Origin of the sequence: Burkholderia sp. AcTa6-5, from assembly GCF_017815075.1 — a bacterium.
In the GTDB taxonomy this organism is placed as follows: domain Bacteria; phylum Pseudomonadota; class Gammaproteobacteria; order Burkholderiales; family Burkholderiaceae; genus Burkholderia; species Burkholderia sola.
This window is the reverse complement of the sequence record NZ_JAGIQE010000013.1, coordinates 57,672-113,882: the sequence shown is the minus strand read 5'-3', so window position 1 is coordinate 113,882 and position 56,211 is coordinate 57,672. Positions and strand designations below refer to the sequence as shown.

55 protein-coding genes and 2 pseudogenes (2 of these 57 running past the window's edge) are annotated in these 56,211 nt (G+C 68.1%); 20 read left to right on the top strand and 37 right to left on the bottom strand.

What is annotated here, in order from left to right; translation table 11 throughout:
• From J8I33_RS18865 to J8I33_RS18845, 5 genes are all read left to right on the top strand, one after another.
• Positions 1-19 carry the 3' portion of an FAD-dependent oxidoreductase gene (locus J8I33_RS18865; RefSeq protein ID WP_209938614.1) on the top strand. It extends 1,106 nt beyond the left edge of the window, so only the last 19 of its 1,125 coding nucleotides appear in the window; the start codon falls outside the window, past its left edge; it ends in the stop codon at positions 17-19.
• Positions 12-311, top strand: coding sequence for a (2Fe-2S)-binding protein (locus tag J8I33_RS18860; protein WP_209938612.1), 300 nt, complete (start codon positions 12-14; stop codon positions 309-311). The genes J8I33_RS18865 and J8I33_RS18860 overlap by 8 nt, the downstream gene beginning before the upstream one ends.
• Entirely contained in the window at positions 308-1,744 is a 1,437-nt protein-coding gene (locus J8I33_RS18855) for a (2Fe-2S)-binding protein (protein WP_209938610.1), read from the top strand. Before J8I33_RS18860 ends, J8I33_RS18855 begins: the two co-directional genes overlap by 4 nt.
• A 40-nt stretch (positions 1,745-1,784) precedes the next feature.
• Entirely contained in the window at positions 1,785-2,567 is a 783-nt protein-coding gene (locus tag J8I33_RS18850; protein WP_209938608.1) for an ABC transporter substrate-binding protein, read from the top strand.
• Between the two features lie 105 nt (positions 2,568-2,672).
• Positions 2,673-3,578 (top strand): LysR substrate-binding domain-containing protein, encoded by a 906-nt coding sequence (locus J8I33_RS18845; RefSeq protein WP_209938606.1) that lies wholly within the window; start codon positions 2,673-2,675, stop codon positions 3,576-3,578.
• A gap of 138 nt (positions 3,579-3,716) precedes the next feature.
• Here the strand turns inward: J8I33_RS18845 and J8I33_RS18840 are convergent.
• Both J8I33_RS18840 and J8I33_RS18835 read right to left on the bottom strand, forming a co-directional pair.
• A pseudogene (locus J8I33_RS18840) lies at positions 3,717-3,842 on the bottom strand (SRPBCC family protein); the annotation flags it as partial.
• 11 nt (positions 3,843-3,853) lie between these two features.
• On the bottom strand, positions 3,854-4,879 hold the full coding sequence (locus J8I33_RS18835) for an aldo/keto reductase (RefSeq protein ID WP_209938598.1): 1,026 nt from the start codon (positions 4,877-4,879) through the stop codon (positions 3,854-3,856).
• Between the two features lie 331 nt (positions 4,880-5,210).
• Here J8I33_RS18835 and J8I33_RS18830 point away from each other — a divergent pair, with 331 nt between their 5' ends.
• Positions 5,211-5,555, top strand: coding sequence for a DUF4148 domain-containing protein (locus J8I33_RS18830; RefSeq protein WP_176015977.1), 345 nt, complete (start codon positions 5,211-5,213; stop codon positions 5,553-5,555).
• Between the two features lie 539 nt (positions 5,556-6,094).
• On the opposite strand, the gene ampC is transcribed toward J8I33_RS18830, so the two are convergent.
• Complete coding sequence (gene ampC, locus J8I33_RS18825) at positions 6,095-7,270, bottom strand: class C beta-lactamase (RefSeq protein ID WP_209938596.1); 1,176 nt, start codon at positions 7,268-7,270, stop codon at positions 6,095-6,097.
• Between the two features lie 154 nt (positions 7,271-7,424).
• The gene (locus J8I33_RS18820) at positions 7,425-7,793 is read right to left on the bottom strand and encodes a hypothetical protein (protein WP_209938590.1); all 369 of its coding nucleotides are present in this window, start codon (positions 7,791-7,793) and stop codon (positions 7,425-7,427) included.
• A 96-nt stretch (positions 7,794-7,889) separates the two neighbouring features.
• Here J8I33_RS18820 and J8I33_RS18815 point away from each other — a divergent pair, with 96 nt between their 5' ends.
• Genes J8I33_RS18815 through J8I33_RS18805 form a run of 3 tightly spaced genes read left to right on the top strand, consistent with a single transcriptional unit; the run spans position 7,890 to position 11,967 of the window.
• Positions 7,890-9,188 carry a hypothetical protein gene (locus J8I33_RS18815; protein ID WP_050013625.1) on the top strand — a complete coding sequence of 433 codons (1,299 nt, stop codon included), beginning with the start codon at positions 7,890-7,892 and terminating at the stop codon, positions 9,186-9,188.
• The gene (locus J8I33_RS18810) at positions 9,182-9,964 is read left to right on the top strand and encodes a DUF1266 domain-containing protein (protein ID WP_209924191.1); all 783 of its coding nucleotides are present in this window, start codon (positions 9,182-9,184) and stop codon (positions 9,962-9,964) included. The genes J8I33_RS18815 and J8I33_RS18810 overlap by 7 nt, the downstream gene beginning before the upstream one ends.
• Positions 9,965-9,978: 14 nt before the next feature.
• Entirely contained in the window at positions 9,979-11,967 is a 1,989-nt protein-coding gene (locus J8I33_RS18805; protein ID WP_245172202.1) for a DUF4034 domain-containing protein, read from the top strand.
• Positions 11,968-12,022: 55 nt separating this feature from the next.
• Here J8I33_RS18805 and J8I33_RS18800 read toward each other — a convergent pair whose 3' ends face one another.
• The gene (locus J8I33_RS18800; protein ID WP_209938580.1) at positions 12,023-12,835 is read right to left on the bottom strand and encodes an alpha/beta hydrolase; all 813 of its coding nucleotides are present in this window, start codon (positions 12,833-12,835) and stop codon (positions 12,023-12,025) included.
• A 70-nt stretch (positions 12,836-12,905) separates the two neighbouring features.
• Positions 12,906-13,340, bottom strand: a complete 435-nt coding sequence (locus tag J8I33_RS18795; protein ID WP_348636020.1) for a hypothetical protein — start codon at positions 13,338-13,340, stop codon at positions 12,906-12,908.
• Between the two features lie 464 nt (positions 13,341-13,804).
• Here J8I33_RS18795 and J8I33_RS34760 point away from each other — a divergent pair, with 464 nt between their 5' ends.
• Positions 13,805-13,939, top strand: a complete 135-nt coding sequence (locus J8I33_RS34760; protein ID WP_006405345.1) for a hypothetical protein — start codon at positions 13,805-13,807, stop codon at positions 13,937-13,939.
• A 240-nt stretch (positions 13,940-14,179) separates the two neighbouring features.
• On the opposite strand, the gene J8I33_RS18790 is transcribed toward J8I33_RS34760, so the two are convergent.
• The 8 genes from J8I33_RS18790 to J8I33_RS18755 all read right to left on the bottom strand — a co-directional run bounded on the left by J8I33_RS18790 (position 14,180) and on the right by J8I33_RS18755 (position 22,963).
• Positions 14,180-15,367 carry a beta-propeller fold lactonase family protein gene (locus J8I33_RS18790; protein WP_209938578.1) on the bottom strand — a complete coding sequence of 396 codons (1,188 nt, stop codon included), beginning with the start codon at positions 15,365-15,367 and terminating at the stop codon, positions 14,180-14,182.
• Between the two features lie 127 nt (positions 15,368-15,494).
• Positions 15,495-17,003 (bottom strand): M81 family metallopeptidase, encoded by a 1,509-nt coding sequence (locus tag J8I33_RS18785; RefSeq protein WP_209938577.1) that lies wholly within the window; start codon positions 17,001-17,003, stop codon positions 15,495-15,497.
• Positions 17,000-18,289, bottom strand: a complete 1,290-nt coding sequence (locus J8I33_RS18780; protein ID WP_050013657.1) for a Zn-dependent hydrolase — start codon at positions 18,287-18,289, stop codon at positions 17,000-17,002. Before J8I33_RS18780 ends, J8I33_RS18785 begins: the two co-directional genes overlap by 4 nt.
• Before the next feature lie 32 nt (positions 18,290-18,321).
• Positions 18,322-19,023, bottom strand: a complete 702-nt coding sequence (locus J8I33_RS18775; RefSeq protein WP_050013633.1) for an ABC transporter ATP-binding protein — start codon at positions 19,021-19,023, stop codon at positions 18,322-18,324.
• Entirely contained in the window at positions 19,020-19,787 is a 768-nt protein-coding gene (locus J8I33_RS18770) for an ABC transporter ATP-binding protein (protein ID WP_050013634.1), read from the bottom strand. The genes J8I33_RS18775 and J8I33_RS18770 overlap by 4 nt, the downstream gene beginning before the upstream one ends.
• Entirely contained in the window at positions 19,784-20,827 is a 1,044-nt protein-coding gene (locus J8I33_RS18765) for a branched-chain amino acid ABC transporter permease (RefSeq protein WP_050013635.1), read from the bottom strand. Before J8I33_RS18765 ends, J8I33_RS18770 begins: the two co-directional genes overlap by 4 nt.
• Positions 20,824-21,684, bottom strand: a complete 861-nt coding sequence (locus J8I33_RS18760; protein WP_050013636.1) for a branched-chain amino acid ABC transporter permease — start codon at positions 21,682-21,684, stop codon at positions 20,824-20,826. Before J8I33_RS18760 ends, J8I33_RS18765 begins: the two co-directional genes overlap by 4 nt.
• Before the next feature lie 70 nt (positions 21,685-21,754).
• On the bottom strand, positions 21,755-22,963 hold the full coding sequence (locus J8I33_RS18755; RefSeq protein ID WP_050013637.1) for an ABC transporter substrate-binding protein: 1,209 nt from the start codon (positions 22,961-22,963) through the stop codon (positions 21,755-21,757).
• A gap of 228 nt (positions 22,964-23,191) precedes the next feature.
• Here J8I33_RS18755 and J8I33_RS18750 point away from each other — a divergent pair, with 228 nt between their 5' ends.
• From J8I33_RS18750 to J8I33_RS18740, 3 genes and pseudogenes are all read left to right on the top strand, one after another.
• The gene (locus tag J8I33_RS18750) at positions 23,192-24,049 is read left to right on the top strand and encodes an FCD domain-containing protein (protein WP_089490193.1); all 858 of its coding nucleotides are present in this window, start codon (positions 23,192-23,194) and stop codon (positions 24,047-24,049) included.
• A gap of 11 nt (positions 24,050-24,060) precedes the next feature.
• Positions 24,061-24,312 (top strand): annotated as a pseudogene (locus J8I33_RS18745) (helix-turn-helix transcriptional regulator); the annotation flags it as partial.
• 122 nt (positions 24,313-24,434) lie between these two features.
• Positions 24,435-26,870, top strand: a complete 2,436-nt coding sequence (locus J8I33_RS18740) for a PEP-utilizing enzyme (RefSeq protein WP_209938574.1) — start codon at positions 24,435-24,437, stop codon at positions 26,868-26,870.
• A 71-nt stretch (positions 26,871-26,941) separates the two neighbouring features.
• Here J8I33_RS18740 and J8I33_RS18735 read toward each other — a convergent pair whose 3' ends face one another.
• A complete protein-coding gene (locus tag J8I33_RS18735) occupies positions 26,942-27,319 on the bottom strand; it encodes a sugar ABC transporter ATPase (protein WP_209938572.1) in 378 nt (125 codons plus the stop codon).
• Between the two features lie 283 nt (positions 27,320-27,602).
• Here J8I33_RS18735 and J8I33_RS18730 point away from each other — a divergent pair, with 283 nt between their 5' ends.
• The gene (locus J8I33_RS18730; RefSeq protein WP_209938570.1) at positions 27,603-28,583 is read left to right on the top strand and encodes a helix-turn-helix domain-containing GNAT family N-acetyltransferase; all 981 of its coding nucleotides are present in this window, start codon (positions 27,603-27,605) and stop codon (positions 28,581-28,583) included.
• A gap of 203 nt (positions 28,584-28,786) precedes the next feature.
• Here J8I33_RS18730 and J8I33_RS18725 read toward each other — a convergent pair whose 3' ends face one another.
• From J8I33_RS18725 to rbsK, 13 genes are all read right to left on the bottom strand, one after another.
• Complete coding sequence (locus tag J8I33_RS18725; RefSeq protein WP_050016590.1) at positions 28,787-29,116, bottom strand: H-NS histone family protein; 330 nt, start codon at positions 29,114-29,116, stop codon at positions 28,787-28,789.
• A 325-nt stretch (positions 29,117-29,441) separates the two neighbouring features.
• On the bottom strand, positions 29,442-30,791 hold the full coding sequence (locus J8I33_RS18720; protein WP_050016588.1) for a reverse transcriptase family protein: 1,350 nt from the start codon (positions 30,789-30,791) through the stop codon (positions 29,442-29,444).
• 327 nt (positions 30,792-31,118) lie between these two features.
• A complete protein-coding gene (gene hutC / locus J8I33_RS18715; RefSeq protein ID WP_124555139.1) occupies positions 31,119-31,874 on the bottom strand; it encodes a histidine utilization repressor in 756 nt (251 codons plus the stop codon).
• Between the two features lie 50 nt (positions 31,875-31,924).
• Entirely contained in the window at positions 31,925-33,418 is a 1,494-nt protein-coding gene (gene hutH / locus J8I33_RS18710) for a histidine ammonia-lyase (protein ID WP_050016584.1), read from the bottom strand.
• Positions 33,419-33,425: 7 nt separating this feature from the next.
• The gene (locus J8I33_RS18705; protein WP_209938565.1) at positions 33,426-34,217 is read right to left on the bottom strand and encodes an ATP-binding cassette domain-containing protein; all 792 of its coding nucleotides are present in this window, start codon (positions 34,215-34,217) and stop codon (positions 33,426-33,428) included.
• A gap of 27 nt (positions 34,218-34,244) precedes the next feature.
• The gene (locus J8I33_RS18700; protein ID WP_209938563.1) at positions 34,245-34,991 is read right to left on the bottom strand and encodes an ABC transporter permease subunit; all 747 of its coding nucleotides are present in this window, start codon (positions 34,989-34,991) and stop codon (positions 34,245-34,247) included.
• A 12-nt stretch (positions 34,992-35,003) separates the two neighbouring features.
• On the bottom strand, positions 35,004-35,726 hold the full coding sequence (locus J8I33_RS18695) for an ABC transporter permease subunit (RefSeq protein WP_050016578.1): 723 nt from the start codon (positions 35,724-35,726) through the stop codon (positions 35,004-35,006).
• 92 nt (positions 35,727-35,818) lie between these two features.
• Entirely contained in the window at positions 35,819-36,679 is an 861-nt protein-coding gene (locus tag J8I33_RS18690; protein ID WP_050016577.1) for a transporter substrate-binding domain-containing protein, read from the bottom strand.
• A 331-nt stretch (positions 36,680-37,010) separates the two neighbouring features.
• The gene (locus J8I33_RS18685) at positions 37,011-37,976 is read right to left on the bottom strand and encodes an SDR family oxidoreductase (protein WP_089490195.1); all 966 of its coding nucleotides are present in this window, start codon (positions 37,974-37,976) and stop codon (positions 37,011-37,013) included.
• A 198-nt stretch (positions 37,977-38,174) separates the two neighbouring features.
• Positions 38,175-38,588 carry a DoxX family protein gene (locus tag J8I33_RS18680; RefSeq protein ID WP_069619746.1) on the bottom strand — a complete coding sequence of 138 codons (414 nt, stop codon included), beginning with the start codon at positions 38,586-38,588 and terminating at the stop codon, positions 38,175-38,177.
• Positions 38,589-39,217: 629 nt separating this feature from the next.
• On the bottom strand, positions 39,218-40,165 hold the full coding sequence (locus J8I33_RS18675) for a dihydrodipicolinate synthase family protein (protein WP_209938561.1): 948 nt from the start codon (positions 40,163-40,165) through the stop codon (positions 39,218-39,220).
• A 43-nt stretch (positions 40,166-40,208) separates the two neighbouring features.
• On the bottom strand, positions 40,209-41,528 hold the full coding sequence (locus J8I33_RS18670) for an MFS transporter (protein WP_050015698.1): 1,320 nt from the start codon (positions 41,526-41,528) through the stop codon (positions 40,209-40,211).
• A gap of 60 nt (positions 41,529-41,588) precedes the next feature.
• Positions 41,589-42,515 (bottom strand): ribokinase, encoded by a 927-nt coding sequence (gene rbsK, locus J8I33_RS18665; protein WP_209938559.1) that lies wholly within the window; start codon positions 42,513-42,515, stop codon positions 41,589-41,591.
• 259 nt (positions 42,516-42,774) lie between these two features.
• Between rbsK and J8I33_RS18660 the strand changes: the two genes are divergently transcribed.
• Positions 42,775-43,851, top strand: coding sequence for a LacI family DNA-binding transcriptional regulator (locus J8I33_RS18660; RefSeq protein ID WP_209938555.1), 1,077 nt, complete (start codon positions 42,775-42,777; stop codon positions 43,849-43,851).
• Positions 43,852-43,866: 15 nt separating this feature from the next.
• Here J8I33_RS18660 and J8I33_RS18655 read toward each other — a convergent pair whose 3' ends face one another.
• Positions 43,867-44,937, bottom strand: a complete 1,071-nt coding sequence (locus tag J8I33_RS18655) for a lysozyme inhibitor LprI family protein (RefSeq protein ID WP_209938548.1) — start codon at positions 44,935-44,937, stop codon at positions 43,867-43,869.
• A 116-nt stretch (positions 44,938-45,053) separates the two neighbouring features.
• Between J8I33_RS18655 and J8I33_RS18650 the strand changes: the two genes are divergently transcribed.
• Positions 45,054-45,338 (top strand): hypothetical protein, encoded by a 285-nt coding sequence (locus tag J8I33_RS18650; protein ID WP_209924182.1) that lies wholly within the window; start codon positions 45,054-45,056, stop codon positions 45,336-45,338.
• Positions 45,339-45,340: 2 nt separating this feature from the next.
• Here J8I33_RS18650 and J8I33_RS18645 read toward each other — a convergent pair whose 3' ends face one another.
• Together J8I33_RS18645 and J8I33_RS18640 are read right to left on the bottom strand one after the other, a co-directional pair.
• Positions 45,341-46,462, bottom strand: a complete 1,122-nt coding sequence (locus J8I33_RS18645; RefSeq protein ID WP_209938545.1) for a Fic family protein — start codon at positions 46,460-46,462, stop codon at positions 45,341-45,343.
• A 92-nt stretch (positions 46,463-46,554) separates the two neighbouring features.
• The gene (locus J8I33_RS18640) at positions 46,555-47,472 is read right to left on the bottom strand and encodes a LysR family transcriptional regulator (RefSeq protein WP_089490136.1); all 918 of its coding nucleotides are present in this window, start codon (positions 47,470-47,472) and stop codon (positions 46,555-46,557) included.
• A gap of 129 nt (positions 47,473-47,601) precedes the next feature.
• Here J8I33_RS18640 and J8I33_RS18635 point away from each other — a divergent pair, with 129 nt between their 5' ends.
• On the top strand, positions 47,602-48,327 hold the full coding sequence (locus J8I33_RS18635) for a pirin family protein (protein ID WP_050015583.1): 726 nt from the start codon (positions 47,602-47,604) through the stop codon (positions 48,325-48,327).
• Between the two features lie 61 nt (positions 48,328-48,388).
• Positions 48,389-48,991 (top strand): NAD(P)H:quinone oxidoreductase, encoded by a 603-nt coding sequence (wrbA, locus tag J8I33_RS18630; RefSeq protein ID WP_012337108.1) that lies wholly within the window; start codon positions 48,389-48,391, stop codon positions 48,989-48,991.
• 106 nt (positions 48,992-49,097) lie between these two features.
• On the opposite strand, the gene J8I33_RS18625 is transcribed toward wrbA, so the two are convergent.
• From J8I33_RS18625 to J8I33_RS18600, 6 genes are all read right to left on the bottom strand, one after another.
• Complete coding sequence (locus J8I33_RS18625; protein ID WP_050015587.1) at positions 49,098-49,406, bottom strand: hypothetical protein; 309 nt, start codon at positions 49,404-49,406, stop codon at positions 49,098-49,100.
• A gap of 230 nt (positions 49,407-49,636) precedes the next feature.
• Complete coding sequence (locus J8I33_RS18620; RefSeq protein ID WP_209938543.1) at positions 49,637-50,371, bottom strand: LrgB family protein; 735 nt, start codon at positions 50,369-50,371, stop codon at positions 49,637-49,639.
• Positions 50,368-50,739, bottom strand: a complete 372-nt coding sequence (locus tag J8I33_RS18615; RefSeq protein ID WP_089490138.1) for a CidA/LrgA family protein — start codon at positions 50,737-50,739, stop codon at positions 50,368-50,370. The genes J8I33_RS18620 and J8I33_RS18615 overlap by 4 nt, the downstream gene beginning before the upstream one ends.
• 228 nt (positions 50,740-50,967) lie before the next feature.
• A complete protein-coding gene (locus J8I33_RS18610; RefSeq protein WP_124555149.1) occupies positions 50,968-52,002 on the bottom strand; it encodes an alpha/beta hydrolase in 1,035 nt (344 codons plus the stop codon).
• 54 nt (positions 52,003-52,056) lie between these two features.
• A complete protein-coding gene (locus J8I33_RS18605) occupies positions 52,057-52,485 on the bottom strand; it encodes an organic hydroperoxide resistance protein (protein ID WP_050015594.1) in 429 nt (142 codons plus the stop codon).
• A 226-nt stretch (positions 52,486-52,711) separates the two neighbouring features.
• A complete protein-coding gene (locus J8I33_RS18600; protein WP_209924180.1) occupies positions 52,712-53,278 on the bottom strand; it encodes a TetR/AcrR family transcriptional regulator in 567 nt (188 codons plus the stop codon).
• 288 nt (positions 53,279-53,566) lie between these two features.
• On the opposite strand from J8I33_RS18600, the gene J8I33_RS18595 reads away from it, so the two are divergent.
• Complete coding sequence (locus J8I33_RS18595; protein ID WP_209924179.1) at positions 53,567-55,420, top strand: ABC transporter ATP-binding protein; 1,854 nt, start codon at positions 53,567-53,569, stop codon at positions 55,418-55,420.
• A gap of 175 nt (positions 55,421-55,595) precedes the next feature.
• On the top strand, positions 55,596-56,211 hold the 5' portion of the coding sequence (locus tag J8I33_RS18590) for a porin (RefSeq protein WP_209924178.1). 557 nt of this gene lie beyond the right edge of the window; 616 of the gene's 1,173 nt are visible here — the first part of the coding sequence; it begins with the start codon at positions 55,596-55,598; its stop codon lies beyond the right edge, outside the window.

The following is a 56,211-nucleotide window of genomic DNA, read 5'->3' as shown; positions in this document are numbered from 1 at the left end:
GGAAGCCCGGCATGTTTGAATCCCTCGTTCCCGCCGCCGCGACGCTCGAACGCGTGCGCATCCATATCGACGGCACGCCGCACGACGTGCCCGCGCACGACAGCGTCGCGGCCGCGATGCTCGCCGCCGGTTCGGCCGCGTGCCGCACGAGCGCGATAAGCGGCGCGCCGCGCGGCCCGTTCTGCATGATGGGCGTGTGCTTCGACTGCCTCGTCGACGTCGACGGCGTGCCGAACGTGCAAGGCTGCATGACGCCCGTCGCCGACGGCATGCAGGTGCGCACGATGCACGGCAAGGCGAGGCTCGCATGACGCGCCGCCAGTGCGACCTGCTGATCGTCGGCGCCGGGCCGGCCGGCATGGCGGCGGCAACTGCCGCGCGTGCGACCGGCTTGTCGGTGGTCGTCGCGGACGAAGGGCGCGCGCCCGGCGGCCAGATCTACCGCAACGTGGCCGACGCGCCGGCGCCGCTCGCGCAGTGGCTCGGCGCCGACTACACGGCGGGCCGCCCGCTCGTCGACGGCCTGCTCGCGAGCGGCGCGCATTACCTGCCGCGCAGCGTCGTGTGGCAAATCGCGTTCGCGCCGGAACCCGTCGCGATGCTCACGCAAAGCAGCCCGTCGCGCGGCACGCTCGAAATCGGCGCACGTGCGGTGTTGATCGCGACCGGCGCGCAGGAGCGGCCGTGGCCGGTGCCGGGCTGGACGTTGCCCGGCGTGATGGGCGTCGGCGCCGCGCAGACGCTGCTGAAAGCGTCGGGCCTCGCACCATCGGCCGACGCCGTGCTCGCGGGGAGCGGCCCGCTGCTGTGGTTGTTCGCCGCGCAATTGCTGAATGCCGGCCGGCGCGTGCGCGCGCTGATCGACACGACGCCGCGCGACGCGTGGCGCCGCGCGGTCCCGCATGCGCTGCCGGCGCTGCGCGGCGCCGACTATCTGCTCAAGGGCTGGCGCATGCTGCGCGCGGTGCGCGATGCCGGGATTCCCGTGTATCGCGGCGCGACCGATATCCGCATCGATGGCAACGACCGCGCCGAACGCATCCGCTTTCGCGACGCGCAGGGCGTCGTGCAAACGCTCGACACGTCGCTCGTGCTGCTGCATCAGGGCGTCGTTCCGTCGACGCAGCTCGCGCGTTCGCTCGGCTGCGCACACGAATGGGACGAATCGTCGGCGTGCTGGCGGCCACAGTGCGACGCGCGCGGCCGCAGCAGCGTGCCGCACGTGTGGATCGCGGGCGACGGCGCGGGCATCGGCGGCGCGCGGGCGGCGGCGCTCGCCGGCGAAGTGTCCGCGCTCGACATCGCCGCGCGACTCGGTGCGCTCGACGCGCAACGCCAGGCCGCACGCGAACGCCCGGTGCTGCACGCGTTGCGCCGCCATCTCGCGGTGCGCCCGCTGCTCGACGCGCTGTACACGCCGCCCGCCGCGCTGCGCCGCCCCGACGACGACACGATCGTGTGCCGCTGCGAGGAAGTCACGGCCGGCGAAATCCGCCAGCTCGCGGCGCGCGGCTGCCAGGGGCCGAACCAGATGAAGGCGTTGACGCGCTGCGGGATGGGCCCGTGCCAGGGACGCTGGTGCGGCACGACGGTCGGCGAACTGATCGCCGACGTGCAGCGGCGCAGCGTCGGCGACGTCGGTCACTACCGGATTCGCGCGCCGATCAAGCCGGTCACCGTCGGCGAGATGGCCGACGCACTCGACCTGTCGAACGATTTTCAGCGCGGCGAATTTCCGAGCTGACGCGCCCGCCCACTCTTCCCCACACGAACGGAGCCTGACCATGAAGACGCGCCTCACGATTCTCCTTTCCGCCGCCGCGATGGCCTTCGCGTCGCTGGCGTCGGCGAAGGAATGGACGACCATCCGCATCGGCGTCGATCCGACCTACCCGCCGTTCGAGTCGACCGCGACCGACGGCAGCGTGAAGGGTTTCGACATCGATCTCGGCAACGCGCTGTGCGCGAAGCTGAAGGCGAAATGCGTGTGGGTGTCGAGCAGTTTCGACGGGCTGATTCCGGGGCTGCAGGCGCGCAAGTTCGACGTGATCCTGTCGTCGATGGCCGCGACCGAGCAGCGGCGCCAGCAGATCGACTTCACCGATCGCCTGTACCGCAACCAGACGCGATTGATCGCGCGCACCGGGTCGGGGCTGCTGCCGGACGCGGCGAAGCTCGCCGGCAAGCGCGTCGCGGTCGAACAGGGCACGATCCAGGAAACCTACGCGCGCGAGAAGTGGGCGGCCGCGAAGGTCGAGGTCGTGCCGTACCCGAGCTACGACCAGGCGTATGCGGATCTCGTCACCGGGCGCGTCGACGGCGTGCTGATGGATGCCGTGCAAGGCCAGCTCGGGTTCCTGTCGACACCGCGCGGCAAGGGCTTCTCGTTCGCGGGCGGCGTGGTGTACGACGCGAAGATCATGGGCAACGGCGACGCTGCCGGCGTGCGCAAGGCCGACACCGACCTGCGCGACGCACTCAATCGCGCCATCGCGCAGATTCGCAGCGACGGCACGTACAACCAGATCCAGTCGAAATACTTCGACTTCGACATGTACGGGAACTGACGGCGAATACGGGGGCGGTTCGGTTGGCGTCGAGCCGTCTCCAAGTTGCACGAACAAGTCCTTTCTGGACATAATTCATCAATCTTGAGTCCAATAAGGTCTGACATGCTCGACATCCGCCAGCTTCAGTACTTCATCGCGGTCGCGGAAGAGGAACACGTCGGCCGCGCCGCCGAACGCCTGCATATTTCGCAATCGCCGCTCAGCCGCCAGATCGCGCAGCTCGAGGAGAAGCTCGGCCTCACGCTGTTCGAACGCAGCCAGCAGCGCATTCGCCTGACGCGCGACGGGCGCACGTTCCTCAGCGAAGCGCACGCATTCCTGCGCCACGCGAACCGGCTCGAATCGCTCGCGCGCCGGCTCGGTCGCGGCGACGAAGGCGGCCTGTGCATCGGCTACCTCGAAACGGCCACGCACTCGGGCGTGCTGCCGCGCGCGCTGAAAACGCTGCGCGCCGGGCGCCCGTCCGTTCACATCGCTTTGTACAACTATCAATCGGCCGCTCAGCTCGAAGGCTTGCGCGAGCGCAGCCTCGACATCGCGCTCGTCACCGAGCCGCCCGCGCCGGACGATCCCGAACTCGAATCGACGAAGGTGCTGGACGATCCGATGCTGCTCGCGATGCCCGACGGGCATCCGCTCGCGAAGAAAAAGACGCTCGTCGCCGACGATCTCGCCGCGCAGGCATGGATCGGCGTCACGCAGCAGGACAGTGCGCCGCGTCACGGCGCATTCGTCGCGGCCTGCGCGAAGGCCGGCTTCTCGCCGGACATTTCGGTGGAAGCGACCGAGCCGCTCGCGGCGCTCGGCCTCGTGGCCGCGGGGCTCGGCGTGACGATGATCCAGCAGAGCCTGCGTCACCAGGTGCCGGAAGGCGTCGTGCTGCGCGAGCTCCCGTGGTTCAGCTATCGCACGCCGCTGTGGGCCGCGTGGCACAAGGTCAACCTGCGGCCGCTGGTCGGCATCTTTCGCGAGATCCTGACCGGCGAGGAGGTCGTCGCGACAGTCTGAAATTGAATCCATGAAAGCGCGGGGCGTTGTTGCAGCGCGACGCCTTGCGCGCCAGTGAAGACGGTGCCGATTGCTTCGCTACCCTGATCTTTGATGCGCGGTGCGCGACCCGTGATCGACGCGTGCCACAGATGCGACGCCTTCGCTCAGCGCGCTGGCCGGAATGTACGGCAGCCAGCCGGGCAGCGACCCGAAGCCGCCGATCAGTTGCCAGACCGTGTCGGCCGACGCCGCGATCTCGATACCTGCATGGGCCTGCGCCATGTCGTCACCCTTCACGATCCACGCTCGGTCGGCAGCGGCGCATTGGCCGCGATCAGACCTTGTTCGCGCATCTCGCGCCAGAAGTCCGCCGGAATCGCCACGTTCAGCGCCGCCTGGTCTTCCGCGATTCGCTCCGGGCGGCTCGCGCCCGGAATCACCGCGACGGTGGCCGGATGCGACATCGAGAACTGTAGCGCGGCGGCCTTGATCGGCACGTCGTAACGCGCGGCGATCGCCTTGATCCGGTCGACCTTCGCGAGGATGTCCGGCGACGCTTTCTGGTATTCGAAATGCGTGCCGCCCGCGAGCACGCCCGAGCTATACGGGCCGCCGACGACGATCCCGACGTTCCGCGCGGCCGCCGCCGGCATCACGCGTTGCAGCGCGCGCTCGTGATCGAGCAGCGTGTAGCGGCCGGCCAGCAGCATGCCGTCCGGTTGCGGTTCGGCAAGGTCGAGCACCAGCTCGATCGGTTCGACGCGGTTCACGCCGAGACCCCATGCGTTGATCACGCCTTCCTCGCGCAGCTTGCCCAGCACGCGGAACGCGCCCGTGCGCGCCACTTCGAATTGCGCGAGCCATTCGTCGCCGTAGAAGTCCTGCGCGATGTCGTGCACCCACACGATGTCGAGGCGGTCGGTGCGCAGGCGCTTCAGGCTGTCCTCGATCGAGCGCAGCGTCGCGTCGGCCGAGTAGTCGTTGACGATGCGGTTCGGCCGGCCGTGTTCGAACAGGCCGCCCTTTTCGCCGAGATCGCGCGCCGACACGTCTTCGATTTCGTCGAGGATCAGGCGGCCGACCTTCGTGCTCAGCACGTATTCGTCACGCGGATGGTTCGCCAGCGCGTCGCCGAGGCGGATTTCCGCGAGGCCGGCGCCGTAGAACGGGGCCGAATCGAAATAACGGATGCCGTGTTGCCACGCGGCTTCGACGGTAGCCGCGGCTTCCGCGTCCGGGATGTTGCGGAACATGTTGCCGAGCGGGGCGGTACCGAAACCGAGGATCTTGTTGCCGGGCAGCTTGTCTTTGAGACTCACGATTTTCTCCAGGGAAAGATGGAAAGCGAGTTCAGTCTAGGCACGCGGGTTAAGTCTGTCCAAGACGGAATTCGACACAGTTGAGTCCCGCGAGGTCTGATGGGGCGATCAGCGGCCTGTTTCGATCCGCGGCTGCGGCGCGCTGTTCGGGCGAACGGCCCGACCGGCAAGGCTGCCGATCGAATTCACGTTCGATTCATGACTCGGGATCAAAAATGATTTGGCCGGGCGGCCATTTTTCCCGGCTGCCGCGATACCTATATTGGGTGCACTCGCAACGACATCGACGCGGTCGACGTTGGTTGCGGCTCACTCAACCACACAGGTACCCATGATGAAAACGCTCGTTTCTTCCACCCTCGCCGCCCTGATCCTTTCCGCACCGGCGCTGTCGTTCGCGCAACCGGCCGACCATCAACCGACCCGTGCCGAAGTGAAGGCCGAGATGGCCCGCCTCGCGGCCGTCGGCTACACGCCGGCGCTGGATCACAACCAGTATCCGGCCGCGATCGTTGCCGCCGAAAAGCGCGTGCGCGAAAACGCCGTCGCGCAGGCAGCGCCGCACGCCGCCCCGCTCACCGATGAAACCGGTTACGGCAGCGAACCCCGCACCACCAGCGAATCCGGCCGCGCGATGATGATCAACGGCCGCGACTCGATCTATCGCGGTCATTGAGTCACGTCGGCGCGCACGAGAGCACGCCTTTCGATACGCGCACCCGCTCGTCCGTCCCCTCCGCATGGCCGGCCCGAATCGCCTGAACAGGCATTCGGGCCGCGCGCCGTCGCTGCACTTTCCGCCCCCTCGCCCTGCTCCGCGAAACCGCTCGCGCGTCGCCGTTGCGGGCTGCGATTCGTGACTGCGCAGTACAAGTTCTTATGCCGCTTCATCGGTTTATCCGCCGCGCGCCGCACACGATACTTCGGACCGTCCGGCGCCATGCGCCTCACGAAGATCCCGATGCCTTTCATTCGTTGCTCCGGGAGCGAGACAGGCCATGCGGCGCACGTCCCGCGAGATGTCTTGCGTCGCAGTATCGATGGCCGGCGCCGGCGGCGGAAGGCGTGAATCACTCAAACAGTTTTGCGCGCGGCGGGATGATCGGCCGTGTCAGACGAACCCTTCTTCGACCAGCGTGCAGCCGTCGGCCGTGATCGCGTGCCGCTGGCCACGCGGCTCCAGCGCTCCGGTGCTCGGACACGCGCGTGCCAACGTTACCGCGCGTCGGCGTCGCCGAGCGACCCGAGAATCCGGTACGCGACCTTCACGCGATCCTCGATCGGCACATTGCCGTTCGCGAGCATCACGATTCCGATCCGCTTCGCGGGAATGAACGCGACGTACGTGCTGAAGCCGCCGGTCGACCCCGTCTTGTTGATCCAGGTCGCGGGGTTCGGCGCGAGCGGCGGCTGGATCGCGCTCGCCGGCACCGCATCGAACAGCATCTTCGGCGCGTTGCCCGCGAGCAGCGTCGGCAGTGCGACCGGGTATGGATACTGTTCCCAGATCAGATCCTGCGTGAGCGGCCCCGCGCGGAAATAGCCGGTGTGCGTGCGTTCGATCGCGCGCCGCAGGCGCGGCGCCGTCGGGATCATCTCCATGTTCGCCTGCACGAAGCGCAGCAGGTCGGCCGCCGTGGTCCGCACGCCGTACGCGGGCTGCCACAGCATGCCTTCCGTCATCCGCACCGGCTTGCCGTCCTTCGTGTAGCCCTGCGCATAGTCGGCCATGCGCGCGGCGGGCACGTCGATGGTCGTGTGCGTCATCCCGAGCGCGGGAAAGAGCCGCTGCGCCATCAGCGTCGCGAAATCCTGGTGCGTCGCCTTCGCGGTGAGCCAGCCGAGCATGCCGATCGCGACGTTCGAATACGTGCGGTGCGTGCCCGGCGCATACTCGGGCCGCCACGCGTCGAGATAGCGAATCAGGCCCGCGTCGTCGCGGATGCTGTCCGGCACCTGCAGCGGCGTCCCGCCCGGCGTGTGCGTGCCGAGCTGGAGCAGCGTCACGACGCCGAACGGCTTGCCCTGCAGTTCGGGCAGATATTTGGCCACCGGGTCCGCGAGCGACAGTTCGCCGGCCTCCTGCGCGTCCGCGGCGAGCGTCGCGGTCAGCGTCTTGCTGACCGAGCCGATCTCGAACAGCGTGTCGCCGGTCACCGGCTTGCCGGTTTGCCTCGACATCACGCCGTAGTCGAACACGTACGGCTTGCCGTCGGCGACGATGCCGATCGCCACGCCAGGGATCGCGTACTGCTTCATCAGCGGCGCGATCTGGCGCGTGACGGTGTCGTGGAGCGCGTCCTGCGTGACGGCGGCCGCGCGACCGGCCGTGGCGGTCGCGCATGCGGCGACGAACAGGGTCGCGGCGAAGCGTGTCGCGTTGAATCGCATGGGTGCGGTTCCTTTCCTTTTCTAATGGTTGCATGGACAACGGATGCGGCCGCGCCGTGTGCAGCGCGCGGCGGCCGGCCTGTCGAAGCAGGACTATCCGCTACCGCCCGGCCGCCAACAATCGACGATATGTTGCGCGAGCCGAAAGAAAAACTTATGAGATACGCGGCAAGCAGGATGGGGCCGCGCCCCGCTCGGAGCCGCATGCTCGTTTTTCAGGAAAACCTGTCGGTTTCAACTGCATCGAATCCGGCCACCGATTGGCGCCGTATCGAAAATCGACGAAAAAGAGATAAGTCTTGTCAGATCCGCAGGCGCCGGCCAGCGGCGCGATTGATTCATCCGCATGGATCGAAGTAGACTCGCGGAAGCAAAAAATAAAACCCATCCTGAGAGAAACAATGAATCGCCCTTTCCCGATCGCCCGCTCCCGCGTCGTCGGCTCCCGCGTGGTCGCGTGATTTTCACGCACCGACCGACCTGAACCGAAATACGCGACGCCGCCGCGTTGCTGCGCGCGCACGTTCGCCGTTTCGTCGTTTCGTCGTTGAGCCAGAAGAACCGCCAGGGTCCCGCGCACACCGCCCGCGCACGCCCTGCCCGACCGGAGAGTGAGCCCGTGACCGCAACCGTGGCCGCGTCGGCCTATCGGCCGCGCGATGTCGTCAATGCGCCCGACATCAAGGCGGCCATCGCGCGCCGCAGCGCCGAGCGCGGCGATCCGGCCGAGATCCTCGCGTGGCTCGGCAACCATTTCTTCCGCTGGGTCGTCGGGGCGTTCGAGCAGGCGCAGCCGCTCGCTTCGCTGGCCGATTACCGCGCGCTTGCCGGCGCCGACCGGCCGGCGCCCGAGTGGCTCGTGCGCCGGTTCCGCGCGCAATCGGCATCTCCGGCATCCGGCCCGACGCCCGATGCGGCGCTGCCGCCCGCCGCTGAACCGCCGCCGCTCTACTTCATCGATCCCGAGCACATGCTGCTGATCGACCGCGAACGCGTGCTGGTCGAATTCCTGCGCTCGCGTGCCGGCACGCGGCTCGCGCAGAAACTGCAACGCATCACCTGCGCGATGGCGCTCGACATGTGGGAGCGCGAGCACCAGCGGATGCAGGCGCGCCGCGACAAGGGCTGGGTGCCGAGCAGCGGCCTCGCGCTGCGCGAGGTGTTGCGCACGCCGAACGGGATCGTGTTCGAATTCGTCGGCGATCATCCGGCGCTGCGCGAGGAACTCGCGTACGAGTCGTACTACATGCAGCACTGTCTCGGCCAGTTCGCGGATCGCCGCCGGCTGCGCGGCGGCTACGGCGAGCAGTACGCGCAAGCCGCACGGGACGGCCGGCTGCGCCTCTTCACACTGCGCGGCGCGGGCAACCAGCCGCACGTGACGATCAGCCTGCAGGCGAGCGGCGACGGCCTGCGCATCGACCAGATCAAGGGCAAGCAGAATCGCCATCCGGTGCGCCGCTATGCGGACGACGTCCGCCAGTTCCTGCGCGCGCTCGCGCCGCGCGGCGAGCGTCATCCCGATTGCGAGGGCATGGGCCTCGTGTTCGAACCGGATGCGCCGGGTGCGGCCACCGGCGCGTGGACCTTCGTCACCGACGTGCGCTCGTCCGACCATCTGCTGAGCGTGATGAGCGAGAACTTCCACCTGATCGAGCATTTCGAGCAACCGCCGGCCGTGCTGCAATGGCTGCTGCTGCGCAATGCACCGTATGCGCTCGGCCAGTTGCGGCAGATCGATCCGGCCGTCGCGGCGGCCGCGCGCCATGCGTTGCCGGCCGATGCGCTGCCGGCCGCGCGCGCACCCGACGCGCCGCCGGCCGCGACCGCATTCGAGATCGAAGGCATCGCGATCGATCCCGCGCTGTGCGCGGCGTTCGCGTTGCCTGCGCCGACGGACGGGAGCGCGTCATGCTGAAACTACTGCTTGGCGCGGCCGTGCTGGGGCTCGTGTGGTACGTGTGGCGCGCGTTCCGGGTCGCCGCACGGATGGTGCACGAAGTCGACGCCGACCAGGCCGCGGGCGCCGACAGCACGGTGCCGGTGCGCCAAACCGCGGCCGTCAGGCTCGCGCAGGCGCAGGCCGAGCAGGCGCCGCCGAACCGCCGCCGCTGGGCGCTCGCGCTCGCCGACATCCTGCTGATCCGCAACGGGCTGCGCTGCGATTGCGACGACCTCGTCCATGCGCTGCCCGACGCGCAGCGCGAACAGCTCGCGCGCCAGGTACGGCGCGAACTCGACCTGCCGGCCGACCTGCCCGAGTGGCAGATCGTGCAGCGCGTGCCGTCGATCCTCGCGGGCTGGATTCGCGGCGTCGGCCGCTCGCACGACGGCTTCTACGAACAGCTCGCCGCCGTCGGGCGCGTGCGCGACGCACTCGCGTTCGATTGCGCGCGCACCGCGTTTCTCGTGCGCTGCATCGCGCTGCTCGGCTGGGCGTCCGACCAGCACGCGTGGATCGTGCTGCTGCTCAATGCGCAGCGCGCGCAGGACAGCTTCGACAGCTGGGAAGACTTCGGGCTCGCGTATGCGCGGGCACGCCAGCAGTGGCTGCGCGGCAGCGGCCAGGACGGCCCCGCGTCGTCGCGCGCCACGCAGGAAGTGCGCGAATACCTGCGCAATCCGTCCGGAAACTGGCTTTCGCTGCCGTGGAAGCGCTACCGCATCTTCGACCCCCAACCCGTTTCGTCATGACCGCCGATACCGACATGTCCTCCGCTTGCGCCGACCTGATTCCGCCCGCGACGTCCCGCTGGTCCATTTGCGACGTCGACGCGCTGCTGCGCGCCGGCGACTATGCCGCGCTCGACGCGCAACTCGATGCCGCACTCGCCGCCAGCTTCGCCGATCGCACCGCCGAGGCGCGGTACGTCGACGCGCTGCCGGCCGACGTGCAGCCGTGTATCGACGCCGGCGCCGACGGCCTCGCGCGCCTGCGCGCATGGCAGGCCGCGAACCCGCGCTCCGCGCACGCGTGGCTGTGCGAAGCGCATTACTGGCACCACTGGGCCTACGAATACCGCGGCAGCGGCTGGGCCGAAACGGTGACCGAAGCCGGCTGGATCGGCGCGCATGCGTGCGCGACGCTGACGCTCGTCGCCGCGCTGCGCGCGCTGATGCTCGCGCCGACGTTGTGGAGCGCGCCGATGGTGATCTTCACGAGCGTGTCGTCGTTCGGCGAACCCGAGTGGCTCGCGCAGCTCGTGCGCGAGCGCCGCTGGCCCGTCACCGAACTGCAGTTGAACGCCGGCGCCGACGACGCAGCCACGCGCACCGAACTGCAACGCATGTTCGCGCGTTCGGGACTGAACCCCGACGTGCCGGTCGCCTGCCCGCCGGAATTTCCGGACGCGCTGCCCGGCCCGGTCCAGGGCAAGAAGCTGCGCAAGGAGAAGTGGTACTGGATGGAAGCGACGCTGCACATCCACCCGAAGCTGTTCTTCCCGATGCGCACGTTCATCTGGTACATGCAGCCGCGCTGGGGCGGCTCGCACGATCACATCCGCGCGTTCGTCGCGTCCGACGCGTGCGCGCACCTCGACGCGGTCGAAAAGGACCGGCTGCTGCACGAGATCTGGCGCGACGACTACGCCGGCAATACGCTCGATGCGGATGACGACGACGACGATGCGCGCCACGCCATCACCGCGACGCTCGCGCGTGCGCAGGCGGCGCTGCATCCGTATCACCGTTGGGAAACGCTGAGCTGGCTCGCGCACAGCCATTACATGCGCGAGGAATACGAAAAAGCGTACGCCCGCCTGCAGGAAGCGGAACGCGACCAGCCGATCGACAACGACCAGAAGATGGCGATCGGCGTGCGACTGGCGCTCAGTCTCGATCCGCATGGCGACTGGCTGACCCGCGCGATCGAACGTGCATCGGACGCTCGCGCGTGCACGGCGGCAATGATCCTGCGCGGCTACGGACATCGTACCGGCACGTTCGGTTTCGCCCAGGACGACGCGCGCGGCGATGCATGGCTCGAAGCGGCACGCGTGAACGAGCCCGGCTCGCTCGCATGGAATCAGGTCGCCACCGCGCTGGAGTACGAAAACCGGCGCCCTGCCGATGCCGTCGCCGTCTGCAAGCTTGGCTACGAGGCAGGCGGCGATTCGTGCGATTACCTGCTCGGTTGCTTCTACAAGGACGGCACGCATGTCGAGGCCGACCCGTACCGCGCCGCCCACTACTTCCGCGAGTCGATGGAAGCCGGCGGCAACATGGCCGCGTATCGGCTCGGCTACACGTACTACCACATCGGGCAGACCAGCACGGACCGGGCCGAACGCGCGCGCATGCAGGTCGAGGCCGTCGAGGCCGCGCGCAAGGCGCACGAGATGGGGCATACCGACGGCCTCGAGTGCATGCTGATGTTCATCGGCGACATCGACGACTATCCGTCGCGCCATCGCTACGTCGACGAACTGCGCCGGCATGCCGAAGGCGGCCACCCGGCCGCAATGGCCGCACTGTCGTTCTTCCTTGCCGACGTCAACGACAAGTCGCTGTACGACTATCGCGAGAGCGTGCGCTGGATCATGGGGGCGCAGGCCATCGCGCCGGACGACGAGTACGTGCGCACCATCACGCGTGTCAGCCACGAGGACGGCATGCTCGGGAAGCTGCGCTACAAGCTGCAGCGCAAGCAGATCAAGGCGCACGAGATTCCCGGCGCCGACAACGCGATGGTCTGAACGCGGGCCGACGCACGCCGCCGCTCGTCCGCGGGCCGTGCGTCCTGCCCGCGTATCACCGTGGCAGCCGGTCGAGAAACGCCAGCATCGCCGCGTTGAACCGCGCGGGCCGCTGCAGCGGCGCGAAATGGCTCACGTCGGGCAGGATCGTCAGCGTCGCGCCCGGGATCGTCCGCGCGAGGTACGCCGCATGCTCGGGCCGGATGAATTCGTCGTGCTCGCCCTGCACGATCGCAACCGGCACGGCGATCGCCGCGAGATCCTGCGCAGTGTAATTCGGTTGCGTGCGCATCATTTCGCTGACGGCCGCGACGAACGCGTCGAACTGGTCCGGTGTCGCGGACAGTCGCGCATAGTCCTTCCGATGCCGCGCGAAACAGCGGTCGATCAGCGGACTCGGCGCCATCTCCTTCGTGCCGCCCGGATCCATGTTGCACGCGAAGAACAACACGCCGGCCGCGCGTTCCGGTGCGCGGGCAGCCAGCATGAGCGCGATGCATGCGCCGTCGCTCCAGCCGACGAAGCGTGCACGGTCGACGTGCAGCGCGTCGAGGACGGCAAGCACGTCCGATGCCATGCGTTCGTACGAATAGGGGCGGTCGTCGCGCGTGCTGCGGCCGTGACCGCGGCTGTCGATCACGATCGCGCGGTAGCCGCCCGCGAGCAGCGCCGGCACCTGGTTGCCCCAGTTGCCGCCATGGCCGAGGCCGCCGTGCAGCAGCACGACCGCCGGCCCCTGGCCGAACGACGCGTGCCAGATGCGCGCGCCGTCGTGGTCGAGCCATCCTTCGGCATCGGCTGCCGGCAGCGGCGTGCCGCCGTGCGCGTCGAAGCGAACGAGTTCGTCGTCGTCGAGTTCCGCGTTCATCGTTCAGCCGTCCTTGAGAGGGAGACGAACTGACGATTGTAATGCGTGCGGCCGACGCCGCCGCGGCCGCTCAGGCCTGCGTCGACACCAGCCCGCCCGACTGCGACCCGCCGGATTTTTCCAGCGCCGCGGCGAGTTGCGAGATCGCCGTCGCGAGCGCGGCCGAAATCGCGCCGGCTTCCGCGCTCAGCGACTGCTGCTCGACGGCCGCGGCCGGGTCGTCCTTGGCGCGCTGGGCCGCGGTGGCCATCTGCCGCTCCAAGGTCGCGAGCTGCTTCTGCAGGCGCTCGATCAGCGCCTTCAACTGGGCGACCGCCGGGTCCTCCGACGATGCGCCCGCTGCGCCGGGCGTTGCGCCGGCGGCGTCGGTCGAATCTTTCGTGCCGGGAGTGCTCGACGTGCCAGTCACGGCGGTGGCGCCCGTTGGGCCAGTTGTGCCCGTCGTGCTCGCGGCATCCGTCGCGCCGCCGGTGGACGACGTCGCGGCCGGCGGGTTCGCGGCCACGCCGCTGTCAACGAGCGGCGATCGCGTGGTCGTGGAGAAATCGATCTGCATCGTGTCGGTCCGTGTGTCGGTATACGAAGTCACAGGGGCGGAAATCGCCTTCCAGTCCGTTTACGGCATTCATCACACGAAACTTGAATATCGGGGTCGGGTAGATTGCCCGTTGATGATCGCAATTGATCGCGAAAGGGCCAGATTGGCAGCATGACGGCACTGGTAAAATCGCCGCTTCGCCGGCCGGATGCGCACGTCGGACGCCTCGTTCAGGCCCGACCGCGCGATGCCGCCGGCTCCGACTCCCGGACTTTCGAGGCACGGCATACAACGTATGCCGACGACGCCCTCGCGGCTTCCCCGAGTCGCCTTTTCCGTCCGCTTGCACGCGTACCGCACGGCGCTCACCGCCCGAGCGGCGAACGCCGTGCGGCACGCATTCACTTCATTACGCATTCGAGGAACACACGATGGCCCGCATCGGCGCCTTCTGCATCACGACGTGGCTCGCCGCCGCGATTCTTTACTTCGGCCAGCACTCCGTCGCAATGATCGCGCTCAGCGGTGTCGTGGTATTCGGCGGGTTCGATCTGCTGCGTCCGTAACCGCGGTCGTGCGACCCGGTGCGGCCGTACCGCGCGCATCCCCGCGTGCGCGTCGCCGGCTCGCGTGCCCCTTCAACCCTTGAAGGGGCGCATGCCGCTCACGACCGAACGGCCCGCATCGTTCCGCGTGATCCGCGCCGCCGGCGTGCGCGGCTGACAACGCTTCGTCGAGCCGCGCGGTGATGTTTTCCGCCATCTCGCAGCTGATCCGCAAGCCGCCGACCAGTCCCGCCAAGCCCGTCAGCGCGGCAACGTCCTCAACGAAGACGGCCCGCCCGTCAGCGCGATCCGCTTGCCCGTATCGCGCAGCTTGCCGCCATCGACCGCATACAGCGCAAGCTGCCGTTCGACGTTGAACTGCACGATCACGTGCCGGCTGTCGGCGGTAAACGCGATGCCCTGCGCGGCTTCGCCTCCCGGCACCTCGCTCACCTTCACGGCCTGCCCGTCGCGGATCTCGAACAGCAGCACCTTGCCGATCTTGTGGCGGCCCGGGTTGTCGGCCGTCAGGTTCGAGCCGTCCATTGCCTGCACGGCGATCCACTTCCCGTTCGGCGAAATCGCGACGCCTTCCGGCAGCGACGGCACCGTCAAGTACTGAACCGTGCGGAACGGCACGCGCGACACGTCGATCAGCGCGACCGAATCGGCGTCGCCCGCGAGCGTGCCGGTATAGCCCGGCAGCCCGGCGAGCCCGACGTTGCTGACGACGGCCCAGCGGTTGTCGCTCGACACGTCGATCGTGTAAGGCGCGACGCCTGTACTCAGCCGCGTGCCGCTGTCGGTCACCTTGCCGTCGTCGACGTTCAGCACCGCGATGCCCTGCTCGTCGCGCAGCGACACGAGCGCGTGCTTGCCGTCGTGCGTGAAGCTGATCCCGGCCAGCCGCTTCTTGCCGATTTTCAGGTTGCCGTCGAGCGTCACCTGCGTGCCGTCGATGCGCAGGATCGATACGCTGCCGTCGACGTTGGCGACGAGCGCGAGCCGGCCCGCGCGGTCGATCGCGATCCCTTGCGGATGCGTGCCGAGCTCGACGCGCGTGATCGCGGGCGGCGCGCTGTCGAGATTCACGACCTGCAGGAACGTGTCGAACACGAGCTGCTTCGCGGCCGTGTCGTAGCGCGTCGGCGCGCCGACCAGCGCGAGCTTCGCGTCGGGCGTGATCGCGACGGCCTGCGGCGGCCCCTGGATGCCGTTCTCGACGTCGATCTGCAAAGCAACCTTCGGCGGGAACGTGCTGGCGTCGAGCAGCGTCAGCGTGTCGGCGGGCGGGGCAGGCAGATAGGTGTCGCGGCCCTCGACGCGTTGATACTTGCCGTCGTTGCCGGATACGATCCAGTCGGCGGCGTGCACGGCAACGGCCGTCGTGGCGAGGGTCAGCGCGGCGAGCAGGCGCGCGCTGCGCAGGCGGAAGGGATTCGAATGCATGGCGGTCGGTTCTCCGGATCGGTTGCGGACGCAATGGATTGCCCGGCCCTGCTGCCCGACGGGCCGGCGCCATCGCATGATGCCCGAAAGCGCGCGCGCCCGGCGTCTCGCACCCGGTTCGGTTCCGTCAATCCGTGCGTCGCGTGCCCGACGACCACTCGACGATGTCGTCGAGCGGATACACCGGCCGCGCGAGCTGCTCGTAGCGAAACAACCCGTAGTCCGAACCGGTCACGCCGCGGCTGTCGCATTCGACCAGCGCGGACGAAATCGGCACGAACACCGGCCGGCAATACATCCGCGACTTCAGCAGCAGGAAGCGCGCGCGGCGCGGATCGACGCCGACGCTCTCGAACACGCCGAGATCCCACGGCTCCTGCGTGCGCTCGGTGACGACGAGCGTGGCCGTACCGATATCGAGCACGGCCGCGCGGCCCATGTACGCACGCTGCCCGGTATACGTCGGCCCGGTAATCACGTATTCGCCGTCGGTGATCGCGCGCACGATGCCCGTCGCGCGAAACGGTTCGCGCCGCACGCCGCCGTGCGACGGCAACCGGTTGCCGACCGGCACCGTGACGGTCGCGCCGACGCCCGCGTCGATCAGCGCCGCGACCGCTTCCGGGTCGCACAACGGCCCGCTGACGATTCCGTCGAGCCCGTGCGCGAGCGCGAGCGCGGCTTCGAGCAGGTCCATCGTGTCGCACGGGCCGCCCGACATGCAGTTGTCGCCGTGATCGAGCATCAGCACCGGGCGGTCCGCGCCGTCGGCGAGCGCCGCGGCCCGCGCGACCGATTCGGCGAGCGGCGCGCTGCGATAGACGAACGCGTCGCGCGCGTCCCAGATCTGCCGTGCGATGCGCTCGGCCACTGCGTCAGCCGCGGCGCGGTCGCCGTCGGCCACCACGACCACGCTGATGCACGGCGCGGGGATATCCGCGAGCGAGAAGCCGGGCAGGATCGACACCGCGAGCATGCCGTCCGCCTCGGCCGCGCGCGCGGCCTCCACCGCGCGCCGCATCGCGCCTTCGGCGCTCGCGCTGCGCAGCGTCGACGTCATCAGCGGCGGCTGCCGCCATGCGAGCACGGGCCGCGCGCGGCCGTGAATCCGGTCGAGCAACACGCGCGCCGCATGCTCGCCGGTCTCGACCATGTCGACGTGCGGATAGGTCTTGAAACTGACGATCACGTCTGCGTTGTCGATCAGCTTCTGCGTGACGTTCGCGTGCAGGTCGAGCGCGACCGCGATCGGCGCATCGGGCAGCGCCGCGCGCACGCGCGCGAGCAGGTCGCCCTCGCCGTCCGCGCTCTGCTCGGCGACCATCGCGCCGTGCAGGTCGAGCATCACCGCATCGCAGCCGGGCGCGGCGGCAACGATCGCGTCGCAGATCGCCGCATACGCGTCGGCCGCGACGGGCCCGCTCGGGTTCGCGGCCGCCGACACGGGCGTCACGATGTCCGCGCCTTCGCGCTCGGCCGCATCGATGAACGCGGCCATCGCGGTACGCATTCCGTGATTCGCGCGATACGCGTCGTCGCCCCAGTCGGGGCCGTGGCGGCCGAACGCGGCGAGCGGCGTCGGCACCGGCGAGAACGTGTTGGTCTCGTGGTTCATCCGGGCAATCAGGATCTTCATTGCGCGGCGCCCTCCGCGATCCCGGCCGCGCCCAGCATCGCGTGCAGCAGCACGTTGCAGCCGGCTTCCAGATGCACCGGATCGGCGTCCTCGATCTCGTTGTGGCTGATGCCGTCCTTGCACGGCACGAAGATCATCGCGGTCGGCGCGACGCGCGCGAGATACACCGCGTCGTGGCCCGCACCGCTGATCACGTTCATCGACGACAGCCCGAGTGCACGCGCGCCGGCACGGACCTGCTCGACCAGCGCCGGATCGAACGGCTGCGGCGGAAAGTACACGACCGGCTCGATGTCGATCCGCATCCCGGCCGCTGCGCCCAGGTCCGCGCATGCCGCACGCAGCTCCGCATCCATCGCCGCCAGCATCGCGTCGTCGGCCGCGCGCAGGTCGACGGTCAGCGTCACGCGGCCGGGAATCACGTTGCGCGAATTCGGGTGCACGTCGACCCAGCCCACCGTGCCGCGTCCATGCGGCGGATGCGCACGCGCGATCTCGTTCACCTTGCGCACGAGATCGGCCGCGACCAGCAGCGCGTCGCGCCGCAGTTCCATCGGCGTCGGGCCCGCATGTGCCTCCATCCCGTGGACGGTCACGTCGTACCAGCGCTGTCCGAGCGCGCCCTCGACCACGCCGATCGTCGTGTCGTGCGCTTCCAGCACCGGCCCCTGCTCGATATGCGCTTCGAAATACGCGCCGACCGGATGCGCGCCGTGCCCGTCGTCCGCACTGCCCGCGTAGCCGATCGCGGCCAGCGCGTCGCGCACCGACACGCCGTCGCGGTCGCATTGCGCGAGTGCATGGTCGAGCGTGAACGCGCCCGCGAACACGCCGGAACCCATCATCACCGGGACGAAGCGCGACCCTTCCTCGTTGGTCCAGACCGCCACCTCGAGCGGCGCGCGCGTGCGCACCCCGGCGTCGTCGAGCGTGCGCAGCACCTCGAGGCCGGCCAGCACGCCGTAGTTGCCGTCGAACTTGCCGCCCGTCGGTTGCGTGTCGATATGGCTGCCCGTCGCCACGGGCGGCAGGTCGTCCCGTTCGCCGGCGCGCCGCGCAAAGATATTGCCGATCGCATCGACGCGCACCGTGCAACCGATGTCCTGCGCCCACGCGACGAACAGGTCGCGCGCGTCGCGATCGAGTTCGGTGAGCGCGAGACGGCACACGCCGCCCTTGTCGGTCGCGCCGATCCGCGCGAGCCGCATCAGGCTGTCCCACAGCCGCGCGCCGTCGACGCGCAAGCCGGACGCCGCGACGCCCGGAGTCGAATCCTGTACTTGCATCGTTGCCATTCCTCGCATTGAAAGGGCACGGCTCATGCGACGCCGACGCCCAGGTAGCGGTCCTTCACGTCGTGATCGGCCGCGAACGCCGCGTTGCTGCCTTCGTAGACGATCACGCCCTGCTCGATCACGAAGTGGCGATCGGCGAGCTGCGTGCACACTTCGAGGTTCTGTTCGACGAGCAGGATCGCGACGCCGGCCGCCTTGATCCGCTTCAGTTGCTCGACGATTTCCTCGACGATCACCGGCGCAAGCCCCTCGACCGGCTCGTCGAGCATCAGCAGCCGCGGATGATTCATCAGCGCGCGACCGATCGCGAGCATCTGCTGCTCGCCGCCCGACAACTGCGCGCCGCCGTTGCGACGGCGCTCCTTCAGGCGCGGAAAGATCCGGTAGATATCGTCGAGCTGCCACGGCGAATCGCGACGCGCGCCGAGCCGCAGGTTTTCCTCGACCGACAGCAGCCGGAAGATCCCGCGATGCTCGGGCACGAAGCACAGGCCGCGCGCGGCGATCCGGTGCGCGGGCTGCCCGGACACCGGTCGGCCCGCGAACGTCACCGTGCCGCCGGTCGGCGCGACGACGCCCGCGATCGTCTTGAGCGTCGTCGACTTGCCCGCGCCGTTGCGGCCGAGCAGCGTCACTGTCTCGCCTTCGTTCACGTTCAGCGAAATGCCCTGCAGCACGTGGCTCTTGCCGTAGCACGCATGAACCTCTTTCACGTCGAGCATCATGCGCGGCCTCCGGTGATCATGTTGCCGAGATACGCGCTGCGCACGCGCTCGTCGCCGCGGATCGCTTCGGGTTTGCCTTCGACCAGCACGCGCCCCTGCTGCATCACCGTGATCGTGTCCGAGATGTCCATCACGATGCCCATGTTGTGTTCGATCAGCACGACCGTGTAGTCGTCGCGCAGGCCGCGGATCAGCGTCTTCATGTCGTCGAGATCGTCGATGCCCATGCCCGACGTCGGCTCGTCGAGAAAGATCGCGCGCGGCCGCGCCGCCAGCGCCATGCCGACCTCGAGCCGGCGCTGCTGGCCGTGCGACAGCACGCCGGCCGCGGTATCGGCGAAGCGCTGCAGGCCGAGCCGCTCGAGGACGTCGTCGACGATGCCGTCATGCGCGAGCGCACCGCGCGGCGGCGTCCACGGATTCAACGCCCGCCGCGATTCGACGCCCTGCGCGGCGACGCGCAGATTCTCGCGCACGCTCAGGTTCGGAAACAGGCTCGTGACCTGGAACGAGCGCGCGATGCCGCGCCGCACGCGCTTGTGATCGGGTTCGTGCGACACGTCGTGACCGTCGAACAGGATCGAGCCCGACGTGATCGGCAGCGTGCCGGTCAGCGTATGGAACAGCGTCGTCTTGCCCGCGCCGTTCGGGCCGATCACCGAATGCACGGTGCGCGGCATGATGCGCAGATCGACGCCGCCCAGCGCGGTGAACTTGCCGTAGCGCTTGACGATGCCGCGCGCTTCGAGAATCGCTTCGCTCATTGCCGCTCCTTGACCGTGGCCGCCGCGCGATCGCTACGCCGCAGCGACGCCACGATGCGTTCGCCCAGCCCCCACAACCCACGCTGCATGAACAGGCTGACCGCGATCAAGACGAGGCCGAGCAGCAGCAACCAGCGCGGCCACAGCGTCGACAGCCAGTCCGCGAACAGCACGTAGAACGCCGCGCCGAGCACCGACGCGAACAGGTTGCCCGTGCCGCCGATCACCGTCATCACGAGGATCATCTCGCTCGTGTGGTAGTCGATGTTCGACAGCGGCGCGATGCCCGTCATCAGCGCGTGCAGCGCCCCGGCCAGGCCCGTGACCGCGCCCGAGATCACGAACGCCGCGAGCTTGAAGCGCTTCACGTCGTAGCCGGCCGCCGCCGCGCGCGCTTCGTTGTCGCGAATCGCGAGCAGCGTGCGGCCGAACACCGAGCGCGATACGCGCAGCAGCAGCCAGAACACCGCGACGAACAGCACCGCGACGAAGCCGTAGTAGCGCCACGGCGAAGCGAGCGACACGAGCGGTTGCCCGAATGCGGCGAGCGCCGGGCGCGGGATGTCGAGCAGCCCGTTGTCGCCGCCCGTCACGTTCGGCGTCGTATACGCGAGGAAATAGAACAGCTGCCCGAACGCAAGCGTCAGCATCACGAAATACGTGCCGCGCTGCCGGATCGAGAACCAGCCGACGAGTGCGGCCGCGACGGCACCGAGCACCGCGGCCGCGACCAGCGCGGCCGTCACGGACGCGACGCCGCGCGTCAGCACGAGCCCCGCCGCGTAGCTGCCGAGCCCGAAGAAGATGCCCTGCCCGAACGACAACAGCCCCGTGTAGCCGAGCAGCAGGTTGCAGCCGAGCGCGGCGAGCGCGAACACCAGCACTTCGGTCGCGAGCGAGCCCGAACTCAGCACAAGCGGCAACACGCACGCGGCCACCACCGCGAGCCAGCCTTCCGGCCGCTGCAACACGCCGCGCCACGGCTGCGGGCGTTGCGACGCCGCCGCGCCCGGCGGCAGCGGTTTCGACGAATCGATCATGCGGCCCTCCCCAGCAAACCGTTCGGACGCAGCAGCAGCACGGCCGCCATCGCGACGTAGATCATCAGCCGCGCGCCTTCCGGCCACAGCGTGCTCATCAGGCTCTGCACGATGCCGACCAGCAGCCCGCCGACGAGCGCGCCGAGAAAATTCCCCATCCCGCCGACGACGACCACGACGAACGCGACGCCGAGCGCCTCGATGCCCATGAACGGATCGACGCCGCGGATCGGGGCGGCGAGTACGCCGGCCAGCGCGGCCGTCGCCGCGCCGAGCGCGAACACGAGGCTGAACACGCGGGTCACGTTGATGCCGAGCAGCGACACCATCTCCGTCGACTCGCTGCCCGCACGCACCGTACTGCCGAGCCGCGTGCCTTCGAGCACCCACCACAGCAACGCGGCGAGGACGGCCGTGAACGCGATCACGAACAGCCGGTACTTCGGGTAGACGAAGCCGCCCCAGATCACGACGCCGTTCAGCGCGTCGGGCGGCGGCACGTTGTCGCCGAGCGGCCCCCACGCGAGGATCGCGCACTCCTGCAGCACGAGCGCGAGCCCGACCGTCGCGAGGATGTGGAATTCATGCTGCTGCGCGTACACGTGGCGCAGCACCAGCTTCTCGACGATCCACGCGAACGCGCCGACGACGAGCGGCACGAGCGCGAGCGCGACCCAGAAATTCGCCGACCATTGCAGCGCCTGGTAGCAGAGGTACGCCCCGAGCAGGTAGAACGCGCCGTGAGCGAAATTCACGAAGCGCAGCAGGCCGAACACGATCGACAGGCCGACCGCGAGCAGGAAATACAGCATGCCCACGCCGATGCCGTTGACGATCTGCAGCAGATAGACGTTCATGGCTTCCGTGTCGGAAAGAAAGGTAACGGACGCCCGCGGCGCGCGATGCGCCGCGAACGCATGCACGGCGTCACGCGAGCTTGCAGCCCGTCTTGTCGAGCGGCAGGAACGACTGGCCGGCGCTGACGATGTCGGCATAGTCGTCCGCATTCTTCATCCGGCCCTTCGGCTTGCCCTTCAGCAGGTAGTAGTTCTTCAGCACCTGGTGGTCGCCCTTGCGGATTTCCTCCGGGCCCGTGAGGCCGTCGTACTTCATCCCTTCCATCGCCGCGACGACCTTCTTCGGATCGGCGCTGCCGGCCTTTACCATCGCGTCGATCAGGATCTTCGAGCAGATGTACGAACCCGCGAGGCTGTAGTTCGGGTTCGCCTTGAACGCGGCGTTCGCGCGCTTCACGAGATCGCGGTTCAGCGGCGAATCGATGCCGTGCCAGTACTGCGCGCCGAAATACACGCCGTCGCAGATGTCCGGCCCGAGCGCCTCGAACTGCTCGAGGCCCGATGCCCATGCGAGCAGGATCGTGCAGTTGCGCTTCATCCCGAAGCTGACGGCCTGGCGCAGCGTGTCCGACGATTGCGAGCCGAAGTTCAGGATCAGCAGCACGTCCGGCTGCGCGGCCGCCGCGTTCGTCAGGTAGCCGCTGAACTCCTTCTCGGCGAGCGAGTGGTAGCTGTTGCCGACGTGCTCGATGCCCTTCTCCTTGAAGACCGCCTTCGCGGCCGACAGCAGGCCGTCGCCGAACACGTATTGCGGCGTGATCGTGTACCAGCGCTTCGCCTTCGGCAGCATCTGGATCAACGGGCGCACCGTCTGCTCGATCGCGCCGAACGTCGGCACCGACCAGCGGAACGTCGCCGCGTTGCAATCCTTGCCGGTGATCTCGTCCGCACCGGCCGTCGTGATGAACACGCCGTCCGCCTTCTGGACTTCCTTGCCCATCGCCAGCGATTCGGACGACAGGATGCCGCCCGCGAAGAAGCGCACGCCCTTCTGCTGCGCGATTTCCTGCACGCGCCGCACGGCGGTCGCAGGCTTGCCCTCGGTGTCGAGCGCCGTATAGGCGAGCGGCGCGCCGAGCACCTTGCCGTATTGCTTGACGACGAGCTGCATGCCGAGATCGGCATACTTGCCGTTGGCGGCGAACGGGCCGGACATCGGCACCGGGCAGGCAAGCTGGATGGGCGAGCCCTGCGCGAACGCGACCCGGGACGACATGCTGCCGAGCGCGCCCGGCACGGCCGACAGCGCGGCCAGTTTCAACAGTTCTCGGCGATTCAAGTTGAGCTCCTCATGAACGGGGACACACGCGATACGACCGACTGCCAAACCGTGCCCACGCCACTCCTGGATGCGCGCCGCCGGTTGATCCTATTTATCATGATAAATAGAATGAACCTGATGCTAGAGTTGATCAAAATTGGTGTCAATCAGGCAAAATTCCGTACCCGCGCCGGCACCGGTCGTCGACGATGACGCGGCGCGCAGCCACACAAAGGAGTCGTGAAGATGGTCATGGACCGAGCCAGGGCGGGCCTCGCGGTCGAAATCAAGCAGCCGAAGCGGGCCGATCTGGTCGCCGAGGAGATCAAGCGGCTGATCACCGAGAAGGACCTGAAGCCGGGTGACCGCCTGCCGCGCGAGGCCGAGCTGCAGCAGCTCTACGCGGTGAGCAAGAGCACGATCCGCGAGGCGCTGAAGTCGCTTGAGGTGCAGGGGCTCATCAAGGTCACGACGGGGCCGTCGGGCGGCGGGATGGTCGTCGAGGTGCCGCTCGACCGCACGCTTCAGCTGCTGCAGAACTACCTGTTCTTCAAGGACGTGACGATCGACGACATCTATACGGTGCGCAAGCTGCTCGAACCCGAGCTGGCCGCCGGCGCCGTGCCGCATCTAAGCGAGCGCGACTTCGCGGCGCTGGAGGCGAACATCGCGTGCTGCGACGGCGCGTCGAGCGTGCACGATCGCGGCCACATGCTGCGTCAGCGGCAGGAAGACACGACGTTCCACGACATCCTCGCGGCCGCGAATCCGAATCCGTTCCTGCGCTTCAGCTGCGAACTGATCAACGAGATGATCCGGCAGTTGATCGAGTTCCGGAACGACACGCCGCTCGTCGAGCACAAGCGCTTCGGCGAAGCGAACGTGTCGATCCACAAGGCGATCCTGCAGGCCGCGCGCGAGCGCGATGCCGAGCGCGTCCGGGCGCTGATGGTCGAGCACATGACCGAGGCGCCCAAGCACGTGAAGCGGATGAAAGGCAAGCTGCGCGGACGGTTGATCCTCGATTCCGAGATCCGCAGGCGCGCGGCCGCCGGTTCCGTTGCGGCACTCGATGCGGCCGCAACGGATCCGGAAGAACGCTGATCGGCGGCACACTCGCCGATGCGCTGCACCCGACCGAACGCACGCTGCGCCGTCGGCTCGACAAGGACGGCATCACGTTCCAGTCGCTGCTCGACGACGTGCGTCGCGACGACGCCGTGCGGTTGCTCGACGATCACGCGCTGACGGTCGCCGAGATCGCGGAGCGGCTCGGCGACAGCGAGCCGCGCAGCTTCCGTCATGCATATCGGCGCTGGACCGGCAAGACGCCGCGCGAGACCCAAACAAACGGCAAATTGAAGTAAATCGACTCGCGTAGAATGCCCCACCATCCATCCGAGCGGGGCCACGCTTCCATTCCACTCGCACCGGGCAATACCAACAACAACCGCGGCAATCGCGACGATCGTCGACCGACGAAGCCTTCATGAGCCAACCGATCCTGTACCTCCTCGCCGGCAACGGCAGCGCAGCCGACTGGTGGGACGACGCGCTGCCCCACTTCCGGCGCTATCGCCCCGTGCCGCTCGAACTGCCGGGCTTCGGCGATCATCCCGCGCCGCCGTGCGAGGATCTCGCCGCCTATGCGCAGGCGCTGCTGGACGCGACCGAACCCGGGCACGCGATCATGGCGGTCGGCGTGAATGCGCTGGTGGTCCTGCACGCGTTGCAGCGGCGCCCCGGCCACTTCGGCCGCAGCGTGCTGCTCGCCCCGGTCGGCGCGTTCCTGTGGGAGCGGCGCCTGCCGAAACTGATGGCGCCGAAGCCGCTGCGCAAGACCATCCACTGGCTGCTCGCGCACTACCCGGCGCTGTTCGCCCGCAAGTTCTCGAACCGGACCTGGACGCCCGCGCAGTATCGCCGCATGGGCGCCGGCTATGCCCGTTGCCGCGCGTTCGTGCCGCACTGGGATCTCGTGCGCGCCGATACCGCGCTGCCGCTGCTCGAGTGGGTCACCGATCGCATCGAACTCGTGTGGGGCGGCCAGGATGCGGTGCTCGGCGTCGGGCAGGCCGCCGCGTGGTCGGCGATCCTCGCGCGCGCCGACCTGACCGTCACGCTGCAGCCCGGCTGGGGACACTATCCGTGGATCGATGCGCCGGCGGCGTTCGCGCAGTGGCTCGAAGGCGACGACACGGGCTTCGTCGCGCATACCAAAGGCGGGCGCCTCGCGCTGGCCGCGATGGCCGGGCTGCCGGTGCCGCCCGCGCTGTCGCTGACCGCTGCCGACGATCCGCGCCTGCCCGGCTTTCTCGCGAGCCAGCCCGACGCCGAGTGGGCAGTCCGCTCGTCGAGCCATGGCGAGGACCAGGCCGATGCGGCAAACGCCGGCCGGCACACGACGTTCCTGCGCGTGCCGGCATCGCAAGCAGCCGCGCGCGTGGCAGAACTGCTCGACGGCGGCCTCGAGGAAGCCGTCGTGCAGCGCTTCATCACGCCCGTGCTGTCGGGCATCGCGTTCGTGCGCCACCTCGCGGTCGAGGTCGAATGGGTCGAAGGCCACCTGGAAACGCTCGCCGACGGGCAGGCCAGCCCGCAGCGCGCGATTCTGTCGCGGCTCGGCGAGCCGTGGCAGCGCGGCACGTTCGCGACCGCTCACGGCCTGACCGCGCAGCAGCTGTGGGCGTTCCTGCAACGTGTGCTGCGCGCGTTCCATTACGTGCCGGGCGACGTCGAATGGGCGTGGGACGGTGCGCAGCTGTGGCTGCTGCAGTACCGTCCGATCAGCACCTACGGCTGGCATCGTCACCTGACCGCCGCGAACATCGCGGAGATCCTGCCGCCGCAACCGAGCCGGCTGGTCGAATATGCGCAACGGCGGGCGGCCGGCAGCATCCCGGCCATCATGGCGCGCTGGGACGCACGCGTGCTGCGCGACAACGAACCGTTCACCGCGCTGTACGGCGGCGCGTCGTACATCAACAACGACCTGTTCCTCGCGCGTCTCTCGGACTGGGGCGTGTCGGCCGCCCACTACAGCGGCGAGATCGGCGGTGCGACGCCGCCGCTGCGCTGGCGAGCGCTGCGCCTGCTGCGTGCGCTGCCGGTGTTCTGGCGGATGCTGCGCGTCGCGCGCGGGCACCTGCCGACGCTCGCGCGCGGCCTGGAACGCTTCGACCGGGAACTGGCGACGCTCGTCGAACGGCGCGCCGACGGCCAGCAACTGGCCGACTGGTTCACGCGCTTCTACGTATTCGTCGTGCAGGGCAACCTGTGCATCGCGTCATCGCTGGCGAGCAGCGGCGGCGCCCTGTGGGGGCGTCCGCCGACCGCGTACGGCCAGCTCGACGACAGCCCGCACCGCCTGCCGTGGGAAACCGATCCGGGCACCGCGCGGCCACCGGCCGCCGACCTGCCGCTGCAGCCGTTTCCCGACTGGCCGCTGCCGGTTCGCGTACTGCACGCGCTCGGCGCGCCCGGCATGCGCGGCTGGTATCTGCAGGTGCGCGAGTGGTATCGCGACAATCTGATGCGCGTGTTCTTCCGCCTGCATCACGCGATGCCGGCCACCGAGCGCGACACGTGGTTCGCGCCGCACCCCGAGCGCCGCGATCGCAACGGCAGCTTCTGGCAGGACGGCAGCGAAGGCACCGACGAGGCAGCCGGCTTCATGATCTATCCGGGTGACACGCAGGGCGTGCTCGGCCGCGACATCCTGCTCGAAGACACGCTCGACCCGGGCCGGCACGCGCAGTACCAGGCCGCCCGGGCGGTGATCGCGCGCATGGGCGGCCGGCTGTCGCACGGCGCGACGCTGCTGCGCGAACTGCGCAAGCCATCGGCCGTGCTGCCGCGCGTCGAGGCAGCGTGGGTGGGGCGCGAAGTGCGGCTCAGCGACGGCCGGCTGACGCTCGTCGAATAAGACGCGCGCCGGCGTGGCGATCCGGCAACCGCATCCCGCGCAGCGGTTGCCGCCTACCGAATCGGTACGCATCAGCGCAGCGGCGTGCGGATTTTCCCGTCGACCTTCAACGTGCGCCGGTCGCGCGCGACCTCGTATTCGACCGTCTGCGCGGGCGTGACCGCGCCATAGGACCGGCCGTTCACATAGACGACGCCGTCGCGCAACTCGACCCTGTCGCCGTTGACCGTCGCGGTGGCGCGGTCTCCCTGCAACACCTCACCCGAACAGCCGGCGGTCGAGAAGCTGCGGACCGACGTGTCCGGCATCGCGGCGTTCCCGCCGCCCGGGTCCGCCGCATGCGCGGCGCTGCATGGCAGCGCGTCCATGGTGCCGGCCGCGTGGAGCGGCACCGCCCCGATGCCGCTCCCGGCAAGCAACGCGATCGTCATCGGCAGCAGCTTGTTCATCGCGATCTCCGTGGTCGGCAGTCGTCGATCGATGGGTCGATCGGCGCCCTGCTCGCAGGTCGGCCAACGCCGCCCAGTATGCGGCCACTTCGCCGCGCGCGGCCATCCGCTTCAATACCCGTCGCGGCCCGTCGCGCCGGCTCGTCAACGCGCCTCGCCCGCCTGGCCATCGGCCGCTCGGAGGCGCCCCCTCGAAACAACCGATCCACGTGAAAATCGCCTTGCTCAAGTTGCGACCCACAACTATTATTGATTGCGATACGCAACCGTTCGGGAGCAAACCATGGACCTCGTCGACGCACCGGCCAAGCCGCGCGACGCAACCATCCTCGAGCTGCGCGACTTTTCGCGCAAACTGGTGCGCGAGCTCGGCTTCATGCGCGCGACGCTGGCCGACAGCGACTGGGCGCCGTCGGCCGTGCATGCGATCCTCGAGATCGGGATGGCGCCCGGCATCAACGCGAAGGATCTCGGCGCCATCCTGCGGCTCGACAAATCGAACACGAGCCGGCAACTCGCGCGGCTCGAAGCGGCCGGTATCGTGGAGCGGCGCGTGTCGACCGAGGATGCGCGTGCGATCGAGCTGTACCTGACCGCCGAAGGCAAAAAGCTCCAAAAAAGAATCGACACGTTCGCGACCGATCAGGTGTCGAATGCGCTGCGCCGCATGATGCCGGCCGACCAGCAGGCGCTGCTGCGTTCGCTCGCGCTGTATGCCGATGCGCTCGCGCAGGACAACGCGGCCAGGGCGAGCGTCGCGCCGGCCGATGCGCCGTCGATTCGCGAAGGCTATCGGCCGGGCTGCATCGGCGATATCGCGAGCCTGCATGCACGCTTCTATGCGGAGCACTGGGGTTTCGGCGCGTTCTTCGAACAGCGGGTGGCGACCGAGCTGGCCGCCTTCGCGGGCGCGCTGCCGGCCGACGGCAAGGCGCTCTGGCTGTGCGAGGAAGACGGCCGGACGCTCGCGTCGCTCGCGATCGACGGCGACCCGGCGACGGGCGTCGCGCACCTGCGCTGGTTCATCGTCAACGACGCGTTGCGCGGCTCGGGCGTCGGGCGTCGGCTGATGACGCTGGCGATGCGTTTCGTCGACGAGCACCGGTTTCGCGAGACCTACCTGTGGACCTTCAAGGGGCTCGATGCCGCACGTCATCTATACGAGTCGTTCGGCTTTGCGCTGACGAGCGAATCCGCGGGCACGCAGTGGGGAACCGAAGTGGTCGAGCAGCGCTTCAGCCGGCCGGGGCCGGCTGGCGGTTGAGATCGGCGGACGTGATCGCAGCTGGCCGGACGGCGGACGCGAAACGGCGGGCAATGCGCGGAAACGGAAAGGAGAAAACGTCGATCCGGTACGGCGGCGAGGCCGGCGATGTCGCGATCAGGCCGGACACCGAATGAAAGACAGCCGGCCGGCCCGCCTGCGCGAACCGGCCGGCGTCGGATGACCTCGCGGCGCGGCGGGCTTCAGCCCTGATCGTCGCCCGGCCACCAGGTCCTCGCCTCGCGGTCGACGGCGAGCGTGTCGAGATCCTTGCCTTCGAGCCATTTCGGCCGCGGGCCGCGCCCGGACCACGAGCGGCCGGTCGACGGATCGTAGTACTTGGCAGGCGCCTTGCGCTTGCGCTGGACGATGTAGCCGAGCGCGCTCAGCACTTCCTGCTGCGAAATTCCCAACAGTTCGACCTGTTCCTTGAAGGCCGCTAGCGCGGCTTGCTTCTCCTTCTGCTTCGCCTCTGACAGCTTGATGTTCAGGTCCCGAAGTTGTGCTTCGAGTTCCTGCAGGGCCTGGGTCATGTATTCATCCTCTTTGGGCATGTTTTTGCAAAAAGCTCCGATGGCCGAACCTACCACGAAGTTCCGCCTATAGGGGCTGTCAAATCGGTGAATCGTCCACCTGAGCCGGCATGATTTGCGCGACGCGCACCAAACGACGTCGTGCGTCACTGACAGGCAGGACCAGGCCGGCAACGGGCGGCACGCCGCGTACGCATGCACGGGACGAACGGCGGCGGCAAGTGATTCGCCGCCCCTGACACGGGCGCGGCATGGCGCGAATGATAGCAGTGCGCGGCGTCGTGTTGCAGAAGTCGCTGACCGGAGTCGATTCGGGCCCGACGGTTCAGCGGTTTTCGCTGCCGGCGTCCCATGCGATCCGGTCGAACAGCGTGCGCAGCTTCGCGCCGCGCGCCGCATTCAGCGCGGTCGCATGCGCGACGCGTCCGGCCAGATGCGCGCGAAAATCCGGATGTGCGTCGCGATTCTGCGACGCCGGGCCATGCCGGATGCAGTTGGTCAGGATGGCCTTCAGGCGATCGAACGCGTCGCGCGCCAGGTTCGGATGGCGGTTGACGACCACGCCGGCCAGTTGCTGCCGCGTGCCGCGCGGCATCACGCGCGTCTTGCGCAATTGCAGCGCGAAGCCTTCCTCGAATGCGATCGCGGCGACCCGGATTTGCAGCCGCTCGACGTCGCGCGCCAGCGCATCGCCGCCGGAAAACGCGAGATCGTCCGCATAGCGCGTGTAGGTCGCATCGAGCGAACGCGCGAGCGCGGCGAGCCGCATGTCGAACCGGAACGCGCACAGGTTCGCGAGCGCCGGCGACGTCGGCGCACCCTGCGGCAGATGCCGTTCGCGATAGCGCTGGCGGCCGATCCAGTCGAACCGGTCGCGCAGGTCCGGCGCGAGCAGCCGTGCCGACGGCACGCGATTGGTGCACAGCCCGGTGAGCGTGCGCGCGACTTCGGCCGGATACCCGAGCGTCGCGAACAGCGCATGGACGCGCGCGGCGCGCACCGACACGAAGAAATCCGCGAGGTCGAAGCGCACGACGACGTCGCGATCCGCATGCGGCGCCGCGAACGACACGATCCCGTGCCCCTTGCGAAAACCGTGTACCGCGCCATGCGGCGCGATGCGATCGAGCAGCTCGTGCAGGATCCGACGCTGCGCTTCGCGCAGCCGCCCTTTCGGGATTTCGACGAGGCGGCACCCGCCGCTGCGCTTGTCGACCGGGACGTACGTGTAGTGATGCAGCGGCGTGGCGCTGCCGCGCGCATCGACGCGCCAATGATCGGACAGCCAGTCGAGTGCCGGCGTGCTGATGCCGAGCCAGCCGGCGAGATCGCCGGGCGTCGGCCATTGCGGCACGTCGCAGCCGGCGAGCGGCGCCGGCGGCGGTCGCTGGACCAGCGGGCGCCGCACGATGCGAATCACCGCCGGCCGACGGTCGCCATACCATGCACGCACGAACGCGGGCGCGTCGGCAAGGACCGCCGCGAGCACGTCGGTGTCGGTATCGGCCCAGTTCGCGGCGAAGCGGACGAGCGCGACGTCCGCGCATTCGTACGTCCACGGCGACGCGTCGCCGAGCACGGCCGCCATCCGCGCAACGACGCCGTCGCGCTCGGGCGAACCGGCGAGCATCGCGTCGGCAATCGTACGGGTGGTGTCGCGCAGGGATGAGTGCATGGACGAAGAGGGGCGGGACGATGAGCCAACGTGGCTGGTACTGCGAGTGCAGTCGTTGCGCAACGCGCAACATGCGCACTTGCGACGCATCGGCGTATCGATCTGATCCACGGGGTAGCCCCGTAGTCCTGGAACATCGGCTGCCTGTTCCGGGCGTGTGCTTGACCCGCCGCCCCGCGTCGCGACTTTAATCGGCGACGACGCCAGGTGTCAAATCGAGCCGGACGACGCGCGATGCGCGGCGGCATCGCGATGCGGTCGCCCGATTTCCCGACGCGCCGGCCGAAGCGGCAAACGGCCCGCTCCGCCCAGCGCCACCCTGCTTCCCTACATGTTGCCCGCCAGATGAAACCGCGACGCCGGATGCCACAGCCTGACCGACGTGGCGACCTGCTCGCCGACCCACGTCCGGCGTCGCAGCAGCAGACACGGTTCACCGATTTCCATCACGAGATGCCGGCGCACCTGCGCATTGGGCTTCTCCGCGTAGATCTGGAACTCCGCGCGCTGGATCGGCGCCAGTCGCACCATGTAATGGTTCGGCGTCTCGATCGTGAAGTCCTGCTCCAGATACGCGGGAAACAAGGCCGGATTGACGTAGCGATCCTCGAACTGGATCGGTTCGTCCTCCTCGTAATGCACGATCCGCGAATGAAACACGGGCCCCGCGCGCAGTCCGAGCGCGTCGATCGCATCCGGGTCGACGCTGCGCTCGATCATCAGCACGCGCGCACTGTGCCGATGGCCGCGCTCGGCGATCTCGTCCGCGATGTTGCGGATCTCCAGCACCGTCGATTCGTAATGCCGGCGCTCGACGAACGTGCCGGCGCCCTGGATGCGCGTCAGCACGCGCTCGGCCGTCAGTTCGCGCAGCGCGCGCGACACCGTCATCCGGGCCACGCCGAATTCCTTGACCAGTTCCGCCTCGGTCGGGATCGCGGCGCCGGGCTTCCAGTCGCCCTTCGCGATGCGCTCGACGACGTAGCGCTTGATCTGCTGATAGGCCGGCAGCGCCCGCGCCGGTACGGTGTCGACCGATGCCTTCGCAGGCCGTGCGGAAAGTCTGCGTTCCGTTTCGCTCATGCGCCCTCGACCGGATGAATGTGGGGTGATCGGCCCGTCCTCGACCGTCGTCACTGCAACGACGGCGGCGCACCGGCGACGATGCCGGCCGCGATCGCGATGTCGTCCGCGAGCGGCCGGTCGTCGTGATACGCCGGCACGCGTTCGCGCACCTGCCGCCACAGCGCGTCGGTCGATGCGGCCCGCGCCGTTTCGGCCGGCTGCAGGTCGTACGCCTGCGCGGCGGCCAGCAGCTCGATCGCGAGCACGCGCGTCGTATTCTCAATGATGTCGAGCGCCTTCAGCGCGGCCGGCGTCGCGTGACACAGGTGATCTTCCTGCAGCCCCGACGTGATACCGCCGTCGAGGCTCGCCGGCGCGGCAAGCCGCTGATTCTGCGCGACCAGCGCGACCGCCGTGTACTGCGCGATCATGAACCCCGAGCAACTGCCGCCCGGCGCGGCAAGAAACGCCGGCAGCCCGCTGACGAGCGGATTCACGAGCCGGTCGAGACGCCGCTCCGCGATCGCGGCGACCTGGGCCATCGCCGCCGCGAGGCTATCCATCGCGAGCGCGATGCCCGCGCCGACCGCATGCGCCTGCGAATGCACGGCCGGCGCCTCCCGCGTGCCGGCGACGATCGGATTGTCGGTGACGGACGCGAGTTCGCGATCGACGACCTCCGCCGTGACGTCGAACACGTCGCGCGCCGCGCCGTGCACGTGCGGAATCGTGCGCAGGCTGAGCGGGTCCTGCGTATGCCGGCCGCTCGCCGCGACGAGCATGCCGCTGTCCGCCAGCAATGCACGCAAACGGGCGCCGACCTGCCCGATACCGGGCGAAATCCGCAGCGCGAGCGAAGCCGGATCGAATGCGGCGAGCTGCCCGCCGAGGTTCTCGAAACTCATCGCCGCGATCCAGTCGGCCCAGTCGAGCAACCGTTCGGCGCGAACCAGCGCGAGCGCGGCCAGCCCCGTGACGCACGGCGTCCCGTTGACGAGGCTCAACCCCTCCTTCGCACCGAGGACGAGCGGTTCGCGGCCGATGCGCCGCAGCGCCTCGTCGCCGCGCACGCGTTCGCCGCGATGGCGCGCATGGCCGTGCCCGACGCAGACGAGCGCGACGTGCGCCATGTGGGTCAGGTACCCGACCGAGCCGTGCGCCGGCACTTCGGGCAGGCAATCGTGCTCCAGCAGCGCGACGAGCTGTTCGACGACGTCGGCCCGTACACCCGAATGACCGTGCGCATAGTTGTTGATCGCGGCCGCGATGATCGCGCGCGTTTCGGCCGCGCCGAGCGGCATGCCGACGCCTACCGCATGACTCATCAGGATGTTGTGCGACAGCGTGCTCTGCTGGGCCGGCGATACGATCACGTCGCACAGCGCGCCAACGCCGGTATTGACGCCATAGGCGCGAATCCCGCGCGCGACGATCTCGTCGACGAGTTCGCGAGCGGCCACGACCCGCGCGCGCGCATCGTCGGCCAACGCCAGCGGCTCGCCGGCCGCCACCGCCGCCACCTGCCGCCAGTCAAGCGGCTGCGCCGCACGGAATACGGTCATGGCAGCCTCAGTTCGTGGTGCGGTCGTGGTGGCTCGACGCGAATTGCCGGAAGCGCTCGGAGGTCTGCCCGCCGAACACTTCATTGGGCGTCCCGTCCGTATCGACCTCGCCCTGATGCAGGAACATCACGCGATTCGACACGTGGCGCGCGAAACCCATTTCATGCGTGACGACCAGCATCGTGCGCCCCTCTTCCGCCAGCGAGCGCATCACGCGCAGCACCTCGCCGACCAGCTCCGGGTCGAGCGCCGACGTCGGTTCGTCGAACAGCATCACCTTCGGATGCATCGCCAGCGCGCGGGCAATCGCGACGCGTTGCTGCTGGCCGCCCGACAGGTGTGCGGGATAGTAGCCGCGCTTGTCCGCGAGACCGACGCGCGCGAGCAGCGCCTCGGCCTCCTCCACCGCTTCCGCGCGACTGCGCTTCTGCACGCGCAGCGGCCCCTCGACGAGGTTGTCGAGCACCGTCATGTGCGACCACAGGTTGAAGTTCTGAAACACCATCCCGAGCTGCGAGCGAATCCGGTCGACCTGGCGCCGGTCGCTCGGATGCAGCTTGCCGTCGCGCGCGCGCTTCATCGCCAGCTCTTCGCCCGCGAGCGCGACGGAGCCGTCGTCGGGCGTCTCGAGCAGGTTCAGGCAGCGCAGGAACGTGCTCTTGCCCGATCCGCTCGCGCCGAGGATCGAGATGACGTCACCCTCGTGCGCGTCGAGCGAAATGCCCTTCAACACGTGATGATCGCCGAACGACTTGTGGATGTTTCTGACCGACAGCGCAACGGGAGCAGTGGTGTTCATCGGATTCTCTTTGAAAGGACGGGGCGCTCAGGAGGCGGCGCGCTGAGGATTGCGCGCCGCCGCGGCGGACGCACCGGACGGCTTCGGCGCACGCAGGTGCCCGGAGAGCCGCCATTCGAGCGCGCCGAGCAGGCGCACGACGATGAAGTTCAGGCCCAGATAGATGAGGGCCGCGCAGACGAACACCTCGGTCGTCCGGTAGGTTTGCTGAATGATCTGCTGCGCGACGCCCGTCACTTCCCACACCGTGACGAGGCTCGCCAGCGCGGTCGACTTGACGAGCAGCACGGCCTCGGTCGAGTACGCGGGCAGGCACTGGCGCAGCGCGATCGGACCGATCACGCGCCGCAGCAGCGCGAAGCCCGACAGGCCGATCGAATAGCCGGCCTCGATCTGCCCGACCGGTACGGCCATCAACCCGCCGCGCAGGATTTCGGCCGTATAGCCGGCCGTGCACAGCGCCAGCGACAGCACCGCGCAGACGTACGGCTCGCGCAGCACCGGCCACATGAAGCTGTCGCGGATCACGCCGAACTGGCCGAGCCCGTAATACACGAGGAACATCTGGATCAGCAGCGGCGAGCCGCGAAACACCAGGATGTAGGCGCGCGCGAAGCGGTTCGGCAGCCAGCTCGGCGACACGCGCATCGTGACGATCGCGAGCGACAGCAGGCCGCCGAGCACGAGCGATGCGAAGAACAGGCCGAGCGTGGTCGGTACGGCCGCGAGCAGCTGACGCAGCGTATCGACGAGAAATGCGAAATCGATGGACATGCCCGTTCTCCGTCAGTTGCGCGCGAAATTGCGGCGGAACGACCGGCCGACGATCGCTTCCGCCCGGTTGAACACGCGGTTCGACAAGCCCGTCATCAGCAGATACAGCGCACCGCCCGCGACGAAGAACACGAAGTACTGGTGCGTCGAATTGGCGGCGATCTGGCTCGTGCGCAGCAACTCGGCAAGACCGGTGACCGAGATCAGTGCGGAGTCCTTCAGGCTCAGTTGCCACACGTTGCCGATGCCGGGCAGCGCGAAGCGCAGCACCTGCGGCACCAGGATGCGCCGCAGCACCATGCTGCGCGGCATGCCGATCGAGCGCGCCGCTTCGAGTTCGCCCTTCGACACCGCGAGCACCGCCGCGCGATAGACCTCCGCCTGATAGGCGCCCGAGATCATCCCGACCGCGAGCGCGCCGATCACGAACGGCGGCACGCCGATGAAGCCTTCCGCGCCGAACCACTGGCCGACGGCCGTCACGAGCGTCGAGCCGCCGAAGTAGAACAGATAGATGACGAGCAGTTCGGGCACGCCGCGAAATACCGTCGTATACAGATCGCCGAGCAGGCGCAGGGTGCGGTAGCGCGACAGCTTCGCCGCCGCGATCGCCGCGCCGATCACCGCGCCGACCGCGAGCGCCGCGAGCGTCAGCGCGACCGTCATCAATGCGGCGAGAAGCAGCACACCGCCCCAGCCTTCGGTACCGAAGCCGAGCATTTCAAGAATCTCCATGCGTGCCTCCCTGCATGCGTTGAGTGAATCCGCTGAATGCATGCCGCCGCGCGTCGTTCGACGACCTTACGCGGCGGCGACCGAACGTGCGCTTACGGCGTGACGTCGGTCTTGAACCACTTGTCGGCGAGCTTCTTCACGGTGCCGTCCGCGAGCGCCGCGGCGATCGCCGTATCGAACTTCGTCTTCAGGTCGGCATCCTGCTTGCGAAACGCGAGGCCCTCGCCCGGCCCCCAGATCGGGCCGCCGAGCTTCGGCCCCGCGAGCACGATCGATGCGTTGTCCTTCTTCGCGTTGTTCGCCGCGTAGTACGTGACGTCGTCGAACGATGCATCGATGCGCCCCGCGACCAGATCGAGATCGCGTTCGGGCGACGTCTTGTACACGCGGATCGACGCGATGTCCTTGAAGCTGTCGTTGATGAATTTCGTGTAGACGGTGCCCGACTGGATACCGATCGTCTTGCCCTTCAGCTGCTTGCGCAGCGTGTCGACGGTCGGCTTGTCCGCGTTGGCGTCGCCCGTCAGCTTGACGATCGGCGCGCCGGGCGCGGCCTTCGGCAGGATCTTCGTATCGGTGACGGCGAACGTCGCCGGCGTCGCCGCATACGGACGCGAGAACAGCAGGATCTTTTCGCGCTCCGGCGTGATGGAAATCGCATCCATCAGGATATCGAACTTGCCGGCCTGCAGGCCGGGGATCATCCCGTCCCAGTCCTGCGCGACCATGTTGCACTGCACCTTGATCCGCTCGCACACGTTGGCGAGCAGTTCCGGTTCGAAACCGCCGAGCTTGCCGCCCGGCAGCGTGAGGTTCCACGGCGCGTAGCCGCCTTCGAGCGCGACCGTCACCGTCTTCCATTCCTTGGCCTGTACCGGTGCCGCCAGAGTGGCCGCCGCAGCCGCGATGACGCCAATCGTCCTGATTGCCCACTTGATGCGCTTGCCGTTCACGAGATTTCTCCTTGCGTTGAGGTTCGCCATCCCTTCGGTGCAGCAAGCCGCCTCAGGAATTTGTCTATACAAGCATGCAAGAAGAAAAACAGCGAAGCAAGCCGTGGTCAATAAAAACCGCGGAAACGCGGGAAATCCCCTAATTTCAAGGGTCTAGCGTGCATCGTTGCGGGGAAATCCGGCACATGTTTGGTGCAATTCGACTGATCGAATCTCAAGGATGACTAGACAAATTTTGAATTCGATCGCCGCTGCGCTCGACCGTGAAACACGTCTGACGATCGGCGAGTGGATGTCGGCGAGGTATCGTGAGCCGTGAAGGACGCCGACCCTACCGCGCCTGCGGCGCATCGCGCAGCACGGACCGCAACGCAGTATCGAACGGCGTCGCGTAATCGATCCCGAGCGCGCGCACGCGCGCGGCATCCAGATGGCAGTCGTACGGGCGCGGCGTCGCGTCGGTCGGCTGGGCGATCGGCGCGAGCGACGCGTCGATGCCGAGCGCGGCCGCGATTCGCTGCGCGATGTCGTACTTCGTCATCGGCTCCTCGCTCGACCAATGGCGAATGCCCGTGACGGATTCACCCGCGAGATGGCGCAGCGTCAGGTCGCGGATGACCTGCGCAACGTCGGGCGTGTAGGTCGGGTAACGGATCGCCCATGCGTCCATGCCGACCGCGTCGGCGCCCGGCCGCGCCGACGCGACGACGGCCGGCACGAGGCTCGTGACGGCCGATTCGCTCCAGTCGGCGATCGGGCCGAAGAGCAGCGGCAGGCGCAGCACGCACGACAGCGGCGAGGCGGCCAGCAGCGCGGCCTCGCCTTCCAGTTTGGTGCGGCCGTAGATGTTCAGCGGGTTCGGGGCGGCGTCCTCGCCGTAGGGGGCTGCCTTGCCGTCGAAGACGTAGTCGGTCGAGATGCCGAGCGTCCATGCGCCGTATCGCGCGGCAAGCGCGCCGACGCGGGCCGGTGCGGTGACGTTGATGGCGCGGGCGGCGGCCGGGTCGCGTTCGCAGACGTCGGGGCGGCGTTCGGCGGCGCAGAGAATCACCGCTGCCGGTCGGTGAGTTTCGAAAACGCGTTCTAGGGACGGCTGATCGAGAACGTCGAGCTCGGCGACGTTTTCCGGCGGCAACGCGAGCAGTTTCGCGCCGGCGGTTTGCGGGTTCCGGATGGTTGCCAGCAGCGTCAGCGACGATTCGCGAGCCAGGGAGGCCGCAACCGCGCGGCCGAGCAGGCCGGAGGCGCCGATGAGGAGGATGGTTTTGTGCAGGGTCGACGGAGATGGGTTTGGCATCGGTGCGATCAATCACGGGAAGCGAATGGATTATCGAGCCTATTGAATCGCAGGAACGATCGCCGCGCAACGCTTCGGTCTACTGGCTCGCATCCGGTCGCGAACATGTGCACCGATCTCTCCGTCGCCCGAAAAGGCAAAACCCGGCGCGCTCGCGCGCGCCGGGCTCCCGATACCGAACGGAAACGTCGCCCTGCGTTACTTCCGGTCGACCGAATACCGCCCCGGCCCGCTCAACGCGAGCAACAGCAGCCCGCCGATGATGCTCACGTTCTTGTAGAAGTTGATCATCGCCATGTACTGCTCCATTCCCTGCAGCGCCCAGTAGCGATGGCCGATCAGCGCGGTCGCGAGCGTATAGGCGGCGAACGCCAGCGCGAGCGGACGCGTATAGAAGCCGATCGCGATCAGCACGCCGCCCACCAGCTCGACCGCCACCGCGATCGCGGCCGCCAGCTCGGGCGCCGGGTTGCCGGTCGACGCCATGTACGCGACCGTGCCCGAGAAACCGGTCAGCTTCTGCCAGCCGAACAGCACGAACAGGATCATCATCAGCACGCGAGCGGCCAGCAGCAGCTCGTCCTTCTTCGACTCCAGCGAAACGTAACGCATAGCAATCACCCTTGAATTGACGGTTTGATGCGTCCGGTGCCGCTGCGCGCTCGATCGGCGCGCGATGCCGGCAACGGATCGCTCTTCGCGCAATCGGACGGCAAGCCATCTGGCCTGCCACCGAAGAATCCGTCCGGTGGCGCCGCGACTGGCGGCACGCTCCGGACCGGTTCTGGCGAAGCACGGGTGCAGTCTACTGTCACGCCTGAAATCATCAATATGCCAAAACATGATTCGCTGTCTCGAATTAGTAGACAATCGGCGAGGATCGATCCGTCACACGACGTCTGCTGGCCATGCAAGCCGCCGCCTCCGTCTGTCAGCAAGATGAAGCTCCTTTACGTTACGGAATCAGTTGATAGTCGACACCGCGCTCGCGGATCTCGGGCGGTTCGCGTTCGTGATGGGGTGAATGGCCGTCGAATGACAGCCGGCGGTACGGCGGCGCAGCGGTATGACGGTACGCGTTGCCGCCACCGGCGTGATGGGAATCGCGATGTTTGGATGGCGCCGCGATTGCGACGCAACGTGCAAGACGGATCGTTCCAGCAGGCAACGAGCGTGCGGGCCACGTGCTCAGCACGCGATGCGATCGCGTGCCACGCCACTGGCGTGACACGCGTCCTCCGTTACAACGCAGCGATCCGCCGGCGGAAATGTTCGGTACCGGCGACGATCTTGTCGAGCACCGCGTCGAGCGCCCAGAAGCGTTCGCGCACGTCGTAGTCGATCGCCCGGCACTTGATCGACCCGAACGTGCCGATCCGCTGGTGATACAGCTTCGCGAGCGCCGGGTAGCCCAACGCCTCCGAGACCGCCGAGACGACGAGGAACGTCGACAGTTCGTCGGCGAGCGCCGGATTCGACTCGCCTTGCGTGCGCAACCACCGGTAGAGATCGGGATGGAAGTTCGTGAACACGCCGTTGAAACCGGCGGAGCCAGCCTTCATCGCGTCCCACGCGATCGCGGCGTTCGCGTTCAGGATCTTCAGCGGCGATCCCTCGGCAAGCGCGACGCGCCGCTTCACCGTCGCGAGATCGCAGCTCACGTCCTTCAGCATCACGAACCGACCCGTGTCGATGCACGCGCGCAGTTCGTCATCCGACAGAAGCCGCCGGTAAGGCGCCGGACATTCGTACAGGCCGAGCGGGAGATCCGACGGCAGTCGCGCGAGCAACCGGTGCAGATGGTCGAGCAACGCGGCGCTGCCCTTGCGTTGCGGATCGAGCCGGTTGGTCACGAGCACGACGCCCTGCGCGCCGGATTCGGCCGCCGCGCACAGCTCGGCAGCCTGCGCGTCGAGATCGTCGCTGATGTGGCCCGACGCGACGACCGGCACGCGCCCGGCCACGCGCTCGACCACGAAGCGCGCGAGCGCCGCGCGTTCGGCCAGGCTCAGGAACTGCATCTCGCTCGATTGCGCGACCGCGAACAACGCATCCGAGCCGTGCGCCAGATACCATTCGATGAGCCGCTCGAGCCCGGCGTAGTCGATCGCGCCGGCGTCGTCGAACGGCGTCAGCATCACCGGCACGATCCCCTCGATGGTCACGTTCGATTGCTGCGGATGTTGCATCGGTTTCTCCTTCCTTCAGTGAATGCGAATGCAGGCTGCACGATCACGCCGGCAACGGTCCGGGCGCGGCGTTCGCGGCCTGTTCGGGAATCGGCTTGCGCACGAGCAGCAGATAGGCCATCGCGCCGGCGAACGCGATCGCCGCCGCGGTGAGCAGCGCGGGCACGAACGACCACTTCTGCGCGATGATGCCGGTCAGGATCGGCGCCAGCGCACCGCCGATGAAGCCGCCGAAATTCTGGATTGCGCCGAGCGACGCGATGCGGCTCGGCGGTGCGGCCGCCGTCGCGAGCGCCCACGAGCACGCCGACGCCGCGTTCGCGAGAAAGATCACGACCGAAATGCATGCGAGCGCAACCGTATTGCTCTGCACGAGCGCGGCCGGAATCGTGAACGCGACCATTCCGAGCATCGCGGCCACCACCGCGTTGCGCCGGCTCACGACCGGCGACCGGCTGCGGCGCGTGACGAAATCCGACAGCCAGCCGGCGACGAGCGAACCGACGAACCCGCACAGGAACGGCACCGATGCGGCGAATCCGGTACGAATCAGGCTCATGTGCCGCTCCATCGTCAGGTAGCCCGGCAGCCAGGTGAGGTACACCCAGTTTAGGTACACGGAGCCGAAGAAGCCGATCAGCATCCCCCAGGTCGTGCCGTGCGAGAACAGGCTGCGCCATTCGACGAAGGTCAGTTTCGGCGCGGCGGCGACGCTTTGCGCATCGGCATCGAGATAATTGCGCTCGGCGGTAGATAGTTGCGCGCGCACCGGATCGCGATACAGCGCGAACCACACGACGGCGACGACGAGACCGAGCGCCCCGGTCACGACGAACGCCCAGCGCCAATGGAACGAGGCCACGAGAACCGACAGCAGCAGCGGCGCAAGCGCGGTACCGAGCGGCGACGCGGCATTGAAAATGCCGGTCGGCGTGCCGCGCGCCCGCAGCGGAAACCAGTTGCTCACCACGCGCGCGGCCGACGGGAATTGCGGCGCCTCGCCGATGCCGAGCACGATGCGCGCGACGATGAACCACCCGAACGTGGACACGAGGCCGCCCGACGCCTGCGCGAACGACCAGACGATCAGCCCGATGCCGAGCAGCCGGCGCGGGCCGATGCGGTCGACCAGCCCGCCGACCGGAAACTGGCACAGCGCATAGCTCCATGAGAAGGCCGACAGCAGCAGCCCCATCTGCGCGAGCGACAAGCCGAGATCGCCGCGGATCGCCGAACTTGCGACGGCCAGCGTGCCGCGATCGAGATAGTTGACGATCCCGCTCGCCATCAACAGCGCGAGCGCGATGCGTTGACCGCGCCGGATCCGGGGCGGCGCGTGCGGAACAGATGGGTTGTCGTTCATGTCGATTGTCTCCATGTCACTGATAGGGGCCGGGTTCGGCCGTTCCGTCGCATGCGGAATTCAGGTGTCCGACCGTATGACCTCGTCGCGCGTCGGGATCGACGTCTGCGCGCCGTGGCGCGTGACGCCGATCGCGGCCGCCCGCTGGCCGAAGCCGATTGCGTCGTCCATCGACGCGCCGCCGGCCCGCGCGGCTGCAAACCCGCCGACGAACGTGTCGCCGGCCGCGGTCGTATCGACGGCCGCCACCGCGATCGCACGAGGATGGCCGCTGCCTGCGCTGCCGCGCCAGCAGACGCCGCGCGCGCCGAGCGTGACCAGCACGTTGCCGGCGCCCTTCGCGCACAGCGCCTCGGCGGCGCGCGCGGCCGACACGTCGTCCCCGACGGCGATGCCGGTCAGCGACTCGGCCTCGGTTTCATTGACGACGAGATAGTCGACCCGCGCCAGCAATGCATCGAAGAGCGGCTGCGCGGGCGCGGGATTGAGCAGCACCGGCGTGTGATGCGCGGCGGCGCAGGCAATCGCGCGCGCCACGGTGGCGACCGGCACTTCGAGCTGGCACACGAGCAGCGCGGCCTCGGCGATCGCGTCGCGCGCCGCGTCGATCCGGTCGGCATCGACGCACGCGTTCGCGCCCGGCACGACGACGATGCTGTTCGCACCGCCGTCGTCGACCGTGATCGTCGCGACGCCGGTCGCCGTGCCGCCGATCCGGTGCAGGTGCGTCACGTCGATGCGCTCCGCCGCCAGCGCGGCGTGCAGGCGCGCACCGAACGCGTCGTCGCCGACGCAGCCGATCATCGCGACCGACGCGCCGAGGCGCGCGGCCGCCACCGCCTGGTTCGCGCCCTTGCCGCCGTGAACGGTCTCGAACGTCGTGCCGAGCAGCGTCTCGCCCGGCACCGGCAGGCGCGGCGCGCGCGTGACGAGATCGATGTTGACGCTGCCGACGACGGCGATACGCGGTGACGGGATGCCGTTCATTGCTTGATGTAACCGCTTACATTTGCGACCGACAAAATGACCGAAAAGGCCGTCGTCTCGAAAAATTTCGCCATACGGATTGGAAAAGTGTCTGACATAATAGGGAATCAGCAGCAAGATAGCGCTTACATTCTGGCAGGCTCGATCGAGAATGCAAGCGGGCCATCATGAATCGAGGGTAAACAATGACGCCAATGACGCCAATGACGCTTCTGACGGCACACGGCAGCGGCACGGTTGCCACGTGCGGAGGCAACCGATGAGCACGCCCCGCGCACGCCGCGGCAGCGGCCGCTCGGTGCTCGGCGACGTCGCGAAACTGGCCGGCGTGTCGACCGCGACCGTCTCGCGCGTGTACAACGATCCCGGCAAGGTGTCGGCCGACGTGCAGCAGCGCGTGCGCGACGCGGCGCTCGCACTGAACTGGATCCCGAATGCGGCCGGCCGCGCGCTCGCGTCCACGCGCACCCACATCACGGGCGCGATCATTCCGACCCTCGACGACCAGGTGTTCGCGTCGCAGGTCGCCGGCATGCAGACGGTCATGGCCGAGCACGGCATCACGCTGTTCCTCGGCTGCTCGAACTACGACCCCGCGCAGGCGCTCGCGCAGGTGCGCGCGATGCTGTCGCGCGGCGTGGAAGCAGTGTCGCTGGTCGGCGAGGCGTATCCGGCGGAACTGTTCGAACTCCTTGCGATGCATCGCGTGCCGTACGTCGTCACGTATGCGTACCGCGACGACAGCCCGCACTGCTGCATCGGCTTCGACAACCGCGCGGCGTTCGCGCGGCTCACCACGCACCTGCTCGATCTCGGTCATCGCGATTTCGCGATCATCATGCAGCCGTCGACAGACAACGACCGCGTGCAGGCCCGGCTGCGCGGCATTCACGACACGCTGGCCGCGCACGGGCTCGCGGTGCGCCCCGTGCATCAGCACGAAGGCGCGGCCACGATCGCGTTCGGGCGCGCGAGCCTGCGCGCGATCGCCAGCAGCGACGCGGCGACGCGGCCGACCGCCGTGATCTGCGGCAACGACGCGCTCGCGCTAGGCGCGCTGCTCGAAGCGCAGGCGCTCGGCATCGACGTGCCCGCGCAGTTGTCGATCACCGGGTTCGACGACATCGCGCTCGCGCGCGAGATCCAGCCGCCGCTGACGACGATGTGGGTCGACACCGACGCGATCGGGCGTCAAGCTGCGCATGCGTTGCTCGACGCGCTCGAAAACGGCGCCACGGGGTCCGGCCATGCGGTCCAGCCCGAGTTGCGCATACGGGAATCCGCCGCGGCGCCGGCGCCGGCGCAGACGCGCACGGCGCGCAAGAGCAAGACATAGCGGGGCAGCACCCGCTTACTGCATCACGTCGATCGGCAGCGTCTTGTCGAGATTGTCATGCCACGCGCGGATCGTCTTCGGCACCGTTTTCTTCCACGCGGGCACGTTCGAGTAGTAACGCATCCGGACGTTGTTCTTCGCATCGAACACGAGCAGCCCGATCCACAGATCGGTGCCGCGGTGCATCACGATCGCCGCGTTCGTCGTCGCAATGCCGCGCACCCAGTACGACGTCACGTGTGCGTTGAGGCCGTCGAGGTCCTTCTGGTCGGCGCTGTAGTTGACCATGTCGACGAGGGTCTGATAGTCGGCGCCGAGCAGCTTGTGCGCGGTCGCGTTCTGCTGCGCATTGGCCAGCACGTTCAGGCTCACGAGATCCGCCGGCGGCTTCGCCTGCGCGTGCGACGCCGTTACATAGTCGCCCGTATAGACGACGCCCGAGCCGGCGCCGCACTCGCCATCTCCACCGTGCTGCTGGACATGCACGCGGGCGCCCTTGCGGCTGAAATCGAGCTGGCATTGATCGTGCCGAAACGTGCCGCTGTCACCGCGCAATTCGATATCGCCGTCGAGCCCGCCGGTATTCGCGCCGTTGTTGGCGCCCAACTCGAAATGAAGACGCGGCGCGGTACCGGTGAAGGTCAGCACGCCGCCGAACGATGGGTTATCACTGTCGAGATACCACGTCTGCTGCCAGCGATCGGCCGCCAGCGGCGTACCGTTCAGGCTCGCGAGCCGTTCGCGGTAGCGGTCGCCCAGGCATGACGCATCGCTGCCGCACTGGTCGCGCTGCTTGAGCCACTTCAATTGCGCGGCCTTCAGCGCGGCCGTATCGCCGCCCTTCGCGAGCGCCTTCTTCCACGCCGTCGACAGATCGCCGTCGAGCTTCGACAACGCAGTGTCCGCACAGATCGTTTTCTCGGTCGGCGACGCGGCCTTCGCGCAGTCGAAGCCGGCCGCATGCGCGACGGGCGGCAGCCACATCAGCAGCACGGCGGCCGCGACGGATGACAGGTACGTGCTCCGCTTGCCGCTTGCGCCACGTGCAGCGCGCTCGCGCGCATTCGATTGGTTCTGGGTTCTCATCGGCTTGATCGTCGCTGGGTCGCGCATCCGTAGAAGCTACGTGCACGCGACATTCGAGGTAAAAACGCCCGGCCCGGCATGCGACGCATGGCGCCGCCCGGCGAAGCGTAACCCGAATGCGCGACGCCGATCAATCGACGTTCGATGTTGTCGCAACCAATGTCGGCGACCCTGCCGCAGTGCAACGCACGATACCGTCGCGCAACGCAGTTTCCGTCACGCGACCGATGATCCCGACGCACACGATCACGCGATCGCCGTCACGCGTGGCGGGCCCGCCGTCTTCCATCGACGAGAACCGGATGCGCCGCAACCTGCCACACACGTCTGGCAATCGCACCGGCTGCATCGGCCACGCACATGACGCCTTTCGCGCGCAGGACGAGACGAGCCGACAATGACGTCACCCGTCGAACGGCACCAACTCATAACTCGTGCTCCGCCCGCCGGACGCCGAGCGCCGCAACATGCGCTGCTGGACGAGTTCCGTGATGTCGCGCAGCGCCGTGTCTTGCGAGCATTTCGCGAGAGCGGCCCACTTGGTGGTCGTCAGCTTCCCTTCGAAGCCGTCGAGCAGGCGATTCATGACCTTGACCTGGCGTTCGTTCAGCGCGACGCCCGCGCATCGCTGCCAGAAGCGCGCCTTGATCAGCACCGCATCGAGCGTCGTGTGCGCATGATCGATGGCCCGACCCAGCGTATCCAGAAACCACGCGAGCCACTCGGTGACGTCGAGCGAGCCGCGCTGCGTGCGCTCCAGCACGTCGTAATACGCGTTGCGCTCGCGCTGGATCTGCGCGGACAGGCTGTAGAAACGCTGCGGGCTTCGATCCGCGCGCGCCAGCACCAGATCGCCGAGCGCGCGCGCGATACGACCGTTGCCGTCGTCGAACGGGTGGAGCGTGACGAACCACAGATGGGCGAGCCCGGCCCGGATCAGCAACGGCTCGGCCGGCGGCGCGTTGAGCCACGCGAGAAAGCGCTCGATCTCGTGCGTCAGGCGTACGGCCGGCGGCGCCTCGAAATGCACGCGCTGCCGGCCGATCGGCCCGGAGACCACCTGCATCGGCTCGCTCGCATCCGTGCGCCATTCGCCGACCGTGATCCGCGACAGCCCCGAATAGCCGGTCGGAAACAGCGCGGCATGCCACCCGAACAGCCGCGCTTCGGTGACCGGTGCGGCCGAATGGGTCGTCGCATCCAGCACCATGTCGACGACGCCTTCGACGTGGCGATCGACCGGCGCCAGCGCGCCGATGTCGACCCCGAGCCGGCGCGCGATCGACGACCGGACCGATGCGACATTCAGGTTCTCGCCCTCGATCGCGCTGGTCTTGACGACGTCCTCCGTCAGCGCGGCCAGGCTCGCCTCGTCGCGCAATGTCAGGCCGACATCCGCCAGTCGGCCGACCAGCATGCCTTGCGCACGGCTGACGTCGGCGAGCGGCGCGGCGAGGCCCGGAAGGTCGAAGCGCCATGCCGGCCAGTCGGCCGATTCCCAGATGAAGGTGTAATCTCCGCTCATGATGCGGAGATTATCCACCCATTCGCCGCACCACTCAATAATCTCCGCAAATTCTGCAGAGATTACGCGCCCCATTCACTGCACGCGGCCGGCTACCGTACCCGGCCCGCCGCGCTCGCCTCCGCCCCGGCCGGCTCCCCGAGCCGTTCCGCGAGAAACCCGATGAACGTGCGCAGCGTGACGAACCCTTCCCGGTGCTGCGGAAACACCGCATTGAGCGTGATCGGCGGCGGCACGTACGCGTCGAGCACCGGTACGAGCGCGCCGCTGTCGAGCGCCGCGCCGACGATGAAGTGCGGCAGCAGCGCGATGCCGAGCCCCGCGATCGCGGCGTCGCGCACCACTTCGCCGTTGTTCGCGACGAGCGGCCCCTGCACGTCGAACGTGCGCGCCGCGCCGTCGACGCGGAACTCCCAGCCGACCCGCCGCTCGCGCCCGTACAGCACGCACGTGTGGCCGGCGAGATCGGCCGGCGTCTGCGGCGTGCCGTGCCGCTTCAGGTAAGCGGGGCTCGCGCACGCGATCATCCGCCACGCGCCGAGCGGACGCGCGATCAGCGTCGAATCCTCGAGCGAGCCGATCCGCAGCACGAGGTCGAAACCCTCGCCGATCAGGTCGACACGCCGGTCGGTCAGGTCGAGGTTCAGCCGCACGGCCGGGTGCGCGGACAGGAATTCGGCGATCAGCGGCGACACGTGCGTGATCCCGAACGACAGCGGCGCGCTGATCTTCAGCGAACCATGCAGCTCGGTGCTGCGCACCGACATCGCCTGCTCGGCGTCGGCGATCTCCGCGAGGATCCGCTGCGCGCGCGCATAAAACTCCTGCCCCGATTCGGTCACCGCGAGATTGCGGGTATTGCGATGCAGCAGCCGCACGCCGAGCGACGCCTCCAGCGCCATCGTGCGCCGGCTGACGAACTGCTTGGACAGCATCAGCTGATCGGCCGCCGCCGTGAAACTGCCTGCGTCGACGGTCGCGACGAAGATCCTCAGGTCGTTGAGTTCCATATTGTCCACTCCAGAGCGACAGTCATTATCTCTGCAGCGATTTATTTGTCAAATCGATTGACCTAAGATTCATCTCAACGAACAGCCGAGCCCACTTCCGAGGTCCGGCGACTTCAAGGACAAAAAATCATGATCGATATCCGTGCAGCAAACCAACGTGGCCGTGCGGAGCATGGCTGGCTCAGCTCCCGTCATACGTTTTCGTTCGCGAATTACTACGATCCGAAGCAAGTCGGCTTCTCCGACTTGCTCGTGATCAACGACGACCGCGTCGCCCCGGGCCGCGGCTTCGGCACGCACCCGCACCGCGACATGGAAATCCTGTCGTACGTGCTCGACGGCGCGCTGGAACACAAGGACTCGATGGGCACCGGTTCGGTGATCGTGCCGGGCGACGTGCAACTGATGAGCGCCGGCACGGGCGTGCGCCACAGCGAGTTCAACCACTCGCCGGACACGCCGGTCCACTTCCTGCAGATCTGGGTCGGGCCGGCCGAAAAGGGCGCCGAGCCGCGCTATCAGCAGACGAATGTCGCGGCCGACGACAAGCGCGGCAAGCTCGCCCTCGTCGTGTCGCCGAACGGCGATGCCGGTTCGCTGAAGATCCGGCAGGACACCCGGATTTACGCGGGCCTGTTCGACGGCGACGAAAGCACTACGCTCGAACTTGATCCGAGCCGCTTTGCCTACGTGCACGTGGCGCGCGGCAGCGTGACGGTCAACGGCGTGACGCTCGGCGAAGGCGACGGCGCACGCATCCGCGGCGAACAGGCGCTGACGATCGCCGACGGCAAGGACGCCGAGGTGCTGGTGTTCGATCTGCGTCCGGTCGAAGTGACGGCCGAATGGGCGTGATGCCCGTTCGGGAAACCGGGCCCCGCTGACCGCGGGGCCCTTTTAATCGGAGATTCGCAACATGGCCAAGGTTCTCGTTCTGTACTACTCGTCCTACGGGCACGTCGAAACGATGGCGCAGCACATCGTTGAGGGTGCGAAATCGGTGCCCGGCGTCGAGGTCACGCTCAAACGCGTGCCGGAAACGATCCCCGTCGACCAGGCCCGCGCGATCGGCGTGAAGGTCGACCAGGCCGCGCCGGTCGCCACGGTGGACGAACTCGCCGACTACGATGCGATCATCTTCGGCACGCCGACCCGCTTCGGCAACATGGCCGGCCAGATGCGCACGTTCCTCGACCAGACCGGCGGCCTATGGATGAAAGGCGCGCTCGTCGGCAAGATCGGCAGCGTGTTCGCGTCGACCGGCACGCAGCACGGCGGCCAGGAAACGACGATCACGTCGTTCCACACGACGCTGCTGCATCACGGGATGGTGATCGTGGGCGTGCCGTATGCGTGCAGCGGCCTCGTCAACATGAACGAAATCACCGGTGGCACGCCGTACGGCGCGACCACGCTCGCGGGCGCGGACGGCAGCCGCCAGCCGAGCGCGAACGAACTCGACATCGCGCGCTACCAGGGCAAGCACGTGGCGGAACTCGCGAGCAAGCTCGCGTCGTAACGCGGCGGGCTCGCGGGCCCGCCGTCCTGCTGTCCCGCCCTTCCGCAGATGAACGAACGGCGCCGGTTCGACCGGCGCCGTTCGTGCTGTGCCACGCGTTCGACCGTTACTGGCCCGAAGCCGGCGCGGCCGGCGCCGCGTTCGTCGCGGGCGCCTTCTGCACGGCATTCTGCGGATAGTTACTCTGATCGCCGGTCAACCGGTAGCCGCTGCCGGTGCCGATCGCCTTCAGGTCCGACGCGTGCCGCGCGCGGGCCGCCTTGCGCGCCGCCTTCTTCTGCGCCTTGGCGAGCTGCTTCTGCGTCGGCGCGGACGCCGCCGCGTCCTGCGCGTATGCCGCCGGCGCGGCGGTCAACGACAGACCGAACGACGCCGCTACTGCTACTGCCACCGAAACCACGCGAGACTGCTTCATGGCCGATCTCCTTGTCGATTGTTGAGTGTGGGTCGGACACCGGCGTGCACGCGATGGCTTGCGACAACGGCGCCGATGCAACGTTAGCCGATCGGCGCGCAAATGTCCGTGTGCGTTCCTGAATTGTCCTGATAACGTCAACGATACATGCGCGCCGGGTGCGCCGCCCTTTCGGCGTGCCGTCCGCGCCATCGGGGAAACCGATACCCGGGGCGGGCGCGGGCCGACGCTCAGATCCAGCGCGACAGCACCGGCAGCAGGACCGGTACGGCGAATGCCGTCAGCACGCCGTTCAGCCCCATGCCGAGCCCGGCGAACGCGCCGGCTTCCTCGCTGACCTGGAACGCGCGCGCGGTGCCGATCCCGTGCGACGCGACGCCGAGCGCGAAGCCGCGCACGGCCGGCTCGTCGATCCGCAGCAGATTGAGGATGCCGCGCGCGCACACCGCGCCGAAGATCCCGGTCGAGATCACGAGCACGGCGGTGAGCGACGGAATGCCGCCGATCTCGGCGGCGACGGCCATCGCGATCGGCGTCGTCGCCGATTTCGGCGCGAGCGACGCGATCGTCTGGTGCGACGCCCCGAACAGCGCGGCGATGCCGACCGCCGACACGATCGCCGTCAGCGAACCCGCGAGCAGGCCGACGAGCAGCGGCAGCGCGCTGCGCCGCAGCTTCGACCACTGGCGGTACAGCGGCAGCGCGAGCGCGACGGTCGCGGGGCCGAGCAGGAAATGGACGAACTGCGCACCTTCGAAATACGTCGGATACGGCGTATGCGTGAGCGTCAGCAGCACGACGATCATCGCGACCGCGATCAGCACCGGATTCGCGAGCGGATTGAAACGCGCCCGCGCATAGACGGCCTGCGCGAACAGATACGCGACCAGCGTGATGGTCAGGCCGAGCAGCGGGCTCGCGGCGAGATAGACCCAGATCGCGCCAAGCTTCGGGAACGCCGTCATTGCGCACCCTCCGCGGTGCCGCCCGCGCGGCGCTGGCGCCGCAGCAACGCGCGCGTGACGAGCGCCGTCACCGCGATCGCGAGCGTGGTGCTGACGGCCAGCGCGACGACGACCGCGGCCGCGTCGCCGCGCACGCGGTCGGCCGACACCATGATGCCGACGCCGGCCGGCACGAACAGCAGCGACAGGTGACGCAGCAGCTCGAGCGCGGTCGGCTCGATCGCATCGGCCGCCTGCGGGCGCAGCATCACGAAGCCGAACAGCAGCAGCATGCCGATCACGGGGCCCGGCACCGGCAAGCCGAACAGATAAGACACGCCTTCCCCGAGACACTGGAAGATCAGCAAGACCGCGAACGCCTGCAACATGAACCGCTTCTCCCGAACGTGGCCGCGCTGCCGTGCAAGCGCGGCCGATGAGCCGGCGGCTGGCGACGCCGGCGTGAACGATACGCGCGATCGTACCAACAATGCCGGCGGCCGGGCGCGATTGGGTGATCGACACGCTGCCGGGCATGAACGAAACGCCCGCACGCAAAAACGGCGGGCAACGTGCCCGCCGTCCTGTCGTTCAAGTTCGAATGGCCGTCGACCGCGTTACTTCAGCCGCGTCGCGATTTCATTGGCCATCGCCTTCGTCGCGGCCTTCGTCGGCGCATCGTCGGCCAGCGCGTTCAGCAGGCCGAAGTCATGGATCGTGCCGTCGTAGCGCGTGGTCGTCGCGTCCACGCCGGCCGCGTCGAGCTTGCGGCCGTACGCTTCGCCTTCGTCACGCAACACGTCGAACTGCGCGACCTGGATCAGCGCGGGCGGCAGCCCCTTCAACTGCGCGACGCTCGCGCGCAGCGGCGATGCGTAGATCTCGTTGCGTTGCGCTTCGTTCTTCGTATAGGCGTCCCAGAACCACTTCATCAGCGGCCGCGTCAGGAAGTGGCCTTGCTGATACGCGTTGTACGAACCCGTGTTGAAATTGTGGTCCGTGACCGGCCACATCAGCCCCTGGAAGCGGATCGCGGGGCCGCCCTTGTCCTTCGCCATCAGCGCGACGACGGCCGACATGTTCCCACCGACGCTGTTGCCGACCACCGCGAGGCGGCTGCCGTCGACGCCGATCTCCGCGCCGTGCGCGGCCACCCACTTCGTCGCCGCATACGCCTGGTTGATCGCGACCGGATAACGCGCTTCCGGCGACGGCGTGTAGTTCACGAATACCGCGACGGCGCCCGACTGCACGACGAGATCGCGCACGAGGCGCTCGTGCGTCGGGAAATCGCCGAGCACCCAGCCGCCGCCGTGGATGAACACGAATACCGGCAGCGTGCCCGTCACGCCTTGCGGGCGCACGATCGTGACCGGCACCGACAGGCCGTCCTGTTCGATCGTGCGGTTCGACACGTCGATGCCGGACAGATCGACCTTCACGCCGTTCTGCGCGTCGACCAGCACCTGGCGCGCCTTCGCGGGGCTCAACGTTTCGAGGCCCGGGCCCTTCTGGCCGTTCAGCGCGGCGAGGAACGCGCTCGTCTTCGCGTCGGGACCGACGGCATCGGCGCCGGCGGCGAACGCGGCAGGCGCGGTGGACAGGGCGGCTGCAACGGCGGCGGCGATCAGCAGCGGCTTGACGATCTTCATGGTGCGACTCCTTGGTCGAATCTTCGAATGGCGATGAATGGTTGGCAGTGCGACTTATTGGACGAGCGTGAGCGTGACGTCGATGTTGCCGCGCGTCGCGTTCGAGTACGGGCAGACGACGTGCGCGCGGTCGATCAGCGTTTGCGCGATGTCGCGATCGAGGCCCGGCAACGAGATCTTCAGCTCGACTTCGATGCCGAAGCCGTTCGGGATCGCGCCGATGCCGACGCTGCCTTCGATCGCCGCGTCCGCGGGGATCGCGATCTTGTCGCGCGCCGCGACGAACTTCATCGCGCCGATGAAGCACGCGCTGTAGCCGGCGGCGAACAGTTGTTCGGGGTTCGCGCCCGCACCGCCCGCGCCGCCGAGCTCGCGCGGCGTGGTCAGCTTCAGGTCGAGGCCGCTTTCGGGCACCGTCGCACGGCCGTCGCGGCCGCCGGTGGCTTTTGCATGGGCGCGGTACAGCACTTTTTCGATCGACATGACAGACTCCTTTTCAGCAAGTGAATGAAACACCCTTCGAACCGGGGACGGCGTGCCGGCGGATTCCGCACCGGCGTCGCATTTGTTTATCTACTCATAGATAGACAAACATCCCCAAAAAATGCAGCCGAATGATCCCGCCTGCGCCAGATTATCTATCTACTACATGATAGACAACGAGATTCAATAAAAAGGCGGCGAACCGCCTCCCTGCTTGCGCCGTCCGTCAGGACCGCGTTTTCCAGACGGACTCGACGTCCTCGAGACGCGCCCGCGTGTGAAACAACCGGCTGGCCAGCACGCTGCCCTGGAACGCCGCATACAACGTGCGCGCCGCGGTTTCCGGCTCGCCGCTGAACTGCAGCGTGCCTTCCTTCGCGCCTTGCGCGAGCAATTCCGCAAGCCAGCTTTCGTTGGCCTTGAAGAACGCCTGCACGGCCTGCCGCACGTTCTCCGGCAAGGTTTCGATGTCGGACGCGAGCATCCCGCACAGACAGATCAAATTGCCGTCGCCGAGCGTGCGGCCGAACATCTTCGTGTACAGGCTCAGCTTCACGTCGGCCGGCAACGCCGGATCGATCGCCTGCACGGCCGCGAGGACTTCGTCGCTGTAGGCCGCCACCGCTTCCAGCACGAGATCGTCTTTCAACGGGAAGTAGTAGTGGATGCTCGACGTCTTCACGCCAACCAGGTCGGACAGGTCTCGATAGCTGAAGCCGTTGTAACCGCGCTGCATCATCAACGTGATCGCGTGGTCGAGAATCTGTTCGCGGACGGTCGGTTTCGTTTCCATGGATCGAACTTTATCTACTCATAGATAGAGAGTCAAGCGGTTTTTTCGGGACGCGTGCGATGAGCCTTCCCGCGAGCCCGGTGCGCAAGTCCGGCGCCATTCGCACGGCCGGCGCGGCTTACAACCGGCCTGCAGCACGATCGAATCGATGCGACACTTGAAACTTGGCCGGGCGCTGCGCGACGTCCATCGCCCGGACGGATGGGCCGGCACACGATGACCGCCTCGCATCCGGCCCGGTATCATCGGCCCGCCCGCCGCGTCGGGCCGTATAAGGAGAACAAGTCGATGTATTCGTGGTTTGAACGGCGCCTGCCGACTTTCCCGCTCGAAGATCCCGTCACGCCGCCGAAGGGATTCTTCTCGTTCGTCTGGGCGTGCACGAAAGGCGCGCGCGGCTGGATCCTGCTGATCGCATTGACGTCGGCCGCGCTGGCCGCGTACGAAGCCGCGTTGTTCGCGATGATGGGGCACGTGGTCGACTGGCTGTCGTCGTCGACGCCGGCCGGATTCGGCGGCCGCCACTTCGGCACGCTCGCCGGTTTCGCGGCGATTCTCGTCGGCAGCGCGCTGCTGATCGCACTGCATACGATGGTCAAGCACCAGGTACTCGCGATCAACTTTCCGATGCGGCTGCGCTGGCTGTTTCACCGGCTGATGCTCGACCAGAGCCTGTCGTTCTACGCGAACGAGTTCGCGGGCCGCGTGACGACCAAGATCATGCAGACGGCGCTCGCGGTGCGCGACGCGCTGTTCATGTCGGTCGACGTCGTGATCGGCGTCACCGCGTACCTGATCGGCATCCTCGTGCTCGCCGCGAGCTTCGACTGGCGGCTGATGATACCGCTCGCGCTGTGGGCGCTCGGCTACGGCGCGGCATGCGCGTATTTCGTGCCGCGCCTCGGCGCGGTCGGCAGCCGGCAGGCCGACGCGCGCGCGCTGATGACGGGCCGCATCACCGACGCGTATTCGAACATCACGACCGTGAAGCTGTTCTCGCATACGCGGCGGGAAGCCGACCACGCGCGCCACGCGATGGAGGCGTTCAAGGCGACCGGCGACGCGCAGATGCGGCTCGTCAGCGCGTTCGAGATCGTCAACCACCTGCTGTCGACGCTGCTGCTGGTCGGCTCGGCCGGGCTCGCGCTGTCTCTGTGGATGCACGGCGAGGCGAGCGCGGGCGTCGTCGCGGCCGTGATCGCGATGGCGCTGCGCCTGTCGAGCTACTCGCACTGGATCATGTGGGAAATGACGGAACTGTTCGAGAACGTCGGCACGATCCAGGACGGCATCAACACGCTGACGAAGGTGCGCAGCGTGGTCGACGCGCCCGATGCGAAGCCGCTTACGGTGCAGCGCGGCGAGATCGTGTTCGACAACGTGCAGTTCGCGCACGAGGACAACGATCGCGCGGTATTCGACGGGCTGAACCTGACGATCCGGCCGGGCGAGCGGATCGGCTTGATCGGCCGCTCGGGCGCCGGCAAATCGACGCTCGTGAACCTGCTGCTGCGCTTCTACGACGTGGGCGGCGGCGCGATCCGGATCGACGGACAGGACATCGCGCACGTCACGCAGGACAGCCTGCGCGCCGCGATCGGGATGGTCACGCAGGATACGTCGCTGCTGCACCGGACGATGCGCGAAAACCTGCTGTACGGCCGCCCCGACGCGACCGAGCGCGAGATGCAGGACGCGGCCGTGCGCGCGGAAGCGGCCGAGTTCATCGACCGGCTGCGCGACCGCCACGGCCGCAGCGGCTACGACGTCGAAGTCGGCGAGCGCGGCGTGAAGCTGTCGGGCGGCCAGCGCCAGCGCGTCGCGATCGCGCGCGTGATGCTCAAGGATGCGCCGATCCTCGTGCTCGACGAAGCGACCAGCGCGCTCGATTCCGAGGTCGAAGTCGCGATCCAGCGCAGCCTCGACACGCTGATGAGCGGCAAGACGGTGATCGCGATCGCGCACCGGCTGTCGACGATCGCCGCGATGGACCGGCTGATCGTGCTCGACGAAGGGCGCATCGTCGAGGAAGGCACGCACCAGCAGTTGCTGCAGGCGGGCGGCATCTACGCGGCGCTGTGGGCGCACCAGAGCGGCGGGTTCCTCGGCGAGACGGCGGACGCGGAAAGCGTGGCGGAGTAGGGACTGCCTGTGACGATGCACGAGCGATCCGCATGCCGCGCGTCAATCCGTTGCGCGCGCATCCATCGCCGCGTCGCCTCATAACGATCCGACAATTTATTGGTTCCCTCGACGATACGCCGTCCGTATCGTTCACCGATTCGTCAGGCCAATCGACCAACGGGGGAATCCAACCATGAAACAGATCCGGTCATTCGCGCTGCTCGCCCTGCCGGCCACGCTCTTCGCCGCTGGCGCCCACGCACAAAGCAGCGTCACGCTGTATGGGATCGCCGACGCGGGCATCGCGTACGTCCACAACGCGCAAAACGCGAACGGCAGCAACGCGTCGAGCCTCGTGAAGTTCAGCAGCGGCAACCTGTCGGGCAGCCGCTGGGGGCTGCGCGGCATCGAGGATCTCGGCAGCGGCCTGTCCGCGCTGTTCCAGCTCGAGAACGGCTTCAACATCGGCACCGGCGCGCTCGGCCAGGGCCAGCGCGAATTCGGCCGCAAGGCCGTCGTCGGCCTCGCAAGCAGCACGTACGGCACCGTGACGCTCGGCCGCCAGTACGATCCGGTCGTCGATCTCGTGCAGGGCCTCACGCAGGACAACTACTTCGGCGGCGTGTTCGCGACGCCGGGCGATCTCGACAACTACGACAACAGCCTGCGCGTCAGCAACTCGGTGAAATACACGAGCCCGCTGATCGCCGGCTTCCAGTTCGCGGCGCTGTACGGCTTCGGCGGCGTCGCCGGCGCGACCGGCAGCGGCCGCACGTACAGCTTCGGCGCGAGCTACGCGAACGGCCCGC

Coding starts and splice junctions, on each gene's coding strand:
- J8I33_RS18770 (WP_050013634.1), bottom strand. CDS start 19,787: ATGAGCGAAGCGATTCTCGAAGCGCGCGGCATCGTCAAGCGCTACGGC.
- J8I33_RS18635 (WP_050015583.1), top strand. CDS start 47,602: ATGATCGATATCCGTGCAGCAAACCAACGTGGCCGTGCGGAGCATGGC.
- J8I33_RS18660 (WP_209938555.1), top strand. CDS start 42,775: ATGAGCACGCCCCGCGCACGCCGCGGCAGCGGCCGCTCGGTGCTCGGC.
- J8I33_RS18695 (WP_050016578.1), bottom strand. CDS start 35,726: ATGGAGATTCTTGAAATGCTCGGCTTCGGTACCGAAGGCTGGGGCGGT.
- J8I33_RS18750 (WP_089490193.1), top strand. CDS start 23,192: ATGGTCATGGACCGAGCCAGGGCGGGCCTCGCGGTCGAAATCAAGCAG.
- J8I33_RS18685 (WP_089490195.1), bottom strand. CDS start 37,976: ATGCCAAACCCATCTCCGTCGACCCTGCACAAAACCATCCTCCTCATC.
- J8I33_RS18785 (WP_209938577.1), bottom strand. CDS start 17,003: ATGAAGATCCTGATTGCCCGGATGAACCACGAGACCAACACGTTCTCG.
- J8I33_RS18675 (WP_209938561.1), bottom strand. CDS start 40,165: ATGCAACATCCGCAGCAATCGAACGTGACCATCGAGGGGATCGTGCCG.
- J8I33_RS18790 (WP_209938578.1), bottom strand. CDS start 15,367: ATGCATTCGAATCCCTTCCGCCTGCGCAGCGCGCGCCTGCTCGCCGCG.
- J8I33_RS18845 (WP_209938606.1), top strand. CDS start 2,673: ATGCTCGACATCCGCCAGCTTCAGTACTTCATCGCGGTCGCGGAAGAG.
- J8I33_RS18765 (WP_050013635.1), bottom strand. CDS start 20,827: ATGATCGATTCGTCGAAACCGCTGCCGCCGGGCGCGGCGGCGTCGCAA.
- J8I33_RS18850 (WP_209938608.1), top strand. CDS start 1,785: ATGAAGACGCGCCTCACGATTCTCCTTTCCGCCGCCGCGATGGCCTTC.
- J8I33_RS18615 (WP_089490138.1), bottom strand. CDS start 50,739: ATGTTGCAGGCGTTCGCGGTCTTGCTGATCTTCCAGTGTCTCGGGGAA.
- J8I33_RS18730 (WP_209938570.1), top strand. CDS start 27,603: ATGGACCTCGTCGACGCACCGGCCAAGCCGCGCGACGCAACCATCCTC.
- J8I33_RS18600 (WP_209924180.1), bottom strand. CDS start 53,278: ATGGAAACGAAACCGACCGTCCGCGAACAGATTCTCGACCACGCGATC.
- J8I33_RS18625 (WP_050015587.1), bottom strand. CDS start 49,406: ATGAAGCAGTCTCGCGTGGTTTCGGTGGCAGTAGCAGTAGCGGCGTCG.
- J8I33_RS18725 (WP_050016590.1), bottom strand. CDS start 29,116: ATGACCCAGGCCCTGCAGGAACTCGAAGCACAACTTCGGGACCTGAAC.
- J8I33_RS18670 (WP_050015698.1), bottom strand. CDS start 41,528: ATGAACGACAACCCATCTGTTCCGCACGCGCCGCCCCGGATCCGGCGC.
- J8I33_RS18780 (WP_050013657.1), bottom strand. CDS start 18,289: ATGCAAGTACAGGATTCGACTCCGGGCGTCGCGGCGTCCGGCTTGCGC.
- J8I33_RS34760 (WP_006405345.1), top strand. CDS start 13,805: ATGGCCCGCATCGGCGCCTTCTGCATCACGACGTGGCTCGCCGCCGCG.
- J8I33_RS18680 (WP_069619746.1), bottom strand. CDS start 38,588: ATGCGTTACGTTTCGCTGGAGTCGAAGAAGGACGAGCTGCTGCTGGCC.
- J8I33_RS18800 (WP_209938580.1), bottom strand. CDS start 12,835: ATGAACGCGGAACTCGACGACGACGAACTCGTTCGCTTCGACGCGCAC.
- J8I33_RS18705 (WP_209938565.1), bottom strand. CDS start 34,217: ATGAACACCACTGCTCCCGTTGCGCTGTCGGTCAGAAACATCCACAAG.
- J8I33_RS18610 (WP_124555149.1), bottom strand. CDS start 52,002: ATGAAGATCGTCAAGCCGCTGCTGATCGCCGCCGCCGTTGCAGCCGCC.
- J8I33_RS18645 (WP_209938545.1), bottom strand. CDS start 46,462: ATGAGCGGAGATTACACCTTCATCTGGGAATCGGCCGACTGGCCGGCA.
- J8I33_RS18720 (WP_050016588.1), bottom strand. CDS start 30,791: ATGCACTCATCCCTGCGCGACACCACCCGTACGATTGCCGACGCGATG.
- J8I33_RS18605 (WP_050015594.1), bottom strand. CDS start 52,485: ATGTCGATCGAAAAAGTGCTGTACCGCGCCCATGCAAAAGCCACCGGC.
- hutC (WP_124555139.1), bottom strand. CDS start 31,874: ATGAGCGAAACGGAACGCAGACTTTCCGCACGGCCTGCGAAGGCATCG.
- J8I33_RS18760 (WP_050013636.1), bottom strand. CDS start 21,684: ATGAACGTCTATCTGCTGCAGATCGTCAACGGCATCGGCGTGGGCATG.
- J8I33_RS18620 (WP_209938543.1), bottom strand. CDS start 50,371: ATGACGGCGTTCCCGAAGCTTGGCGCGATCTGGGTCTATCTCGCCGCG.
- wrbA (WP_012337108.1), top strand. CDS start 48,389: ATGGCCAAGGTTCTCGTTCTGTACTACTCGTCCTACGGGCACGTCGAA.
- hutH (WP_050016584.1), bottom strand. CDS start 33,418: ATGACCGTATTCCGTGCGGCGCAGCCGCTTGACTGGCGGCAGGTGGCG.
- J8I33_RS18640 (WP_089490136.1), bottom strand. CDS start 47,472: ATGGAACTCAACGACCTGAGGATCTTCGTCGCGACCGTCGACGCAGGC.
- J8I33_RS18855 (WP_209938610.1), top strand. CDS start 308: ATGACGCGCCGCCAGTGCGACCTGCTGATCGTCGGCGCCGGGCCGGCC.
- J8I33_RS18775 (WP_050013633.1), bottom strand. CDS start 19,023: ATGATGCTCGACGTGAAAGAGGTTCATGCGTGCTACGGCAAGAGCCAC.
- J8I33_RS18830 (WP_176015977.1), top strand. CDS start 5,211: ATGATGAAAACGCTCGTTTCTTCCACCCTCGCCGCCCTGATCCTTTCC.
- J8I33_RS18810 (WP_209924191.1), top strand. CDS start 9,182: ATGCTGAAACTACTGCTTGGCGCGGCCGTGCTGGGGCTCGTGTGGTAC.
- J8I33_RS18805 (WP_245172202.1), top strand. CDS start 9,979: ATGTCCTCCGCTTGCGCCGACCTGATTCCGCCCGCGACGTCCCGCTGG.
- rbsK (WP_209938559.1), bottom strand. CDS start 42,515: ATGAACGGCATCCCGTCACCGCGTATCGCCGTCGTCGGCAGCGTCAAC.
- J8I33_RS18700 (WP_209938563.1), bottom strand. CDS start 34,991: ATGTCCATCGATTTCGCATTTCTCGTCGATACGCTGCGTCAGCTGCTC.
- ampC (WP_209938596.1), bottom strand. CDS start 7,270: ATGCGATTCAACGCGACACGCTTCGCCGCGACCCTGTTCGTCGCCGCA.
- J8I33_RS18735 (WP_209938572.1), bottom strand. CDS start 27,319: ATGAACAAGCTGCTGCCGATGACGATCGCGTTGCTTGCCGGGAGCGGC.
- J8I33_RS18650 (WP_209924182.1), top strand. CDS start 45,054: ATGCGCGACGCCGATCAATCGACGTTCGATGTTGTCGCAACCAATGTC.
- J8I33_RS18595 (WP_209924179.1), top strand. CDS start 53,567: ATGTATTCGTGGTTTGAACGGCGCCTGCCGACTTTCCCGCTCGAAGAT.
- J8I33_RS18860 (WP_209938612.1), top strand. CDS start 12: ATGTTTGAATCCCTCGTTCCCGCCGCCGCGACGCTCGAACGCGTGCGC.
- J8I33_RS18655 (WP_209938548.1), bottom strand. CDS start 44,937: ATGAGAACCCAGAACCAATCGAATGCGCGCGAGCGCGCTGCACGTGGC.
- J8I33_RS18740 (WP_209938574.1), top strand. CDS start 24,435: ATGAGCCAACCGATCCTGTACCTCCTCGCCGGCAACGGCAGCGCAGCC.